Source organism: Actinomyces sp. HMSC075B09 (genome assembly GCF_001812395.1).
Lineage (GTDB): Bacteria > Actinomycetota > Actinomycetes > Actinomycetales > Actinomycetaceae > Gleimia > Gleimia europaea.
This window is the reverse complement of record NZ_KV808743.1, coordinates 147272-199205: the sequence shown is the minus strand read 5'-3', so window position 1 is coordinate 199205 and position 51934 is coordinate 147272. Positions and strand designations below refer to the sequence as shown.

General features: G+C 54.6%; 43 protein-coding genes, 1 other RNA gene and 1 riboswitch. Of the genes, 30 read left to right on the top strand and 14 right to left on the bottom strand.

Annotated features, from left to right (window positions below; genetic code table 11):
- Nucleotides 1-90 precede the first annotated feature (90 nt).
- Entirely contained in the window at nt 91-1029 is a 939-nt protein-coding gene (locus tag HMPREF2854_RS08420) for a serine hydrolase domain-containing protein (RefSeq protein WP_070621229.1), read from the bottom strand.
- A gap of 83 nt (nt 1030-1112) precedes the next feature.
- Nucleotides 1113-1227, top strand: a riboswitch (SAM riboswitch).
- A gap of 14 nt (nt 1228-1241) precedes the next feature.
- Here HMPREF2854_RS08420 and HMPREF2854_RS08415 point away from each other — a divergent pair.
- On the top strand, nt 1242-1712 hold the full coding sequence (locus tag HMPREF2854_RS08415) for a hypothetical protein (protein WP_070621228.1): 471 nt from the start codon (nt 1242-1244) through the stop codon (nt 1710-1712).
- 195 nt (nt 1713-1907) lie between these two features.
- On the opposite strand, the gene HMPREF2854_RS08410 is transcribed toward HMPREF2854_RS08415, so the two are convergent.
- The 3 genes from HMPREF2854_RS08410 to ssrA form a co-directional block, all read right to left on the bottom strand.
- Complete coding sequence (locus HMPREF2854_RS08410; protein WP_070621227.1) at nt 1908-2105, bottom strand: hypothetical protein; 198 nt, start codon at nt 2103-2105, stop codon at nt 1908-1910.
- Between the two features lie 214 nt (nt 2106-2319).
- Nucleotides 2320-2517 (bottom strand): hypothetical protein, encoded by a 198-nt coding sequence (locus HMPREF2854_RS08405; protein ID WP_261666694.1) that lies wholly within the window; start codon nt 2515-2517, stop codon nt 2320-2322.
- Nucleotides 2518-2815: 298 nt separating this feature from the next.
- Nucleotides 2816-3183, bottom strand: a transfer-messenger RNA (tmRNA) gene (ssrA, locus tag HMPREF2854_RS08400).
- 223 nt (nt 3184-3406) lie between these two features.
- Between ssrA and HMPREF2854_RS08395 the strand changes: the two genes are divergently transcribed.
- The 6 genes from HMPREF2854_RS08395 (at nt 3407) to galE (ending at nt 9371) form a co-directional block, all read left to right on the top strand.
- Nucleotides 3407-4468 carry an adenylate/guanylate cyclase domain-containing protein gene (locus tag HMPREF2854_RS08395; protein ID WP_070621225.1) on the top strand — a complete coding sequence of 354 codons (1062 nt, stop codon included), beginning with the start codon at nt 3407-3409 and terminating at the stop codon, nt 4466-4468.
- Nucleotides 4469-4631: 163 nt separating this feature from the next.
- Nucleotides 4632-5312, top strand: coding sequence for a response regulator transcription factor (locus HMPREF2854_RS08390; protein ID WP_034506722.1), 681 nt, complete (start codon nt 4632-4634; stop codon nt 5310-5312).
- Nucleotides 5313-5315: 3 nt separating this feature from the next.
- The gene (locus tag HMPREF2854_RS08385) at nt 5316-6641 is read left to right on the top strand and encodes an ATP-binding protein (protein WP_070621224.1); all 1326 of its coding nucleotides are present in this window, start codon (nt 5316-5318) and stop codon (nt 6639-6641) included.
- Nucleotides 6642-6708: 67 nt separating this feature from the next.
- Complete coding sequence (locus tag HMPREF2854_RS08380) at nt 6709-7830, top strand: 5-(carboxyamino)imidazole ribonucleotide synthase (RefSeq protein ID WP_083309471.1); 1122 nt, start codon at nt 6709-6711, stop codon at nt 7828-7830.
- A 5-nt stretch (nt 7831-7835) separates the two neighbouring features.
- Complete coding sequence (gene purE / locus HMPREF2854_RS08375) at nt 7836-8333, top strand: 5-(carboxyamino)imidazole ribonucleotide mutase (protein WP_070621222.1); 498 nt, start codon at nt 7836-7838, stop codon at nt 8331-8333.
- A 21-nt stretch (nt 8334-8354) separates the two neighbouring features.
- Nucleotides 8355-9371: a UDP-glucose 4-epimerase GalE gene (gene galE, locus HMPREF2854_RS08370; protein ID WP_070621221.1), complete on the top strand. Its 1017-nt coding sequence runs from the start codon at nt 8355-8357 to the stop codon at nt 9369-9371.
- 73 nt (nt 9372-9444) lie between these two features.
- Here galE and HMPREF2854_RS08365 read toward each other — a convergent pair whose 3' ends face one another.
- The 4 genes from HMPREF2854_RS08365 to HMPREF2854_RS08350 all read right to left on the bottom strand — a co-directional run bounded on the left by HMPREF2854_RS08365 (nt 9445) and on the right by HMPREF2854_RS08350 (nt 13328).
- On the bottom strand, nt 9445-10494 hold the full coding sequence (locus tag HMPREF2854_RS08365) for an LCP family protein (protein ID WP_148130937.1): 1050 nt from the start codon (nt 10492-10494) through the stop codon (nt 9445-9447).
- Nucleotides 10495-10934: 440 nt separating this feature from the next.
- Complete coding sequence (locus HMPREF2854_RS08360; protein ID WP_070621219.1) at nt 10935-12254, bottom strand: LCP family protein; 1320 nt, start codon at nt 12252-12254, stop codon at nt 10935-10937.
- Between the two features lies 1 nt (nt 12255).
- Nucleotides 12256-12645 carry a DUF2304 domain-containing protein gene (locus HMPREF2854_RS08355; RefSeq protein ID WP_070621218.1) on the bottom strand — a complete coding sequence of 130 codons (390 nt, stop codon included), beginning with the start codon at nt 12643-12645 and terminating at the stop codon, nt 12256-12258.
- A gap of 8 nt (nt 12646-12653) precedes the next feature.
- The gene (locus HMPREF2854_RS08350) at nt 12654-13328 is read right to left on the bottom strand and encodes a glycosyltransferase family 2 protein (protein WP_070621217.1); all 675 of its coding nucleotides are present in this window, start codon (nt 13326-13328) and stop codon (nt 12654-12656) included.
- Nucleotides 13329-13470: 142 nt separating this feature from the next.
- On the opposite strand from HMPREF2854_RS08350, the gene HMPREF2854_RS08345 reads away from it, so the two are divergent.
- The 4 genes from HMPREF2854_RS08345 to HMPREF2854_RS08330 all read left to right on the top strand — a co-directional run bounded on the left by HMPREF2854_RS08345 (nt 13471) and on the right by HMPREF2854_RS08330 (nt 17546).
- Nucleotides 13471-14073 carry an acyltransferase gene (locus HMPREF2854_RS08345; RefSeq protein WP_070621216.1) on the top strand — a complete coding sequence of 201 codons (603 nt, stop codon included), beginning with the start codon at nt 13471-13473 and terminating at the stop codon, nt 14071-14073.
- Nucleotides 14073-15176 (top strand): DegT/DnrJ/EryC1/StrS family aminotransferase, encoded by a 1104-nt coding sequence (locus HMPREF2854_RS08340; RefSeq protein WP_070621215.1) that lies wholly within the window; start codon nt 14073-14075, stop codon nt 15174-15176. Before HMPREF2854_RS08345 ends, HMPREF2854_RS08340 begins: the two co-directional genes overlap by 1 nt.
- A complete protein-coding gene (locus tag HMPREF2854_RS08335) occupies nt 15176-16162 on the top strand; it encodes a Gfo/Idh/MocA family protein (protein ID WP_034506466.1) in 987 nt (328 codons plus the stop codon). The genes HMPREF2854_RS08340 and HMPREF2854_RS08335 overlap by 1 nt, the downstream gene beginning before the upstream one ends.
- An 88-nt stretch (nt 16163-16250) precedes the next feature.
- Nucleotides 16251-17546, top strand: coding sequence for a lipopolysaccharide biosynthesis protein (locus tag HMPREF2854_RS08330; RefSeq protein WP_070621244.1), 1296 nt, complete (start codon nt 16251-16253; stop codon nt 17544-17546).
- Between the two features lie 32 nt (nt 17547-17578).
- On the opposite strand, the gene HMPREF2854_RS08325 is transcribed toward HMPREF2854_RS08330, so the two are convergent.
- Nucleotides 17579-19171, bottom strand: coding sequence for an asparagine synthetase B family protein (locus HMPREF2854_RS08325; RefSeq protein WP_070621214.1), 1593 nt, complete (start codon nt 19169-19171; stop codon nt 17579-17581).
- Between the two features lie 130 nt (nt 19172-19301).
- Here HMPREF2854_RS08325 and HMPREF2854_RS08320 point away from each other — a divergent pair, with 130 nt between their 5' ends.
- Genes HMPREF2854_RS08320 through HMPREF2854_RS08300 form a run of 5 tightly spaced genes read left to right on the top strand, consistent with a single transcriptional unit; the run spans nt 19302 to nt 25928 of the window.
- Nucleotides 19302-20402 (top strand): glycosyltransferase family 4 protein, encoded by a 1101-nt coding sequence (locus tag HMPREF2854_RS08320; RefSeq protein WP_070621213.1) that lies wholly within the window; start codon nt 19302-19304, stop codon nt 20400-20402.
- 11 nt (nt 20403-20413) lie between these two features.
- Nucleotides 20414-21484, top strand: a complete 1071-nt coding sequence (locus tag HMPREF2854_RS08315; RefSeq protein WP_070621212.1) for a glycosyltransferase — start codon at nt 20414-20416, stop codon at nt 21482-21484.
- Nucleotides 21485-21488: 4 nt separating this feature from the next.
- The gene (locus HMPREF2854_RS08310; protein WP_083309470.1) at nt 21489-22643 is read left to right on the top strand and encodes a glycosyltransferase; all 1155 of its coding nucleotides are present in this window, start codon (nt 21489-21491) and stop codon (nt 22641-22643) included.
- Complete coding sequence (locus HMPREF2854_RS08305) at nt 22640-23836, top strand: glycosyltransferase (RefSeq protein WP_070621210.1); 1197 nt, start codon at nt 22640-22642, stop codon at nt 23834-23836. Before HMPREF2854_RS08310 ends, HMPREF2854_RS08305 begins: the two co-directional genes overlap by 4 nt.
- 55 nt (nt 23837-23891) lie before the next feature.
- A complete protein-coding gene (locus HMPREF2854_RS08300) occupies nt 23892-25928 on the top strand; it encodes a DUF6541 family protein (protein WP_070621209.1) in 2037 nt (678 codons plus the stop codon).
- A gap of 85 nt (nt 25929-26013) precedes the next feature.
- Here the strand turns inward: HMPREF2854_RS08300 and HMPREF2854_RS08295 are convergent, their stop codons facing one another.
- The 3 genes from HMPREF2854_RS08295 to HMPREF2854_RS08285 form a co-directional block, all read right to left on the bottom strand.
- Entirely contained in the window at nt 26014-28572 is a 2559-nt protein-coding gene (locus tag HMPREF2854_RS08295; RefSeq protein ID WP_070621208.1) for a YfhO family protein, read from the bottom strand.
- Entirely contained in the window at nt 28563-29648 is a 1086-nt protein-coding gene (gene wecB / locus HMPREF2854_RS08290) for a non-hydrolyzing UDP-N-acetylglucosamine 2-epimerase (RefSeq protein WP_070621207.1), read from the bottom strand. Before wecB ends, HMPREF2854_RS08295 begins: the two co-directional genes overlap by 10 nt.
- A 111-nt stretch (nt 29649-29759) precedes the next feature.
- Nucleotides 29760-31901: an acyltransferase family protein gene (locus HMPREF2854_RS08285; protein WP_070621206.1), complete on the bottom strand. Its 2142-nt coding sequence runs from the start codon at nt 31899-31901 to the stop codon at nt 29760-29762.
- Between the two features lie 279 nt (nt 31902-32180).
- Between HMPREF2854_RS08285 and HMPREF2854_RS08280 the strand changes: the two genes are divergently transcribed.
- From HMPREF2854_RS08280 to HMPREF2854_RS08245, 8 genes are read left to right on the top strand one after another with little or no spacing between them, the layout of a single operon-like run.
- The gene (locus HMPREF2854_RS08280) at nt 32181-33479 is read left to right on the top strand and encodes a nucleotide sugar dehydrogenase (protein WP_070621243.1); all 1299 of its coding nucleotides are present in this window, start codon (nt 32181-32183) and stop codon (nt 33477-33479) included.
- Between the two features lie 3 nt (nt 33480-33482).
- Entirely contained in the window at nt 33483-35504 is a 2022-nt protein-coding gene (locus HMPREF2854_RS08275; protein ID WP_148130934.1) for a DUF6541 family protein, read from the top strand.
- A 33-nt stretch (nt 35505-35537) separates the two neighbouring features.
- Nucleotides 35538-37334, top strand: a complete 1797-nt coding sequence (locus tag HMPREF2854_RS08270) for a glycosyltransferase (RefSeq protein WP_070621204.1) — start codon at nt 35538-35540, stop codon at nt 37332-37334.
- 40 nt (nt 37335-37374) lie between these two features.
- Nucleotides 37375-38541: a UDP-galactopyranose mutase gene (glf, locus tag HMPREF2854_RS08265; RefSeq protein ID WP_070621203.1), complete on the top strand. Its 1167-nt coding sequence runs from the start codon at nt 37375-37377 to the stop codon at nt 38539-38541.
- An 8-nt stretch (nt 38542-38549) separates the two neighbouring features.
- The gene (locus tag HMPREF2854_RS08260; RefSeq protein ID WP_070621202.1) at nt 38550-39413 is read left to right on the top strand and encodes an ABC transporter permease; all 864 of its coding nucleotides are present in this window, start codon (nt 38550-38552) and stop codon (nt 39411-39413) included.
- Nucleotides 39413-40174 (top strand): ABC transporter ATP-binding protein, encoded by a 762-nt coding sequence (locus HMPREF2854_RS08255; protein WP_070621201.1) that lies wholly within the window; start codon nt 39413-39415, stop codon nt 40172-40174. The genes HMPREF2854_RS08260 and HMPREF2854_RS08255 overlap by 1 nt, the downstream gene beginning before the upstream one ends.
- On the top strand, nt 40161-41816 hold the full coding sequence (locus HMPREF2854_RS08250) for a glycosyltransferase (RefSeq protein WP_070621200.1): 1656 nt from the start codon (nt 40161-40163) through the stop codon (nt 41814-41816). Before HMPREF2854_RS08255 ends, HMPREF2854_RS08250 begins: the two co-directional genes overlap by 14 nt.
- Complete coding sequence (locus HMPREF2854_RS08245) at nt 41813-42706, top strand: glycosyltransferase family 2 protein (protein WP_070621199.1); 894 nt, start codon at nt 41813-41815, stop codon at nt 42704-42706. The genes HMPREF2854_RS08250 and HMPREF2854_RS08245 overlap by 4 nt, the downstream gene beginning before the upstream one ends.
- A 71-nt stretch (nt 42707-42777) precedes the next feature.
- Here the strand turns inward: HMPREF2854_RS08245 and HMPREF2854_RS08240 are convergent, their stop codons facing one another.
- Nucleotides 42778-43422 carry a TIGR03089 family protein gene (locus HMPREF2854_RS08240; RefSeq protein ID WP_070621198.1) on the bottom strand — a complete coding sequence of 215 codons (645 nt, stop codon included), beginning with the start codon at nt 43420-43422 and terminating at the stop codon, nt 42778-42780.
- 242 nt (nt 43423-43664) lie between these two features.
- Here HMPREF2854_RS08240 and HMPREF2854_RS08235 point away from each other — a divergent pair, with 242 nt between their 5' ends.
- From HMPREF2854_RS08235 to HMPREF2854_RS08225, 3 genes are read left to right on the top strand one after another with little or no spacing between them, the layout of a single operon-like run.
- Nucleotides 43665-43946 (top strand): WhiB family transcriptional regulator, encoded by a 282-nt coding sequence (locus HMPREF2854_RS08235; RefSeq protein WP_034506413.1) that lies wholly within the window; start codon nt 43665-43667, stop codon nt 43944-43946.
- Between the two features lie 9 nt (nt 43947-43955).
- Nucleotides 43956-47345 carry a glycosyltransferase gene (locus HMPREF2854_RS08230; RefSeq protein WP_070621197.1) on the top strand — a complete coding sequence of 1130 codons (3390 nt, stop codon included), beginning with the start codon at nt 43956-43958 and terminating at the stop codon, nt 47343-47345.
- Entirely contained in the window at nt 47335-48741 is a 1407-nt protein-coding gene (locus HMPREF2854_RS08225; protein ID WP_070621196.1) for a DUF5719 family protein, read from the top strand. The genes HMPREF2854_RS08230 and HMPREF2854_RS08225 overlap by 11 nt, the downstream gene beginning before the upstream one ends.
- Before the next feature lie 46 nt (nt 48742-48787).
- Here the strand turns inward: HMPREF2854_RS08225 and HMPREF2854_RS08220 are convergent, their stop codons facing one another.
- On the bottom strand, nt 48788-49231 hold the full coding sequence (locus HMPREF2854_RS08220) for a metallopeptidase family protein (RefSeq protein WP_070621242.1): 444 nt from the start codon (nt 49229-49231) through the stop codon (nt 48788-48790).
- A gap of 79 nt (nt 49232-49310) precedes the next feature.
- Here HMPREF2854_RS08220 and HMPREF2854_RS08215 point away from each other — a divergent pair, with 79 nt between their 5' ends.
- The 3 genes from HMPREF2854_RS08215 to mtrB all read left to right on the top strand — a co-directional run.
- Nucleotides 49311-49703 (top strand): DUF3499 domain-containing protein, encoded by a 393-nt coding sequence (locus tag HMPREF2854_RS08215; RefSeq protein ID WP_034506701.1) that lies wholly within the window; start codon nt 49311-49313, stop codon nt 49701-49703.
- 55 nt (nt 49704-49758) lie between these two features.
- Nucleotides 49759-50442 carry an MtrAB system response regulator MtrA gene (mtrA, locus tag HMPREF2854_RS08210; RefSeq protein WP_070621195.1) on the top strand — a complete coding sequence of 228 codons (684 nt, stop codon included), beginning with the start codon at nt 49759-49761 and terminating at the stop codon, nt 50440-50442.
- A gap of 3 nt (nt 50443-50445) precedes the next feature.
- A partial coding sequence (mtrB, locus tag HMPREF2854_RS08205; RefSeq protein ID WP_070621194.1) for an MtrAB system histidine kinase MtrB occupies nt 50446-51934 on the top strand: 1489 nt, incomplete at its 3' end.

Here is a 51934-nt window from a genome sequence, read left to right as displayed (position 1 = left end):
ATTTAACTAGTCCAACATTCAGGGGACAGTTCATCTAGTGTAAGAGCAACACCCCACCACTTGATTATCCGTGACGAGGATTAGCGGCCGCTAGTAGAGCAGCTCCACGGCCTTGTCCACGAGTTCCTCTAGCCGCTTCACGTCCTTTTGAGTTGCGGTAGTGATCACCACGGCGCCTCGTTCGGGAATGATTGCGAGGGTTTGCCCGTCGGTTCCGTGGCCGAAGAAAATGTTGCCCCGGTTGGAGAGCCACAGGCTGGAGCCGTAGGCATGACGGCGGAAGTACGGGTTTGTAGGCGTGTCCACGCGGGGGGTAAAAGCGGTGAATTGCTTCATGCGTTCAATCCACTGTGGGCTCACAATGCCCTTGCCGCCTTCAAGTAGTAGCTCGCCTATCTTCAGCATGTCGTGGGGTAGGAGCCATAGTCTGGTGGCCCCGGCCAGGTATTTTCCGTAGCGCTCCCACCTGTAATCGGTTATGCCAAGCGGGTTAAATAGCGCGCGCCTGATGTAGTCCTCTAGGTCCTCACCAAGGAATTCTTGCAGGTAGATAGACATGAGGTAGAAGCCTGCGTTGGAATACAGGTAGTAAGTTCCCGCCTCGTGCACGATTGGTTCGTTGACGATGTAGTTAATGTAATCAGCGGGGTCCATGTCTTGAATGTCGCCGCGCATCATCAAGATGCGGTCAAACCCGATGGTGTGGTTCATCAAGTGTTTGATTTTGATGTGCTGCCACTTTTCAAGGTTTTCTGGGTCTTTGACTTCGCACAGGTTCTTGAGCACCGGCCATACCGGTGTGTCTTCGGTTAGATCGTCGCGCGATTCGATGACGGTGCCTAGAACGAGGGCGAGGACAGTCTTAGAGATCGATCGAATATCTGACGGTCCGGTGTGTCCGCGGAAGGCGTGGAGGTATTCGCTGTTGCCCTGTTTGACGAGCAGATACTCCATTTGAAGCGGGTTCCCAGAGCCATCTTTGGCTTCCTCGAAGAGCTTTACTAGGCCATCAAATTGTTGCTGATCCATTTCGACCTCACTTGTGTAAGAGCTTCGCTCAAGCCTAACAGCTATGCCTTGACAGGTGCTCCGTTTGGGGTATCCTGTCGGTGGATCAAGAAGTCCAACGTTAAGCCCCTCGGCTAGTTGGCTGGCAACCGCGTGTCGCACACGGTGCCCCTGAGGGAAGATCCGCCGCTAAACAGAAGTTTGGCGGACGCGCGATTTTTAAGGAGCTCACTATGAGCAAGGACCCACTTTTCCCTGTTAGCCCCTGCCAGTTGATGATTGCGGGACATAGGCCGCATTGGATCCAGGCAAAGATTTCTACTAGAGGCCCGATCTATCCGGTTGAGATCATCGGCGTCGAGGGTAATTACGTTACTTTCGGGAACGATGAGCAGGTGTGGACATTTTGGAATCATTCTGAAGAAGAACTTCAGAATATGTTGGCCTATGTGAGGAAGCATCCCGACGCCCGGATCGAGTTCCGCGAGAAGGGTACAGCACTTTGCGTTGGCGATAGAAAAAGCGTAAGGCTGTACAGTTTGACGTCCAAGCCTAATGGTCAGTGCTCTACCAATCCCATGCATCCGGACGGGTTCATGATTCCAGGTTCGACAGTTGACGATCCTGCGGTAAAGGAACTGTTCAAGCAGGTGGTGGAGAATGCCCGCAAATCTGCGGTGGAAAGCGAAGCTAGCGGGGAGTGAGGCACCAGTTGCCTAACAATGCCGCCGGGTGCGATACCGTACAAGCGGTCCGTGCCCGGCGTGCGTTCCAGCAATCCCTTGCAGCTATCGTGCTATTCGGCGGCCGAGCTGTCTAGGTTATAACAACACCCCGGCCCGAACGGGCCGGAGTGAAACTGTGAATTTTTGATGAGCTAGAGGAGTCCATCCTTATTTCTACTCGTAGTAGTCGACGTAATCCCAGCTCACTTCACCGCGAAGACGTGGAATTGCATCGCGCCAACGCTCAGGGAATCCCAGGTCGCGTAGCTTGTTCTTCAGGTCTTCGTCTGAATAGAGTTTGTTCTCCTCAGGAGTGAGAACGTATCCGAAAAACTCCTCGGTGGTGCGATCCATTAAATTCTTGTCTGTCATGAGCTCAATCTATCGAGAAAAGTGCTTGAAATGAAGGAATTACTGGAATGGGATGAGCTGTTTAGTCATCGTTGACTCGGAAGATACGGTTCTCATCGTCTTTCAGGGCTGTTCCTTCCTACCCGTTTCGGGCACACCAAAACCCCTAGCCCAAACGGGCCAGGGGTAAAACTATGAAACGCCTATCAAGGCATAGCTTTAGGAGGCATAAATCCTATTCGTAGAACTCGTTGTAGTCCCAGCTGATCTCACCCCGAAGGCGAGGAATGATGTTTCTCCACGCGCGCGGGAAACCAAGATCTGCGAGCTTTTGTTTTAGATCTTGATCTGAGTACTTCTCATTCTCTTCAGATGTTAGGACATATCCGCCGATTTCATCGATAGAAAAATCCATAATATCTCTCTGCCGCATATTGCTATTCTATTCTGTCAATTCTGTGGGTAAAGGGGACGAGCGTTTCTTGCCAGGCGACTAACCGGAAGAATATTTCCGTACTGGCTAATGAATCGTGGGTGGTGTCTTCTAAAAAATATCTACTGCGCGAATCCGCGAAAATGTTGAAGCGAGGCGTAGTTGGTGAACGTACATGTTCATTAGGGATAATGAGTGTTTGTCGTCGTTCTGATAGATGCAAATTTCGCACCAACTCAAGCCTTGCAGGGCGTTTACCGCATAAAATAAGGCCTCCCAGCGGGTGCTAGGAGGCCAGTAGTGGAGATGCCGGGAATTGAACCCGGGTCCAACGATCCACCCCAATTTCTTCTCCGGGCGCAGTTTGCAATAAGTTTCTCAGCCACTAGCAACATGCAAACCTGCAACTAGGTGGCTCAGTTGAGAAAGTGTCGGTCACCGCCTCCCAACACGGCGGCAACCCAGTGGCTCATAAAACGACGCCAGGAACCAAACTCAGAGCATTGCTTGGGCTGACGGACTTGCTCGCTAGATTAGGCAGCGAGGGCAAAGTCGGTGCGGTTCTGTTCAGCACCTATTGTTTTGAATACATGGTTAACGAGGTCAGTAGACATCCTCGGCCCGCTTCACATCGATTGAAGATCGCTGTCGAAACCGATCATCCCCCTATGTAGTTTTCCATCCCTAACCCCGCTCATGGTGGCGGCCTCCAAAATATTTTTAGAAAACCAGCGCAACCAAAATGCGATTGTTAAGGACAAGTAAGTATAAGGCGAAATCCAACAATAAATCAATGGATAGCGCGAAATAAACCGCAAAACGGCCCGTGGCTGCTGCCAGGTTTCTAAACAGTCGCTAACCAGCTCACCAAAAGACTAGAGTTGAGGTGATGCATAACACCCCCGACGCCGGTCAGTCGCCTTCAACTACAGGGTCCTACAGGAAGATCCTGCTGGGCGGCGAACCAACGCTAAGCGCAGCAGATATAGCGGCGCGCACCGAAACCCCAGTAACCCGCGTTAATTCCTATTGGGTTGCCATGGGGTTCGCTCCGGCTGTCGAAGGAGAGGTTGTATTCACCACGCAGGACCTCAAGGCATACCAGCGTTGGTCCGATCTGATCGACTCGGGTCGCATTGACCTGCAGACCGGGCTGTCGCTCGTTCGCGCGCAAGCACACATTACAGACAGGCTCGTGCTGTGGCAGATGGAGGCCCTCGTCGATGACGTGGCGCGCAGATACACATTAGATGACACGTCCGCCAGGCTCGTCACGTTAGACAAGTTCCGCGAATTCCTGCCCTTCCTTGAAGAGGAGCTCATTTACTCTTGGAAACGCCAACTTGAATCAATCATTACGCGCGTCGATCAGGAAGTTTCGCACCGTGGTCGCGAACGGGAAACAAACAGCTTCCCACTTATTCGCACGCTCGGCTTCGTGGACATGGTCTCCTACACGTCTTCGTCCGTTTCACTTCCCGAAGAGGACCTCGTTGACCTGATCGACCAGTTCGAAACCGTGTGCCGCATCGTGATCCCGTCCGCGGGAGGGCGCGTAGTGAAAATGATTGGCGATGCCGTGTTCTACATCGCTGATGATCTGCCAACCGGACTGCGCGTAGTTACCGAACTGATGCAGCGCTTAAACAGTATGCGCAAAATGTTGCCCGTACGCGCATCGATTGTGCAGGGGGCAGTGTTTTCGAGGTCGGGGGACGTCTTTGGGCCGCCCGTGAATCTCGCTTCGCGGCTGGTTGATGTAGCTCCGGTTGGGCAAATCATTACCGACGGAGAAACCGCCGGCAAGATCGCGCGCGGCGAGGCTGGGCCTTGGTATCGCGTGTCGGCAGCCAAGGAAGCTGATCTGCGAGGAGTGGGCCGGGTAGTCCCGTTCCAGGTGAGCGTTGAAGACCGTCCACCTGTTGAACATTTGCCAATTGAATCTCTTTAAACTTTAATCATTCAATTTCGCGAACAATTCGTATAGGAAACGTCTATATGTAGCGAAAAACTGATTACAGGCACGCTCAAATAGTAAAAAGTATCTTGATGTCGCATTACATTTTACTTCCTCAAGGCGTGTGCAATGCCCAAATATGGCCTACTATAAAAGCGTGACTACTGTTCTTTTGGTTGAAGATGATCCTGCTATTGCAGAGCCCCTAGCTCGCGCGCTTGGCCGTGAGGGCTACGAAGTTAGGGCACACGGCACCGGTCGTGGAGCTCTAAACGAGGTTGATAGTGCCGACCTCATCGTTCTTGATCTTGGACTTCCCGATATGGACGGGCTGGATGTAGCTCGCCAGGTGCGCAAACTTGGGCTGTCCACCCCGATTTTGATTTTGACTGCTCGTGCGGACGAGGTCGACATGGTTGTCGGCCTTGACGCTGGCGCGGATGATTACGTGACAAAGCCGTTCCGCCTTGCAGAGCTACTTGCCCGTGTTCGCGCACTGTTGCGTCGCACGGGAACCGAAGAGGCTGATGGCGAACTCACCGTGCAGGACGTTCGCGTCGATGTGGGTGCGCACCGCGCATTCGTGAAAGATCGTGAGTTGCAGCTAACCGCTAAGGAATTCGACCTGCTCCGCGTCCTCGTTCGTGAGGCGGGCAATGTGGTCGAGCGCGACGTGCTGATGCGCGAGGTTTGGGGTTCGGATCCTACCGGTTCCACCAAGACGCTCGACATGCATGTTTCCTGGCTACGTCGCAAGCTGGGCGACGACGCTGCGGATCCGCACTACATCACCACCGTTCGCGGCATGGGATTCAGGTTCGAAAAAGAGCGGGCCTAACACATGCGCGCACGCGTTATTAAAATGATCGCCACGGCTGTGACCGTGGCGGTCTTAATTCTGGGCATTCCCTCGCTTTTCATTGGCGGCGGTCTGGTTTGGCAGTCCGCACAGCATAATCTTCAGTCGCGCACGCAACTACTCGGCAATATGGTTGAGCGCAGAATCCAATCGGGGGATGACCTTACCCAGCGCAACCTTGACAACTGGGTGCTGGGAAACGATCTGCTCAGCGGCGCGTTCGTGCGTGTGAACAATCCGGGTGAAGCCGGCCTTGTTGAAAGAGGAGGACGTGTTGGGGCTCCTCGCATGACCGCCTCAGTTGTCTTGCCGTCGGGTACCACGGTACGTAGCGAGATTTCGGCATGGCCAACAATCCTCTCAATCGCGCGCCTTGTTGCGGTGTTTCTCGCCGGTATTATGGCCTCCCTTGCAGTTGGTTATTGGTTAGCTTTGCGTGGATCACGGCGCATTTCCGCGCCCCTTATTTATCTGGCTGCGCAGGCAGAGCAAATCGGTTCCGGACAGGTTCGGGCTCGCGTGAACCCTTCCGGTATTGAAGAGATTGATCTCGTCCAAGAAGAGCTTGTGCGCACAGGGGAGCGCATGGCTGGCCGGCTTGCTGCGGAACGCCAGTTCGCTGCCAACGCCTCACACCAGTTGCGTACGCCGCTCACCGCTTTATCCATGCGTTTGGAGGAGATCGAGCTCATCACGGACGATCCGGAGATTCAAAGTGAGGTGCGTGTATGCCTTGAACAGGTTGAGCGCCTCACGCAGGTGATTGGCGACCTTCTGACCACAACCAAGAGCGCAGGAGGTAACGCGGAGGCAATCCACGTACTCGAAATTTTTAATCAGCAGCGCGAAGAGTGGGAGGAAACATTCGAGACAGAGGGGCGAGAGCTGATTTTCACAGACGAGGCCGCGCAACCTGTGCTTACATCAGCGTCGGTACTATCGCAGGTCTTGGCAACGCTGATTGAGAACTCGCTTCGTTATGGAGCGGGCACAACCCGAGTGGTGTGCCGCAAGGGAACATCGTCGCGTGGAGTTCTGATTGACGTTTCTGACGAAGGCGAAGGCATAGCCGAAGACATGACGGAGATGATTTTTGAAAAGGGCGTCTCTGCGCATGGATCTACGGGCATTGGCCTTCCGCTGGCACGCGACCTCATTAAAGGAACGGGCGGCCGGCTAGAACTGACGCAGGCAAAACCCGCAGTCTTCACTGTCTCACTACCGGCAATGCCAACCAGCTTGGACCCGGACGTTGTGATGCCAGAGGGAATGCTGGTGTCGGTGGGCAGGCGCAAGCGCAGATTCTAAAGCGAGGGGGGCGGCCTGCAGGTGAGACGGGCCGCCGCTATCGAGCCGTGCGCGATAGGCTGAACGGGTGAGTCGAACAATAGCTGTGGTTGGCGGCGGACAGCTTGCCAGAATGATGGTCCCTCCAGCAACTGAGCTGGCAATTACTTTAAAAACCATGGTCGAAGCCAGTGACGGTTCAGCCGCGCAGGTCACCGTGAATGCGCCCGTGGGTGACCCGAAGATCCTCGATGACATGAAGTCGTTGATCAAGGGCGCCGACGTGCTTACGTTCGAGCATGAGCACATCCCGCCCCAGATCCTTGCCGAGTGCGCCGGTATATCTATCCAGCCGCCGGCAAGCGCCCTTTTGTATGCGCAAAATAAGCTCGCCATGCGCAAGAAACTGCAGGACATTGGGGCGCCAGTGCCCAGGTGGGCGCAGGCTACCAGCCGCGAGGACGTGGCAGAGTTTGGCGATGAGGTCGGCTGGCCCGTTATCGCAAAAACACCGACGGGCGGTTACGACGGCAAGGGTGTTCGAGTGGTTGCGGACGCTCGCGGCGTTGATGATTGGCTGGCTACCGGGCCGGTGTTGCTGGAGGAAAAGGTGCCGTTTACCCGCGAAGTTGCGGTGCTCTTGGCGCGCACGCCCTCCGGTGAGGTGAAGCAGTGGCCGGTCGCGGAATCGATCCAAGAAGACGGCATTTGCTCTGAGGTGATTGCGCCAGCCCCCTCGTTATCTGAAGAGGTCGCGGCGCGAGCGCAAGCTGTCGGTGATCTGATTGCGCGCGAACTTGGAGTGACGGGCGTCCTGGCCGTTGAAATGTTTGTTGTGGATGGTCAGGAGCCAGTTCTGTTGGTCAATGAGCTTGCAATGCGTCCGCACAACACGGGCCACTGGACGATTGACGGTGCGCTGACCAGTCAGTTTGAGCAGCATTTGCGTGCGGTTTTGGATCTTCCCCTTGGTGAAACCACTCCGATTCCGGGGGTTTGGGTGATGAAGAACCTGCTTGGTTCTAAGTACGAGGATGCCTCTCATGCCCTCCCGGACGTGCTGAAGCAGCTGCCCGGAGTCCACGTCCATCTGTACGGAAAGAGCGTGCGCCCCGGGCGTAAGCTCGGTCACGTAACGGTGTGTGCCGCTGATGTGAAGACAGCTCGTGACAAGGCGGGCAAGGCCATCGATATTCTGTTTGGAAAGTGAGCGACATGGTTCAAGTTGGCATCGTAATGGGGTCTGATTCGGACTGGAAGGTCATGGGCCAGGCCGCTGAGGTCATGCGCGAGTTTGACGTTGAGTTCGAGGCACGCGTGGTTTCCGCCCACCGCACGCCGGAGGCGATGTTGCAGTACGGCAAGGAAGCCGCACAGCGTGGACTAAAGGTGATTATTGCCGGTGCTGGGGGAGCCGCACACCTGCCGGGTATGCTCGCTTCGGCAACGCCGTTGCCGGTTGTCGGCGTACCTGTGCCGCTCAAATACCTCGACGGTATGGATTCACTGTTATCGATTGTGCAGATGCCCGCCGGGGTTCCCGTCGCTACCGTTTCGGTTGGCGGGGCGCGTAACGCGGGCCTCCTCGCGGTTCGAATGCTTGCTATGTCAGATCAGACGCTGCAACAAAAGATGGAGCGTTTCCAGCAGGATTTGGCCGAGCAGTCCAGTCAGAAAAACCAGACTTTGCAACGATCTTTAGAAACCGATTAGTGAGAGTTTTAGACTGTAGTTATGAGCATTATGGTGATTGGCGGCGCCGGTTACATCGGCGCCCATGTAGTTAGGCTTTTGCAGGAACGCGGCGATGAGGTTGTGGTTGTTGACGACCTATCGTATGGAACGAAGGATCGCATTGGTTCCGCTAAGCTCGTACAGCTTGACGTTGCAGATACGGCGTCGAGCGAGGCCTTGTTGAACACGATGGTGGACGAGGACGTTACGGCCGTGATTCATTTTGCGGCCCGCAAACAGGTGGGCGAGTCGGTGTCGCGCCCTGCCTGGTACTACCAACAGAATGTGGGCGGCATGGCTAACGTGATGTTGGCTATGGAAAAGGCTGGTGTGAACCAGATGATCTTTTCCTCTTCCGCGGCGGTTTACGGTATGCCACCGGTTGAAGTAGTGAACGAGGACATCGAGAAGCATCCGATTAATCCCTATGGCGAAACGAAGTTCATTGGCGAGTGGATGATGGCTGATTGCGAGCGCGCCTGGGGCTTGCGTTGGATCGGCTTGCGCTACTTTAACGTGGCGGGCTCAGGCTGGGATGATTTGGGAGATCCAGCAACACTAAACTTGATCCCCATGATTTTTGAGCGCTTGGCACGCGGTAAGGCTCCCGCCATTTTCGGCACGGATTATCCTACGGAAGATGGCACATGCATCCGCGATTACATCCACGTGAAGGATTTGGCGCGCGCTCACATTGACGCGCTGGATGCCCTGGCATCCGAGTCGGATCTAAAGCACAACGTTTACAACGTGGGTACGGGCAAGGGCACCTCAGTACGCGAGATTGTCGATGCGTGTCGCGAGGTAAGTGGCATTAACTTTGAGGCTGAGGAGCAGGATCGCCGCGCCGGTGACCCACCCCAGTTGATTGGCAACGCTAGCCGTATCACGGAAGATCTGGGCTGGAACGCTGAGTATGATGTTGCACAGATCGTAGAGTCGGCATGGAGCGCTTGGCAGGCAGGTCCCCGCAAGATTGACGTTGCAGCCACTAACGAGTTGTTTAAGAAGAACTAGATTTTCGTAGTTCAATACAGCGGGGTGAGCGATCTGTATGGATCGCTCACCCCGCAACTGTTTGAAAGCGACGCTAGGGAAGTCCGTTGGCGTTTAGCTCCGCGGAGGTAAGGGAGCCGTTGGCGAGTTTGCGGAAGAACTCATCCGCATCGTCGTCAAGCAACACGGCAGATCCTTGACTGGTTTCGAACGCAATCGTAGCAATCGGGGGAGTACCCGTATTGCCACTCGACGTTGCGGCTCTGAAGTCCAATGCCATTCGCGCAAGTTCAAGACTCGATGTATCCGGGTCGGTGGTCACAGACTGAGCTGCGGCCGAGGATATCTTCATTTGCCGCACAGGGTTCAAGGAATTCGTTGGAAGGGCCGCCGTCTTAACGATTGCTCCGATAACCTGACGTTGTCTTTCCGCGCGTCCAATGTCCCCATTTGGATCGGAGTAGCGCATGCGGGCAAAGGCAAGAGCAGTGCGCCCATCCGCGTTGTGGCAACCGGCCTGCCACACGAGTTCGGAGCGAGGATCATCAACGTCGTAGTCGAGGCAGAGCTCAACTCCGTTCATAGCATCCACGATGTCGACAACGCCCTGCATTCCCACTTCCACGTAGTGGTCAACTGTGATGCCACTGAGTTCTTCAACAGTGTCTACCAGCAGTTCGGGGCCTCCATATGAGAATGAGGCGTTGATTTTGCCTTCCCCGTATTCGGGGATATCAACCCACGTGTCGCGGGGGATCGACACCAGGTAGGCGTTGCCGTTGGGAGCACGGTGAAGCAGCATGATCGTGTCCGACCTGTGTCCCTCGGTTTCGTCGGTGAATTGTGTACCGTCGCGCGAGTCTGACCCGGCAATTAGGTAGGTAGTTCCCGGCGTGTCGCCGGCCCCGCTCAGGGCATCTACGTGTTCGACTTTTCCGCCCGCCCAGCTGAGCAGTAACAAGGGCCATCCAATCAGTATTGCCAGCATTACCAGAACGGTTACGATGGCGCGGCGACGCCTGTTTGGTTTGCGTCGGGCGGCGCCGGCCTGAGGTGCGCTCGGTACAGTGGGCGCGGTTGGACGAGGCTGTGGTTTCCAGGCAGAGGAGGCCGCTACTGCGCGGTTGGTGCGCGCTGGTTCCATTGGTGTTCTCGATGTAGATGAGTGCCGGTTTGGCGCGTACGAGGGAGGAACCTGCTCGCGCGATCGGCTTGATGCCGGTGCATATGAGGGCGGAGTTTGCCGCCTTTCCGGCTGAGATGACGCGCGATCCACGCGGGGCTTGTGCTCGCGGGGCGGGATCGGTTTTTGTGTGGCGGAAGAGTTAGTCGAGCGCTCACGCTGGCTGGGAACGCCGTCACGCGCAACTTGGGAGTTGCGATAGTTACGCTTCGCTGGGAAGGAAGCGGAGCGTCCGTGCGAGTTTGACGCTGAGTTTGGGCCGGCTTTAGGAGCAGTAGCCCCGTTGCTCAAACGTCCATTAGCCTTCTTCTGAACGCGTTTTGCACCTTCCGTGGAGGGGCGGTTACGGCCTTCTCGCGGTGGAATGCTAGGTGGGATGCTCTTGGGAGGCTCGCCGTCGTTCACAGGCCCCCTCCCTCACCATCATTGTCCCTCAGATACTCGTCTTGAGAGCCGTCGGAGCCTTCAAATCCTTCCCCGTTTGGATTGGTTTCGGTAGGTTCTTCGAGGAATACCACGTTGCCTTCAGAGTCAGTGATCCAAATATTGGAAGGCAAGGGCGCATCCTTTTGGATGGATTCCCAAAGCTCGTCTGCTTGCCAGGTAGGAATTACGCGGTTGGGGTCCCAAGGTGCTTCGGTGAGTGGCATGGTTACGAATTGTAAGCCATCACCTGAAAGCCCGGATAGTGAGTACGCGAGACCCATGGACGTGTTTATCCGCGAGAAGTCTGAAGACGTCTTAATGATGTCCAGAGATTCGGACAAGAAGGCATAGAGCTTCGGGAAATCCGTCAGCAAGTTTTGCGATTGGGCGGTGTGGAAGATGCGCCCCATCAGCTCTTGTTGGCGGCCAATGCGCGAAATATCAGATCCGTTTCCAACTTCCTTCCGCGCCCTGGCGTAGGCGAGGGCATCATGTCCGTTGAGTACATGGCATCCGGCGGATATATTGAGTTCCGCAGCTTCGTCATAAAGGTCTTCTTCGAAGCACATTTCTACGCCGCCAAGGGCATTTATGACTCTTTCGAACCCTGCAAAGTCAAACAGTATGAAGCCGTCAATGGGAATGCCGGTTAGCTCTTCTACGGTTCGCCAGGTGCAACCCACGCCGGCATCAAGGTTTTCTTGGTTGTATTCGGAGCCAATGGACATGGCCCAGTTGATTTGCCCGGTTTGCGGGTAAGTTTCGGTTCCATCCTTGAGAACGCACGAGGGGATGTCCACGATAGTGTCGCGTGGAATGGATACGAGCTGTACACGTGAGCGGTCTTCCGAGATATGCGCAATGATTGTCACGTCTGCTCGCATGGAGGCGTCGTCATCGTCTCCGTACCGGGAGTTACCTTCACCGACACGCGAGTCCGTGCCAAGTAGAAGGATATTCACAGGGCGCCCATCAAAGCTGTCCACAGGGGGACGCGCTTCGTTACGGGGAGCAAATTGTTCGACTTGTAGTTCGGACTTTGCAACTCGGTTTGAGAGGTCGTAGTACAAGAGCCCAGCCGAGGTGCCAACAAAAAGTATCACGGCAAACAGGGCTGCACTAATGGTTCGCAAGGTGGGCCGTTTGAATCGGAACACTGCGTGCCGAGGCTTCTGTGCTGAACGCGGGCGGCGCCTGTTCGGTTTGGGCACGCTGTCGAGCATTCGCCTGCCCTGGTCGCGTACCAGGTTGCGGACGTCCTCCTCTTGGAGGTTCTTGGTTTCTTGCTCGTTCACGCTAGTCCTCGGATTCTGTGGACTTATTGGTTGTTTGTTCGCCGTCGCGAACCGTTGCTAGCGCGATGGTGCGCGATAGCTGGGTGAGCTTGCGTTCGACTGCAGCATCACGTCTGTATGCGGTGACGAGGGTGCTAAAGAATGCAAGCGTTAACCCGTAAAGCAACAGGTCAGTGCCACGTCCGATGCCCAGCGATACAGCGATGTAGGAGAGCAGGGAGGGAAATAGTGCGGCCAAGACTGCGAAGGCCACGAAGAACATCATGGAAAGCCGGCGCATTGCGAGGTGCTGTGCAGATTTAACGGGCTTCATGATGAAGTATGTCGCTATCAGCAGGATGGCGACGATCAGGAGTTTAATGAACCATTGTGATCCAAATATTGCTGACATTTCCGCTCCTACTTCATGATTAGTTCGACCAAAATGTTGATCGAGTTCAGTAGTGATTGGCCCTTGGAACGCGAGTAATCCGTGTAGATGATGTGCACGGGCATTTCGCGCCATTTGAGTTTAGTGTCGAAAAGCTGGTACACGATTTCGGATGCGTGAGCCATCCTGTTTTGGGTGATTTCGATTTGCTCGAGGGCATCACGGCGGATTACTCGAAGGCCGTTATGTGCGTCGGTAAGTTGCTCGCCGGTGCGCATGCGAGTGACGAATGCTGCGGTTTTAAGAACGAGTTTCTTGAACGCTCCAGTTTCGGCTTTGCCTTCAAGGAAGCGTGATCCAAATACGAAGCCGAGGTCTTCGCTCTCTGCCGCGTTTAGCATGGCAAGCGCGTCTTCAATGCGGTGCTGCCCGTCGGCGTCGTAGGTCACGACGTATTTTGCGTCGGTGTTTTCGAGTACGTAGCTGAACCCGGTTTGAAGGGCGGCTCCCTGTCCAAGGTTAATGGGGTGGACGGCAACTTTGACGCCGGCTGCGAGGGCCTCTGCGATGGAGTTGTCATTTGAACCGTCATCAACGCAGATGATGTTCGGGAAGGTTTTGCGTACTTCTGTGAGTACTTCACGCACGACTTTGCCCTCGTTGTATAGGGGAACAACGAGCCATGTTTTGTCTGTCAGTTGCATGTGTGCCCTGTGATTCTTCAAATTTACGTCTCTAATCGCTAACCACTTTACAATCTTTAAGTGTAAAAACGCTGATTAGCCGCCGCTATTCACTGTGATTATGAGCGTAGAATGAATCTGACTGTAACTGAACGGAGGACTTATGCCGAGAATAGTCGATAGTGCAGACGTTTCAGCTGAGGCGAAGATTGGTGAGGGAACTTCAATCTGGCACCTCGCACAGGTTCGCGAAAATGCTGAGATCGGAAAGAACTGCATTGTTGGCCGCGGCGCTTATATTGGCGAGGGCGTGAAGATGGGGGATAACTGCAAGGTGCAGAATTATGCCCTGGTTTATGAGCCTGCTGAGCTTGCCGATGGCGTTTTTGTTGGCCCGGCTGCTGTCCTGACTAATGACTTGTTCCCGCGTGCGATTAATGCGGATGGCTCGCTAAAGAGTGCGTCTGATTGGGATCACGTGGGCGTGACGCTAAAGCGTGGAGCTTCTGTTGGTGCCCGCGCGGTGTGTGTGGCTCCTGTGACGGTTGGCGAGTGGGCCACTGTTGCGGCAGGCTCGGTCGTCACGAAGGATGTGCCAGATTTTGCATTGGTTGCCGGGGTTCCAGCCCGCCGGATTGGTTGGGTTGGGCAAAGTGGCGTGAGGCTACAACCGGTTGAAGGTAGTGAAAATCGTTTCAAGTGCCCAAAGACTGGGCAAATTTTTGAACAGATTAGCGATAGTGAGCTAAGAGAGGTTAGCGAGTAATGACCCGAGAGATGATTCCCGCAGCAAAACCATTGATTGGTGAGGAAGAAGTTGCAGCCGTTACTGCAGTTCTCCGCTCTGGCATGGTTGCGCAGGGCCCGCAGGTAGCTGCTTTTGAAGAGGAATTCACGCAGAAGATGACGCCGGGGGCCGAGTCGATTGCCGTGAACTCCGGTACTTCCGCTCTTCACATTGGTTTGTTGGCTTCTGGTATTGGCGCAGGCGATGAGGTCATTGTGCCCTCGTTTACGTTCGCCGCTACCGGCAACTCCGTTGCTATTGCAGGTGCCAAGCCAGTGTTTGCGGACATCGATCTCGAGCATTTCTGCTTGGATCCAAAGTCCGTGGAGGCTTCTATCACGGAGCGTACTAAGGCGATTATGCCCGTCCACCTTTACGGTCACCCAGCTCCCATGAATGATCTGAAGAAGATTGCAGACAAACACGGCCTCATGTTGTTCGAGGATGCTGCGCAGGCTCACGGTGCTTCACTGGATGGTAAGAAGGTCGGAACATTCGGTACGTTCGCGGCATTCTCGTTCTACCCGACTAAGAATATGACTGCCGGTGAAGGCGGCATGATCACCACCACGGATCCCGAGGTGGCACGCAATAGCCGTTTGCTGCGCAACCAGGGTATGGAGAAGCGCTACGCAAATGAGCTGGTTGGTTTGAACAACCGCATGACTGATATTCACGCCGCGATTGGCCGCGAACAGTTGAAGAAGGTTGGCGCGTGGACGCAGAAGCGCCAGGAAAACGCGAAGTTCCTTTCAGAAAACCTTGAGGGCGTTGTTGTCCCAGCTGTTGCCAAGGGCGCTGTGCATGTTTACCACCAGTACACGATTCGCGTGGTTGATACTGACCGCGATCGTTTCATGGAGGCGCTGCGCGACGAGTACCAGGTTGGTTCGGGCGTTTACTACCCGATTCCAAACCACCGCTTGCCCTCCCTTGCTCCCTACGCTCCGAGCCTTGAGCTACCGGTAACCGAAGAGGCCGCGAAGACCGTGGTTTCGCTTCCGGTTCACCCCTCGCTCTCTCAGGCTGACCTGGATCGCATTGTTGAGGCCGTGAATGCTCTTGCTAAGGCGGGTGCTTAATGTCTGATATTCGAGTTGGTGTTCTTGGCATTGGCTCCATGGGCCGCCACCACGTGCGTAATGCACGTGAGACGGAGGGCTTTGAGCTAGTTGCGCTCGCGGACCCAGGCGGTGACCGCTTTGACGTGGCTCGCGGCATGGAGGTTCTGCCGGGCGTTGAGCAGATGCTCGAGGTCGGTATTGATGCAGCTGTTGTGGCTGTACCTACCGCTTACCATTTCGAGGCCGTGATGAAGCTGGCTGAGGCCGGTGTACACACGCTGGTTGAAAAGCCGCTGGCCTCCACCCTTGAAGAGGGCGAAGCAATGGTGAAGGCGTTTGACGAAGCTGGCGTGGTTGGCGCGGTTGGCTACGTGGAGCGCTGTAACCCGGCGTTGTTGGAGATGCGACGCTTGGTTTCGGAGGGTTACCTCGGTGAGGTCTACCAGGTTGTGACTCGCCGCCAGTCCCCGTTCCCGGCTCGCATTTCGGATGTGGGCGTGGTGAAGGATCTGGCAACGCATGACGTGGATTTGGCTGCGTGGGTTGCAGGCTCTGAGTACGAGTCGATCTATGCGCAGACTGCTTACCGTTCGGGCCGTGAGTTTGAAGACATGGTCTCGGCTACCGGCCGTTTTAAGAATGGTGTACTGGTTAGCCACTTGGTTAACTGGCTTACTCCGTTCAAGGATCGCATTACGATCGTTACGGGTGAACGTGGCGCTCTTGTGGCTGATACCGCGATGTCTGATTTGACGTTCTACGAGAATGGTCGTTTCCCGGTTGAGTGGGATCAGATCGCGGCATTCCGCGGCGTGTCTGAGGGCGAGGTTACGCGTTTTGCTCTGGTTAAGCGCGAGCCGCTCCGCGTTGAGCATGAGCATTTCCGTGACGCCATCCTAGGCACAGGCACGGAGCACGTGACGATGCGTGAGGGCCTACAGACTATGAAGGTGATTCAGGCGATGCTAGATTCGGCCGCGTCTGGTGAGGCTGTGAAGCTGTAGTTCAGTGCTTTGGTGCAGGGGCGGTTCTGCTTCGATTTGGAGCGGGACTGCCCCTGTCCTTATCTTTGAGTGTGGTTAGGGGGAGTTGTTGTTCGACAGGATTAGTTCTTATGTGAAGAGTGTCGCGGCTTCTTCTCCGTTTCTTCGTCACGTCTTGACACTTGTGACGGGTACGGCACTTGCACAGATGGTTGTCTTCTTCATGATGATGATCATTACCCGGCTTTATGGGCGTGAAGCGTTAGGAGAGTTGGGTACTTTCAACTCGATAGTTGCTATTGCAGTTGCGATTGCTGCTGGGCGCTACGATATGGCGTTGATGCTTGAGAAGGATGATCGTGACGCAAAGGTAGTTGCCATGCTGGCGCTACGCCTGATCGCGATCAACTCGTTAGTAATAACTGTTTTGGCGTTCCCTCTACGTGATGTTGTAGCCAATCTTTATTCTGAAACGGTTGCAAGCTGGATGCCTCTAGCCGGCCTGACCACATTTTTTATGGCAGGCGCAACTTTGTTCCAGTATTGGTATAACCGGAAAACTGATTACAAGACCATCGCTAAAAACCGCGTGGTGCAACAGGTTGGAACCAGTAGCGGTCAGGTGGTATTCGGATGGGCAGGTATCCATACTCTTCCCGGCCTGGTGGGTGGCCAGATTGTTGGGCAGGCTTATGCCTTCTTTAATCTTGGGATCCGGGCTAAGGATTTGCGCACGCTAGATGTATCCGGGGCTCGCCCAATGCGCAAACTTGCCCGCAAGCATTGGAAGATGCCTGCATTGAATGGCCCGAATGTGCTGATTGATGCGGTAAGAATCAACGGCATTAATCTGCTTATTGGACGAGTCTCCATTGGCGATTTTGGCGAGTACAACATCGCGAACCAGGTAGTAAATGTCCCCGTGATGTTGATCAATTCAGCTGTTTCACAGGTATTTTTCCAAAAGCTCTCTACGATCGAGCCGGGCCAAATGTTGCCGGAAGTTAAGAACGTAATCAAACGCGCAATTCTGATCGGAGTGGCCCCGTTTGCCCTTCTATGGCTGGTTGCGCCGTGGCTGCTACCGATTTTGTTTGGAGCAGATTTTAGCCAGTCGGGTTATTTTGCACGTGCTCTTATCCCATGGATGGCGATGCTACTCATCACCTCACCAATTTCGACGATGTTTGTTGTTACTGGTACGCAACACTGGTTGTTGATCTACTCGATCCTTTACACGATCGGTCCATTGACCTGGTTGCTTCTGTCTCCACTGGATCTGCTTGGAACCGTCTACGTTATGGGAGCAATTATGGCTGCATTCTTGGTTGCAATGACCGTAATGTCTGTTTTCGCAGCCCGCCGATTTGATCGACGCGAACTCGCCACCGAGGATTCCGTCTAGCACTTTGCCCTAGGCCTGGCCGAAGGCATGGATCATTTGCTTGGAGGTAGCACAGCGCCTTCTGGCGTCCACGTCCCTTCCAAGAAAAGCTTGCTGTATATTCCCAGGATCGTCCTGCCCTTTAGTAACTTCCAATCCAGTTGTCTGGGCGTTAAGTTTCCGGTGAGTGCTTCAAATGCCATCGGATGGTGGCGGGTCACATGTGCCGCGTAGGCTTTTTCAATAACGTCTGACAGTCCAATAAGATCGAGGGCTTTCTTGAGTGTCTTCTTGAACGTGGGATCCAACTGTGCAGCGGGGCCGCCGAAGTTGGGCAGGGAAGTTCCGGAGACATGTTCGTAACGTTCGTTGGTGAAGCGGATGTACGGTTCACGGTCGTCTCCCCAGGCCTTTGGCGTGCCGGTGAACCAACTGTCCCATGCCTTGGCTTCAAGCATGGGCATTGCCCACTGGAAGCCAAAATGCTCGTATGCCCGAACGGAATTGTTGATGTATTTTGCCTGACGCTCTAGCAGGTTGAACTGAATGAATACCAGTATCTTGTCCAGTTGATCTGCATCTGGCCAGTACTGTTGCAAGAATGCGGAAAGTTTATCGCGCGAGTAGCTGTGCGTTGCCGCGAACCCCGGGTCCCCTTGCAAGGTGAAGTGATGCTCGGCAAGTACGCGCGCCATGTCTGCGTACCCAAGCGTTAGATTCGGATCGTAAGCCCACACGTCGTGTTCGTTTCCCACCACCGTGTGTCCAGGGCTAACGACGCCGAGCGGATCTACATCCGGATCGTTCTTAAGTTCGCCCAATGCATACCAATCTTGGATGTGAGGAAGGGCGTTCCCGCTCCAGGTATCCTTCAAAAACGCGGTGGTATCGCGGCTGTACCAGCGTTGTCGTACCTTGGCAGGATCTAGTTCCACGAATTTCCACTCGTATCCCAGGCCGGTTGCGACCATGCGTGAGATTTCTGCTTCAGATGAGTCTTTTACGCCGTAGGTAAACGCGAGTACATTGTCGGCGCCAACTTCTCTTAGCGCAGTCATGAAAAGGCGTGAGTCTGCTCCGCCCGAGAGTGGAATTAAAACTTGGTGGCCGCGCGCATCATCTACAAAATTGGAAGTGAGTTCAAGAATGGTCTGGTAGAACTCTTCCATGAGTGCATCAGGATCATTTTGTGTCTGTTCATGGTTGAACGCGCTAGCGTGAGCAGTGAGACGAACATCTTTAGTCGAGCTGAACTCGGCGATTGTTCCGGCTGGTACCGTCTGCACATCCTCGATGAGCGTATCGGTTCCAAGCACGAATGCGGTGTGAAGAAACTCTAGTGCTGCCTCTTCATTGCGCACAGGGTTCTTCATCATCTGGGTTAGCTCATCGGGGGACGAAGACAAGACCAGCTCATTGCCGATGTAGGTGTAAAGAATCGGGAACGAACGCAAACCATCCGTGATTGCCCAAACGTGATCGTCGCGTTGAATGATCGCCGCCCAGTTTCCACGTTGAGCTGCGACGAAATCAGTGATTGAACTACCAGTTAAAGCTTCGGGGGACACATTTAGGGCTGAACGCCACCATAGGTGCCCGTTTGGCATATCAAACTGTTCCCACTTTGGTGCATCCGCAATCTTCACTGAGCATCCCTTTCTTGACTGGCCTTTCTAAGCTTACAGGCTAGGTGTATGGATACTGAATACTCGTCTTGACTCTCGGGGTGGGTTAGGATGAATAAATAATCTTAGATATCTATTGGGGGAGAGCGGAATGCGCGTTGGCATTGTTACGCCGTGGTTTCCTACGCAGGTGAACCCGAGTTCAGGCGCGTTTGTTCTGAAAGATAGTCAGGCGTTGCGTGAAGCGGGCGTGGACTTAAGCGTTGTGCATTTGGTACCTCCCCATGAAGATGACGGAAGCCGCAAGACAGTTGTTTCGGGCATTAGAACTATTCGGGTGCCGATGAGCACCTCCAATCCGTTAGACATAGTGCGTGCACGTCTTGAAATAGCGCCATTGATTAAAGATTTTGATGTGGTACATACCCAGGCAATTTCTGCTATCGAGCCATTTGTGTTCGGTCGCCCCAAACAGTTTTGGGTGCACACCGAGCACTGGTCTGGGATAACCAACCCGCAAACTCTGCCCGCGTCATGGCAAAAACTTCGCCCTGCCCTCTTGAAGATGGAGTTACTTCCAGATGTTGCTGTTGCCGTCTGCGACTATCTAGCACAGCCGCTACGGCGCATCCGCGGTTCGAAACCGGTTGAGGTTATTCCGTGTCAGGTTCCATCGCCCGCAAAGGTGGTAGCGCGGCGTGAGCGTGACGGAGTTATCCGCTTGGTCTCTACTGGAGCGCTAGTTGAACGCAAGGATCCTCTGCTCGCTGTTCGCGTGCTGGATGAGCTCAGAAAACGTGGTTTTGAGGCCACACTAACTTGGCTAGGGGATGGGCCGTTGCGTGGCGAGGCCATCTCGCTTGCTACTGAACTAGGCGTTGACGCGAAATTCCCTGGGACAGTAGACAAAGCGGGCGTGCAAAAGGCGCTTACGGAAGCCGATGTTTTCATTGGCCCAACTCAAGGTGAGAACTTCTTCGTAGCTGCTGCCGAGGCGATTGTTAATGGTCGTCCGCTAGTTGTAGGAGCTAATGGCGGTCACGGGGAGTACATTGATCCGGCGATTGGCAGGCTCATGAGCGTGCAGGATGCGGGCGGATATGCCGACGCGGTTGTCGACCTGTTCGAGAATACCGCTGATTGGGATGCGCAGCGTATTGCTGCAACGGTTGGCGATAGTTTTGAGCCGCATACGATTGCTACCTCGTATATTGATCTGTACAAGCGTGGTATTGAGAAGCGAGGCTTCTGACATTGGTAAGGATGATTTATCATGCGGCCTACAAGCTTAACTACGAGTCTGTTTCCGCTTCTGCGATCCGGCCGCGAAGGATGCTTCAAGCATTCAAAGATGCGGGCTTTGAAGTTTTCGACTTGACGGGACAGAGTTCGGTTCGAAAAGCGAAGTTCCGTAAGTTGAAGGCGAAGCTAGCCGGTGGGGAACAGTTCGCGTTCATGTATTCAGAATCTGCGACAATTCCCGCCATGATTGGCGATACCAACCACTTTCCGCATTTGCTACTTGATGCACAAATTTTTCGCACGCTGAAAAAGTATGGTGTGCCTACGTCGGTTTTTTACCGAGACTTGTACTGGGCGTATGACGAATACGAGGAGCGAGTCGGCAAACCACTTGCAACGGCAATGCGCGCGTTATACAGGTATGAGTTAGCGCTATATAAGCGTTACGCCGATACTATTTTCGTTCCGTCAGTTGAAATGGCTAATGAGTTGCCTCAACTTAGTGCTTCGAAGATCGTTGCATTACCTTCTGGTGGAGAGATCGTTGACCTAGGTGCGCCTGCGGAACCTGTAAACATGTTCTACGTAGGAAATGTTTCTAGCCATTATCGCTTGCATGAGATTGTTAAGGCTGTACGGGAGCTTCCTGACGTCACATTCACTATATGTACGGGCCGAGATAACTGGGAACAAGTCAAGGATGAATACCAAGCAGACGCTCCCAACATTCACATAGTTCACGCACGCGGTGACGAATTAAATCGTTACTATCAGAGTTCAAACATAGCAGTATTGACTATGGAACCTAGTCACTATCGTTCGTTTGCTATGCCGTTCAAGTTGTTTGAATACGTTGGGCGGGGAAAACCTATATTAGCCACCAATGGCACCCTGGCAGCGCGAGTTATTCACGAAAATGGTTGGGGCTGGACCGCAGACAACAGCAAAGAGGAACTTGTCAAAGTCTTAAGAGAATTATCTACCAACCCACGTGAGATCGTGTCTCGTACAGAAAAGGTATGTATGGATCGAGCGAATAACACATGGCTAGCACGTGCCCAGACAGTCAGCGAAACCTTGGTAGAGGGATGAGGAGATGCACGTTTTATGGACGCCGTCATGGTACCCGAGCTCGGAGTTTCGGCTTAACGGGCACTTTTTTGAAGAGGCCATAGATATTCTGCGGAATTATGGGCATGAGGTAGGAGTATATTGTCTAGATCCCAAGAGCTTTTGGCAACACGGTAACCATCAGCTTCAGATAGATCGCGACAAGCGTGTAATACGCCAGACGGTGAGGACAGTACCGCGCGGAATTCTGCCTGGAGACTACACTCTTATTAAACTCCATGCGATTGAGGCTGCCCGAGCCTATGCGAAGCATTGGGGCAAACCAGACATTATTCACGCGCAATCCGTTTTCCCGGGTATCCTCACAGCAAAGGTCATGGCTGCATATTGGGATATTCCGTTTGGTATTACGGAGCATAGAGAATCCACACTCTACGCTAACGAGAGCACTCCCCGCTTCCGAGCAATTAAACAGGCGGTTAAAGATGCAGATTTCAGGCTAGGGGTTTCTCCTAACTTTGCGAAGGAACTCGGGGAGAAGTACGGAACGGAATTCGGCGTTGGAACGCTACCTGTTCCGCAGACATTTTATAATTATCCGTTACATGCTCCGAAGCCTGGAAAGATGCAGTTCGTTCATATTTCTAGTCTGGAACGTAGGAAACGTGTTGAAGAGACGATAATCGCGCTCAAAGTGCTTGTTGATGAAGGATTCGACGTATGCCTTGATGTTATTGGCGGACCTGAGAATCGCTGGACTGAGGTACGCGCTTTTGCTGAGGAATTAGGGGTTGCTGGTGTAGTCAATGTGCTTGGCCAAGTCAGTCGCGATGAACTACCGAGCGTGCTTTCCACTAAGGACGTACTGGTTTTGGTATCTTCAATCGAAACAGCTGGCATGGTTTTTGCCGAAGCGCAAGCATTGGGCATTCCCGTAATTGCATCAGCAAGTTTAGGCGGCGCGCACATGGTCCAAGAGGAAACGGGAATTCTGGTGCCAATCGACGATCACGATGCGCTGGTAGATGCGATGCGTGATTTTGCCTCGGGCAGTGTTATTAAAGAACCAGAAGAAGTAAGGCGGGTAGCCTACGAGAGATTCTCAGGAGACGCATACGCAAAACTCCACACAAACGTTTATCAACAAGCGCTTTGTGAGCGTGAGGAAACGGAATCATGATTCTTACGGGGCTCATTGTTAGCCGGATTTTCGCACCAGAACCGTCCGCAGCATCACTACGCCTTAAAGCAGTAAAACGCGGGTTGGAAGAAGCAGGATCGAAAATTCGTGTATTTACCACTGAACCACCCGCGAGTGTTGAGGCTGAACCAGATAGCACCATCTGTCGGGTCCCTGTCTTGCGTGACAAAGAGGGCTACGTTAAAGGCTACCTGTCATATGCCTCGTTTGATATCCAAGCTTTTTTGAAGCTACTCATAATGCCAAAAGTCGACTTCATCCTGGTTGAGCCGCCTCCAACTACTGGAACGATTGCGCGCGTGGCATGCACGATTCGCCGTATCCCATACTTTTGGTATGCGGCGGATGTGTGGTCTGATGCCACAGACAGCATGGATGTTCCCGGCTTCGTGAAGAAGACGGTACGGGCAATCGAGACGTTTGTCATCAGGGGAGCACGCGGTTGTATCGCCGTATCCGACGGCGTAGCGCAAAGAGTGCAGGAGATGGGCGCTAAGTCGGTGGCAGTTGTGCCAAATGGTGCAGACACCGAGCTTTTCAATCCGGAGGTCCCTAGGCTTGCTCTGGAAGAAAAGAGCCGGATGCACATCTCGCATCCATACTTCATCTATGCGGGTACAGCGTCAGGGTGGCAGGGAGCTGAATTGTTCGCGAACGCATTTGAGAAGTTCTGGAATCCAGGCCGTGACATTCAGTTCCTTTACTTGACAAGGGGGGACAGCGTCTCCGAGCTTGAGAAAATTGCGGATAGGCTTGCAAAGAAGGCGCAAGCGGCGGGTGCGGACTATGAGCCCCTAGTGGTCCAGAAGACCGTACCGCCCCAGGAAGCAGCTAGTTGGCAGAGCGAGGCTATCGCGAGTTGTGTCTCTATTCAGCCGGGAATCGGTTATGACCTCGCATACCCAACTAAAGCACTAACCGCTCTATCGTGCGGAACTCCTGTTCTCTATGCTGGTGTTGGGCCGGCAATAGGCGATATTGAAGATAATGATCTCGGCATTTGTGTTCCCTATAGCGAGAAATCGGTGCTTGAGGCTATGGGAACTCTGCTTAACGAAACGCGTGAGACGCGAGATCCACAGCGCCTGCACAAATGGGTAGAAGAGAACCGATCTATGAAGGCAGTGGGGAACGCCGTGGCTACTTACATTGCCGATAGAACTGCGACATGACTTACGATAAAGGACTCTTTTGGAAACTTTAAGTCAGTGGGTTCCGGTTCTGCCAATGCTCCTTTCAGTCTTGGCGATAATAGCGGTACCGGGAGCCGTAATATCAACAGTTTTATTTCCAAAAGCCTCACCAACATTGCGGTTAGCCGCTGCGCCGGCCTGGAGTGTTGGCCTCATATTTTTATGGTCGCTTTTCAATAACCTGTTTCCATTTAGATGGGGCCTGATACCGTTCATTGGCTTCAGCGTGCTCGCTGTTGTGGGCGCCTGGATTCTGGCGCGGACCAGCCTGGGTAAAAATGTTGCCGCCATGATTCCTCAAAACACCCTGTCGGGTAGGCACGTAGCAACTCGCCTGGTCATGACGGTAATTGTTTGGATTGCAGTAATTCTTCCAATCATCTTGACGGTCAGCCCCGTTGACATCGTGCAAGGTGGCGATTCGAGCTACCACTATAACCAGTTGTGGCTCATGGAGAGAACGGGTAATGCTTTCCCCCTAGACTCCAATGCAACCATGGCAGGCTTGAGCGACGCTGGGTGGTACTACCCAAATACTTGGCATGCGATGCTTAGCCTCGTGACTAACGGGCCGAGCCAGGCCATTATTGCGGCTAATTCGTTGCTGGTGATAACGCCTCTATTATGGCTGGTTGGGGTTGGCGCTTGGTCGGTTGCTATCGGCGGTAAACAGAGCTTGTATGAATGGAGCTTACTTGGCTCTGCTCTGGCGCCAATAGCAATGATTAGATTGCAACTGGAGACTACGCTGTGGCCATTCGTTCTGGGAATGGTCATGATGCCCGGAATGATGGCGCTTTGGTATTACGCAACAAAGACCATCAGAAGACTGACTTCGATTCGGAACATTGCGGGGTCAATTTTTGCGGTGCTGTTTGTAACCTCGGTTCCCATTCTGGGCTTAATCGGGATTCACCCGTCTACTATGCTTCCACCGTCTTTTGCTTTCTTTGTGTACCTGCTGTTTGAGCTTATTCGGGTCGGAGTCATCTTCTATAAGCGCGGTAACAAACAGAGGGCAGCGCGAAATATTGCTGGCGCCCTGTTCCTCTTCTATCTGATGGTGTTCGTTGTTGATGGGCCAACTCCTGCTCGAAATATCCTGTTTCACAGATTCCCTAAAGTAGGGTGGGATTCTGCTCCAGAAAAACTATTTGCCAGTGCCACGCTCTACATGCCCTACGGGGGAATAAGGGCACTTTCTTTCTACGGTATTGTGCTTCTGCTGCTTCTAGCGGCTCTGTTTATTGCGTATAGGCGGCGCCGTTGGATTATGCTTGCAGGTTGGCTATCGCAGTGGCTTCTCGTGATTGGCACATTCTTCCCAATCTCAGGGTTGAGCCGTATTACCAGCCTTTACTACAACTATCCGGACAGGCCCAAGGCGGCGCTTGCTATTTTCGTAGTTCCGCTATTCGCTATTCTGGCAGACACTGTCTGGAACAAGTTAGTAGCCGCTAGGGGTGCAAGGGTAGACCGTTACAAGTGGGGAGCAGTGATGCTCTCTACTCTCCTAATGTATGCGTGGATAGCTCCGGCAATCGCGCAAAGCGTTCATCAGGCGTTCTATCCTGATCGCGATAACGTCCGATTCTTGGCCGACAAAGACGAAATTGAGATGATTCAACGAGCAAAGGAAACTCTTCCGCCGGATACAATGGTGATGGGTGACCCAGCGGCTGGAGCCGCGTTACTACAACCTTTGTCTAACGTGAAAACGGTTTGGCCATACCCTAACAATCCGGGTAATCGAGACGACGTTATTTTATTACAAAATTTCAAAGATATTGCGACAAATGCGCGCATTTGCGAGATCCTTGAAGCTCACGGGATTGAATACTTCTACGCGGATAGGCCTTCTTACTATAACGGGCGGGATACAGACATGATGCGCCCTGGGCTCTACGGTGTTCCCTTAAACAACGGATTCGAAAAGATAGATTCTGGCGGTAGCGCAGCCATTTACAAGATTAATTTCTGTTCTTCGCCTGGACGCCCCGACTATTACCCATTTGAACGCACCGCTACTACTTGCATTTTGGAAGGTGGGCAAGAGGCCTGTATTGAGTAAGCGTCTATTCTCGATTGGTAATGAAAATGCGGTTGCACAAGTCAGAATGACTGTGCAGCCGCATTTTGTTATCGAAATATGGACCTTACGCGGTGGGCTGGTCTTCCTCTGTCAGACGCGCTTTTTGCTTACGCAGTCCAACTATTAGACCTGGCGTGCACAGTAGTAGGAGAGCTAAGGTGGCTATTCCGATTCCGGCCTTGAAGAGCGGGGGAGTGAAACCGCATTGAACGGTCGTAGCATCTGAAACGGTTGCAGATAGTAAACCAGCTCGACTAGACACGGGTAGCGGCTTCTTATTATCGGAGCAAGACCATCCATCAACCGCAGGAGTTGCTATGACGAATTCTCCAGAAACTGGCTGGGCAAAAGTGGCTGTGACTTTTCCGGGACGAATTGTAAGGTCAGATGGGCTCACGATTTTCTCTGTGCCGCGCAGGTACTCATTAATACCAGCGCAACCAACAAACAGGTTTTCATTTAGTGTACGGTCGGCTGCCATCTGTAGCGTGAAACTTTGGGCAGGTTCGGTAGCTCGACCGATCTCGCCTAGCAGGCCGTTGGAAGAAGGATCAATACCGTTCGCTTCTCCGATGTGGTATCCCGTGGGGGCATCGGAAATCCTCTCATAGCGACGCACTCCGACAAATACTGTTGTTCCTGGCTTGCATGATGTGGAAAACAGGTAGGTTTCGCCCTTACGTAGCTCTGTTTCCTCTGCAAGAGTTGCGGCGTTTTTAACGCTAACAGGCTCAAAATGGTACAGATTAGGTGCGTTGCTAAGGGATGAACGGCTTTCATATTCCTTGGGCATTGAGCTATTAATCGAGGTGAACCGCTCAGGGTATATCCGGGCCATCGGAAGTGTCGGAATGCCTCCTATGGATGCAACCGAAAGAACACCCTTCAGGATGGAGTCTTCGGGCAACCATGAGTAACGGGCCCCTCTGCTCGTCACCATTCCCAATGTGCTAAGAGTATCGGCGTATTGGGATGTGACAGCTGTGGAATAGTAATCGGTTCCAGGATAAACGTAACGAGCAGAAAGGTTCTCAGAGGCCTCAGGATCCAAGAAATCATCATGTATCCAACCTAGCCGGTGCGTGGGCCACTCGTTTGTAGTAAGGCGCTCGCTTAATTCGAGACGTTCAGCCTCAAGGCCAGTGTTAACGTTTTGTAATAGTGGAAGTCTATTCCTATCTACAAGCGCACCAGTTCCAATGTATTCAAAACATACTGCTATTAGGAGTAGAGCTGTAGTTGCGCGTCCAATCACTAGTGCCGTCTTGCGCATTGGAAACCACCTGGTAACCATAATTACGGCGAGAAAGACACAGAGGAAAAGCGTATAGGCGATGATAATCGCACGACCGGCAGTGGTGAAGCTAACCAGGTTCCAGTGCTTCAGCAAGAATAAAGCTACGGATGAACCGAACAGCACAACGGTGACAATTTGGAACCAGTTCGGAGCATCCAGTTTCCTGCCGTTACTGAACCGGTTGTTAATGGATTTTGATTCCCATGCCAAGGTGGCCGTCACTACCATCCATGCGGTGATAACGAAAACCCAACGATACGATGATCCGTGCGGGGTTTGGAAGAGATTCCAAACCATTTGTGTCTTCAATTTAGTGACTGAGATCAAGAGGGCTGTGCTTGTAACCAACCAGACTAATTTGAATCGCCAAGTCAAATCCCGCGTAAAGAAAAAGGCCGCAAAAAGCGCTAACGCGACTAAACCTGTGTAGAGCGGTGGCTCGTAAGCAATCGTGGCTGTGAATGGTAGCGTGCGGATCCCTGCAATTGACTTGCCAAAAACGATGAGTTTATCTACGCCCTCGTACCCAACGCCTTGGAACAGGGCGGTCATAGTTGGTAAGAGGATAGGAGCAGTAGTAGCTACACCCAGGACGCCGGCTGCACCGAAGCGGACTACATTTTTTATCCCTTGTTTAAAACCATCTAGCCCTAGTGCCAAAGTTATGGAGAATAGGCCCGCCACGACACTGGCCATGAAAGCTACGTAATAGTTTGCCCACCACACTAGAGCTACGGCACCGCCGGCCAAAATCCACCGGGGTTTTGGTTTACGCATTTCTAACGCGGCAAAAAAGAGTAGCGGGATCCCATATAAGACGTCGAGCCACTGCGGAATGAACTGTCCGAGTTCAAACACCCAGCTAGAGCACGCGTATCCAACAGAGATTATAAGCGGAATGATGCCGGTGAAATCTGGCCTCAAATAATGCATCAAAAGTCGCATAAACCCAGCGGCTAAAGCAACTTTTAACAGAATACTGATGAGCAGGGCGGCAATGATCTGATGGCGCGGAACCAGCAGAAGAACAAGAGGCGTTATAGGACCACCAAGGTAAGTGGCATAATCCGGAATCGAAGAAACGCCTAATCCCAGATTCCATGCGAATGTGAGCCCCGAAAGTCCGCTACCTTGGAGCATCTGATCTCTAAACCGAGAATAGAACGGCAGGTATTGGTACACAAAATCGTGGATCCCGCCGCTGTAAATACCAAAAGGGTAGATCCCAACCAGCAGTCGCACAGCCAGGTGTACTAATACCGCAAAAATAGCACTTGCAAGAAATATGGAAACTTTATGATTTATTGGGTGTGCTCTCACCCGCATTGTTCCACCTTAGATGAGAATTCTTGCAGTACTTGAACCACGCGCTCAGCTGCGTGGCCATCACCGTACGGGGCGATGTCCGTATCGGCCGGACGTGGACGGGACGCGGCTTCAACTAGCTTCGCGCCGGCATCTACGAGCACATTCCAGCCAGCTTCAACAGTTTCTACCCACTCCGTTTGTGGGCGAACCGTGGTGCACGGCGTGCGTAGCAGGAACGCTTCTTTCTGCAGGCCGCCCGAATCGGTAATCACGCCGCGAGCGTGCATGGTGGAAGCAACCAGATCAGGGTAGGCGAGCGGAGCGTGAACCTTTAAATTCCCCCGCTCAATAGTCAATCCGTGCTCCTTAGCTTTAGCTACCAGGCGAGGATGCGCCAAAATTACCACCGGGTGGTCCACCTTGCCCAGTGAATCAAGCACCGCGTCCAACTGTGCTTTAGTGTCGGTGTTAGCGGGGCGGTGGATCGTAGCCAACGAATACTCGCCCTCAGAAAAACCAAACTCTTGCATAATCGGGCTCGGCTTGTCCGCAACCTTAGCGCGGGTTTCCATCAGAACGTCCGTCATCACGTCGCCCACAACCACAGTGCGGTCAGCTAGCCCCTCATCGGCAAGGTGCTTCGCCCCGACCTCGGTGGGGGCAAGAAGCAAATCAGCAGCATGGTCAGTGAGCACGCGGTTGATTTCTTCTGGCATCTCCCGATTAAAAGAGCGCAAACCAGCCTCAAGATGGGCAATAGGGAAGTGAAGCTTAACCGCAGATAGTGCAGCCGCAAGAGTGGAGTTGGTATCGCCATAGACCAGCACCCAATCCGGCTCATGCTTCAAAATCACTTCATCCATTGCGGCGAGCATCGCGCCAGTCTGAACGCCGTGCGAGCCAGAGCCAACCCCAAGGTGCTCATCGGGGGTCGGAATGTTCAACTCCTCGAAGAACACATCCGAGAGCATTGGATCGTAGTGCTGACCGGTGTGAACAATGACGTGCTCTACACCAGCACGCTCACAGGCATGCGCAATCGGAGCAAGTTTTACAAACTGAGGGCGCGCGCCCACCACAGACATGATTTTCATGCCTCTATCTTATACAAGGCGTTTGCCCGTACAGACTTAGTGGGCGTGCATCACACAAGTTGTACCAAAAGTCTTCGCCTGCCACGAAAGGTCCGGCACAGTTAGTGGACGCTATTTAAATAGGTCCGGCACAAAATCTTGTAGGGCTTGTTCGAAGAACGGACGAGTGGTAAATGCGTATGCCTCTGTTACATGGTGGGTATCACGCCAGACTATTACGTTTCCAATGATCGGCAGAAACTCGCCATCAACTTCTAAGATTTCATTAATGTCCACATAGTAACTGTTAGCTGCCAAGCTAGCCGGATGTTTATGATCAAATTCGGAAGAGTAAGAGTACTCGTCCTTGCGCGGCGCGCATTGACTGTAGGTTTGTGGATTTTCTAAATCTGCCTTTTGCTGTAGGCACTCTGATGGGTTAAAGGTAAAAATCGGATTGTCTCGCAGAAGAAGTAGAGGAGTTTCTCCGAGTTCTTGCCATGCAACCGCCTGACTTTCACGTGTTTGTTCTGGCGTACCAGACTGCAAGGAAGTACCGAGGGTAACAATCAGATCCGGCTTGATTTCCTCACGAAGCATGGCGACGGCCTGCTTGTTCCACTCCATGCAGAGCGGACTAACTTCCAGTTCGGGTTCGTAGACATCTTGATCCAGGCCGAGTTGACACCCGCTACGCTCCAATAGAATCAGCTTCCAATTGTATTGTGCTGCCATTTCTGCAAACGCAGGCCACCATTGTCCAACGTGGGAACCGCCTGTCAACACAACCGTTCTCTGTGCATTTTCGGTGCCAGACTCGCAAGTGGTTGGAAAAGCACGGTTGGGAACACGCCCAGAAACACAACTCTCGTCAGTGTCCGAGTTACCTGGATCAAAAGAGTAAACTTCGGGTGTTTTCACCAAAGCGATGTCTAGGTCTGGAATGGCTTTCGCTGGCGCTGTTTCAAGGCTGAATGTAAGAGCTTGCGCTCCCGGATGTTTCGCGTCGATAAGGTCCTGATAGGTCGATAACCGTTGCTCTAGCCTCGATTGACTCACCTGCGTGGCCCAATGGAATATCCCCGCACCTGTGATCATTACGGTGATGGCAAGAAGAACGGCGACGTTGTTGTTCTTCAATAAGGATAAAGATGCAACTCGGTCTTCAAAGAGTTTCTTGCCCATTGTTCCGAGAGCCAGGCTCACAGTGAATACGATCAGCGCATCGAAAACGCCCAACTTAGGTTTGGCAAAATAGTTCAAGTAGAAGATGATTACCGGCCAGTGCCATAGGTAGAGCGAGTATGAGATGTCTGCCAGGAACTTGATGGGCCGGATCTGAACGAGGCGGTCACCGCCCCAACTCGTGTAGCTCTTTCCACCCGTGAGGAAGAGGAGCAGGCCGCCTACAGGAAGGAGTGCTTGCGGGCCGGGGAACACCGAAGCACCGTCAAACAAAAACCCAGTGGAGAGCAACATGATTAGACCGACCCATGTCAGGCAGGCCCTCGTCACGCTATTAAGCCGGAACTTCGAAATGGTCAGTCCAAGGATGCCAGGCAGCGTTAGTTCCCACAGCCTAGAGATAGAAGAAAAATAGTTCGCCTGTTGAAACACACCTTGATGCCACCATGCATAAAGGAACGATCCAACTGTGACGATCCCGAGGAAGATCATCAAAGCTTTTTTGGGATCCCGTCCAGCCTTGACCAATGGAACAGTTGAGAGCATGAATACGAACGGCATCAGGATGTGGAACTGAACTTGGATCGAAGTCGACCACAAGTGTTGCAAAGCGGAAGTGCCGGGGCCGGCTGCATCATAGGCAAGTTGAGATCTGACCAGCTCAATATTCTCAGCGAATAGCACGGATGCCCGCAGCTCGGTAAACAATTGTGGATGGAAAGCTGCTCCCAATACCAATGGGCCAACGATCCCAATGAACAGCAACACTGGTATTAGCGGAACAAGCAGACGCCTCGCTAATCCGCCGAAACGCGACATCAGCGGAATGAACCCGCCTCCGGCCACAGCGCGCCGATACAGTGAGGGGACGGCAAGGAAGCCGGTTATAGCAAGGAAAATGTCGATACCGCCCGAAACCCGGCCATTGCCAAAAATGTGGAAACTTACCACCAGTAGGATTGCGATACCACGAATTCCGTGGAGTTCATCCCTCCACTTTCGACCATCTGAAAAAGGTATCGAACGGTCAATCTCGCTCTCGGATACTGACTTCAGAAAAGCCGCGCTCACAACAAACCCAATCAACATTAGACAACGTTCTAAGCGAGTATATGGGGGAATCTGCGCCGCACGAAAAACCTGTGCGTGTCTTCCTAAGTGGGTTCGATCTTGTGTATTAGAGGATGCACATTGGGAAAGTGCGAATTTGCGAAGCCAATCAGGTCGCCGAAATATGGGCAGTGAGAGTGTTCTTGAATCATATGCAACACGTTCCGCGGCCTTTTAGGAGGGTCCTAAATGACGACTGGCCCGGTGTTAAACTTGGCAGTGACTTGATTCTTGAAAATCTTTGAAATGGAGAAGCGCATGCGTATCGCCGTAGTCGCCATGGGAAAGATCGGTTTGCCCCTGGCCGTACAGTTCGCAGATTCTGGCCATGAGGTAATCGGCGTTGACGTGAACGAAAAAACTGTTCAGATGATCAACGATGCGAAAGAGCCTTTCCCGGGTGAAGCACACTTACAGGAAAAGCTTTCGCAGCTCGTTCCCGCAGGAAAGCTACGCGCCACCACCGACTACTCCGATGCGATCCCTGGCGCGGATGCGGTTGTGCTCGTAGTGCCTCTCTTCGTCAATGATGAAACTTGGGAGCCGGACTTCGGCTGGATGGACGCAGCCACCAAGTCTTTGGCAGAAAACCTCACGCCCGGTACGCTCATCTCCTACGAGACCACGCTACCGGTGGGCACTACGCGTGGTCGCTGGAAGCCAATGATTGAAGAAATCTCCGGCCTTAAAGAGGGCAAAGACTTCCACCTGGTATTCTCCCCAGAGCGAGTTCTTACCGGCCGCGTATTCGCTGACCTTCGCCGCTACCCCAAGCTCGTTGGTGGCCTAAGCGCAGAAGGTGCTAAGAAAGCCATTGAGTTCTACGAATCAGTTCTTCAATTCGATGAGCGCCCTGACCTGGATCGCCCCAATGGAGTGTGGGACCTCGGTTCCGCTGAAGCTGCCGAAATGGCGAAGCTCGCTGAAACCACGTACAGGGACGTTAACATCGGCCTTGCAAACCAGTTCGCAGTATTTGCCGACCAGCAGGGCATCGACGTGCAGGCAGTCATCGACGCCTCTAATTCCCAGCCCTACTCGCACATTCACCGGCCCGGTATTGCCGTTGGTGGACACTGTATTCCGGTTTACCCGCGCCTCTACCTATCCACCGACCCGCACGCCTCGATCGTCCGTACGGCCCGCATGTTCAACGCGTCCATGCCGGAATACTCCGTTAAGCGCCTCGAGAGCGTTCTCGGTGGCCTCGAAAATATGACCGTTGTTGTGCTTGGTGCCTCCTACCGCGGCAAGGTGAAAGAAACCGCGTTCTCAGGCGTTTTTGCAACTGTTGATGAACTTCGCAAGCGCGGCGCTAAAGTGCTTGTGCATGACCCGATGTTCACCGACGAGGAACTCGCCGGCTTTGGCTGGGACGCTTACAAGATGGGTGAGCCTGTTGATGCCGCCATCGTGCAGGCGGATCACCCCGAATACAAGACCGTCACCCCGGCTGATTTGCCCGGCATTAAGGTGCTGTTTGACGGCCGTCGCGTAACTGACCCGCAGTTATGGAAGGGCACGCCGCGCCTCGTAATCGGTGACGCTCAAGGCTAAACCTTGATCAGCGCCTGGATTCCAGCTCTAATCCCGGCCCTACTCACAGTCGCGGCACTGTGGGGGCCGGGATTAGTGGTAACTTCAGCCCTGCGTCCAGACAAGTGGCGCGCCCTTACATTCGCGCCCCTAGCTTCTGCGGGTGTCATCGGGATAGCCGCTATATCTGGTCCATTCATCGGCGTGCGCTGGGGATGGCCCCTCTATCTAGGGGCAACAGCGATCATTGCTGCCCTCGCATATCTAATCGGATACTTAACCCGACAGCGCACCGGTTCGCGTTCGCCGCAGTCACCACAAACTACGCGCAAGATCCCCGCCAACCCTGCAATCTGGCCAGCCATCGCGGGCATGTCCATCTCGCTTCCCTTCACCGTGGGCGCCTTCATCAGTGGTATTGGCCGGCCCGAATACCCCACCCAAACCTGGGACGGCATGTTCCACCTGTCAGCAATCCGCTGGATCCTCCAAACGGGCAACGGCTCGGCCCTCAACCTCTCAGCCGTTGCCACCTCGCTCGACCAGGGGCACGCCAACAGTGGCGGCTTTTATCCAGCAGGATTTCACGATCTCGTTGCACTCACCATGGTGGGGGACACCAATATCATCGTCGCCACCAACGCAGTAGTCATCGTTATCTCATGCATCCTCTGGCCACTCGCGGTCGCCCAGCTCAGCTCCATCTTCCTTCCCAAAGCCCCTGCGCTACCTATCTTTACCGCTCTGCTCGCTGCCACCTTCTCATCGTTTCCGGAACGTCCCGCATCTTACGGGGTACTCTGGCCAACCGTCTATGCCTACGCACTTATTCCCATCATCGTCATAGCGCTCGCAGACTGGTTTGCACGTACCAACCAAAAGCCGATGGCGCTACGCACCTCCTTTATCGGTCTTCTCGGTGCTATCGGAATCGCGATCATTCACCCAACCGGAATCTTCGTATCACTTCTCGCCATCATCACGCTCTCGATAGACCTTTTGATCCGCTTGATTGCTCGCACGTTAAAACTCAGTAGGGGACAGTTAGCTACATTCATCACGGGTGTGGTTGGGCTTGCCGGCGTCCTATACCTCGCGATGAGCCATCCCGCGTGGCAAACCGTGACCAACTGGGCGCGCGAACCTATTGGAAGTTTCAAACGCGAATCATTTGGCGTCATCTTCGAATCACAACTCTCTTGGATGGGGTACGGCGACGCATACATAGATTGGGCTCTCGGTATCCTCACTATCATTGGCGGTATCGTTGCACTTACCATGCCCCACATGCGGTGGCTGGCATTTACCTACGGGATAGGCAGCTATCTGTTCGTTGCGTCCGCAGTGGTCAACATTCCCGGCTACGCACTCGTGGGCCCCTGGTACTCCGACCCTGTTCGCCTCGGCGCCATCGTCCCGCTGTTCGGCGCCCCGATCGCTGGCATTGGCACCTGGTTTATCTTCAACACCATTGTGAACATGGTCGGTCAGATCGGACAAAAAGTACCGGCGCGTATAGGGCTTGTAGTCGTCATGGTCGCGGGCCTAATCGTAGGCACGAACAACTTGGGATACTACTCTGGATCCTCCCAACTGCACCTGAACTACGAGTTCAAAAACGAATCTGACCTCAACCCTCTGGCGAATCCTGAAGAACTCCGCTTCATCCAAACACTGCCGAAATATGTTCGCGAAGGGGAAGTGATTGTTGGTGATCCGCGCACGGGCCTTCCACTCGTATACGCACTCACTGGCCGCGACGTCCTCTACCGACATATCGAAGGCCAATGGAGCAACGATGCTCTTTCAATCGGTCTGCACTTCGAACTATCTGCCCAAGCCGATCCGGAAATTTGTGCTCTGCTGAAACGCAACCACATCCGCTACTTCTACACCGACAACATCATCTACTGGCCAGAAAACCCAGTTGGCACAAAATATGCCGGTCTGCAAGTTGCCCACGAGCATGCCGATGCGTTCAAACTTGTTGCTGAAGGTGGGGGAGCCGCACTATACGAAATCACTACGTGCGATAATGCCCAGTAGGATTAATCAGATTTGGGTCAGCAAAGGAGAAAGGTGAAAACCACTAAACCCCGCGTTGTAGCGGTAGTAGTGGCGTGGAATCGCCAGGATCTAATGGTCCAAACTCTAGATGGACTTGCCTCTCAAACTCGGGCTCCCGAGGTCGTTGTGGTTATCGACAATGCTTCTACAGACAACTCGCGCGCCATCGCTCAAGATCACCAGGTAGTGGATGAAGTTCTCACTATGCCTGAGAATCTTGGAGGTGCCGGAGGTTTTGCTGCCGGCATTGCCAGAGCCGTTAACCATTGGAACGCGGACCTCGTGTGGATTATGGACGACGATACGGTCCCCACCCAGACAGCCCTCGCCGGGCTCCTAGAAGCGCGCCGGAGGTACCCGGGCCAGCCGGCCCTACTCGCGTCCAAAGCGATCTGGACAGACGGGCGGGAACACCCGATGAACCGTCCGCGACCGCGCCCCCTGCTCGATCCGAAACTTGCTCGTCGAGCCGAAGAAATCGGCACTGTGCCTATCCGCACGGCCTCCTTCGTTTCAATTATGATTGACCGGCGAGCCATCGACGAAGACGGTCTACCGAAAGCTGACTACTTCCTCTGGAATGACGACTTCGAGTACACCGCACGGCTGCTCCGTCACCGCGTTGGGCTGTACGTGCCCGATTCCGTGGTGGTGCACAAGACTAAGAAATTTGGAGACTCATCGGCCGATCCTGGTCCACGCTTTGTAAACGAGGTGCGTAACAAACTGTGGATGTACACGCGCTCGAATGCGCTCAACCCGGTTGAGAAGGCTCTATATGGCGGCAAATCTGTGCTGCGTTGGGGATTGACCGTAAATAACTCGGCCGATCCGAAAGCTCTACTTGGCTTTGCTAGAGAAGGCATAAAGCAGGGAAGGAAGCCGCCGCGCACCACCGCCGAGGTCCTCGCTCACACGCCAGTAACGAACGACGTTCAGGCACTCGAAGCTGCCGCGCCCCAAATTCTTGCAGGCGAGTACGAACCTTTCACTGTCCTCACATCCGTTTATGCGGGCGATGATCCGCAGCAATTTGAGCGTGCACTTGTGTCAATTACTCGTGAACAGAACCTGAAACCCGACCAGGTAGTGCTCGTACAAGATGGGCCCGTACCAGGTGAGTTACAAGAAACTATCGATAGGTCCAGCGACATCGCCGGCCAGCACATTGACGTCGTGCGGTTGGCCGAAAACCAAGGGCTCGCTCGAGCCCTCGAAGCTGGACTGAAGGTCGCTAAACACGAAATCATTGCGCGCGCAGACGCTGATGACGTGTCACTGCCGCAGCGTTTTGCCAAGCAACTTCCGCTCATGCGTGGGCGCGACCTTATTGGATCCGCCATCGCCGAATTTGAGCATGACGAAACCCAATGGGGCATGATTCGTGTCCTTCCCGCCCAGCATCAAGACATCGCCAAAACAGCAAGATTTCGCGATCCGTTTAACCACCCAACCGTGGTTATGCGCAAAAGCGCGCTAGAGCGCGCCGGTGGTTATCAGCACCTGGACCGAATGGAAGACTACTGGCTGTTTGCCCGCATGATTGCATCCGGAGCTCGAACCGCCAACATAGAAGAACCCCTTGTCGCATACCGCGTAGGGGCCGGCGCATACGCACGCAGGGGAGGGCGCGACCTGTTCGACTCCGAACTCGAACTACAACGCAACCTCCTGCGCATAGGTTTCGTCACTCCGACGCAATACGTGCGCAACGTGGTGATTCGCGCTGGCTATCGACTCATTCCTACTGTCGTAAGAAAATCCTTGTACCAGGGGGTTGGAACCCTCTCATGGTTCCGACGCGGTTAAACTAGAGGAGCGTACTTACGCCAAGAAATAGGAGCTTGCCTTGAAATATGACGTTGTAGTTGTGGGATCGGGCCTTTTTGGCCTAACAATTGCGCGGCAATGCGCAGAAGAGCGCGGCCTCAAAGTTGCGCTTTTGGAGCGTCGTAGCCACATCGGCGGAAACGCCTATTCCGAGGCTGATCCTGAAACGGGTATTGAAGTCCACAAGTATGGCGCGCACCTATTCCACACGTCTAACGAACGCGTGTGGGAGTACGTCAACCGCTTCACCTCATTCACAAACTACGTTCACCACGTGAAAACCACGGTCGGCGGCGAGGTGTACTCAATGCCTGTAAACCTGGGCACTATTAACCAGTTCTTCCGCGCTGCATACACACCCGATGAAGCGCGTGCACTGGTTAAAGAGCAGTCCGCTGAAGTTGCTGACTCTGACGTTAAAGATTTTGAATCCAAGGGTATTTCCCTGGTGGGGCGCCCCTTGTTTGAGGCATTTTTCAAGGGGTACACAGCCAAGCAGTGGCAGACCGATCCGAAGAAGCTACCGGCCTCCATCGTTTCGCGCCTGCCCGTGCGCTACACGTACAACGACAAGTACTTCTCCGACACCTATGAAGGCCTGCCCACGGATGGGTACGCCGCTTGGCTGGAACGAATGGCAGACGATGACCTGATCGATGTCTTCCTTGATACCGATTTCTTTGACAACTCCCACGAGCTGTCTAAAGACAAGGTGGTTGGCAAGGTTCCCGTAGTGTACACGGGCCCGCTAGACCGCTACTTCGACTATTGCGAAGGCGACCTCACCTGGCGCACGCTCGACTTCGAAATCGAAGTTGTGAACACTGGCGACTTCCAAGGAACCTCCGTCATGAACTACGGAGACGAGGACGTTCCCTACACTCGCATTCACGAGTTTCGCCACTTCCATCCCGAGCGAGAAAAACAATATCCGGCTGACAAGACCGTTATCGCGCGCGAATACTCGCGTTTTGCAAGCCGAGACGAAGAACCTTACTACCCGGTCAATACAGACGAGGACCGCGAGCGTCTGGCCCGTTACCGCGAGCTAATGGATGGCGAAGATAAGGTGTTCTTCGGGGGCCGTCTGGGAACCTACAAGTACTTGGACATGCACATGGCCATTGCCTCTGCACTATCGATGTGGGACAACCAGCTTGCTCCACTGCTTGACGGTGAGAACTAGGAGCCGGTTTGACCACATCCACTGACGAGTTCGTAAGGCCTGGACGGTCACGAGGACTACTGGAAGTATTCGATAAGCGGTTCCTCGCTTCTCTTCTTGTGCACAAGGAGCTGCGGGTACGCTACCGCGGTTCCGTTCTGGGCATGCTGTGGAGCTACGCGAAACCAGCAGTCCAGTTCCTCGTGTTCTACCTGGCTATCGGCAAGTTCATGGGCATGGATCGCGCCATTGAAAACTACGTGATCTACATGTTTGCTGGCGTTGTTGCGATGAACTACTTTGCTGAGATATTCAACAACGACACTCGTTCGGTAGTTTGGAACACTCCACTAGTTAAGAAAATCTACTTGCCGCGCGAACTTTTCCCGGTAGCATCCACGTGGGTAGCGTTTGTGCACTTTGTGCCGCAGCTGGTGATCCTTGCCAGCGGCGCCCTCATTTTTGGGTGGAGGCCCGGCCTCATGGAATTGGGGCTTTTTATCTACGTGTTCTTAGTTCTAACTATCTTCGGCCTTGGCGTTGGGCTTCTGATGGGCGCTCTCAACGTGTTCTATCGAGATGCTGAAAACTTCGTTGAACTCATCCTCATGGTCACCACATGGGCGTCGCCAGTGCTGTACAAGTGGGAGATGGTTTACAACTTCCTTGGTGATGGTTGGTTGTGGAAGCTGTATCAACTGAACCCTCTGACCCCAATCGTGGAAATGTTCCACATTGTTTTTTGGGAGCCAACGATGATGCAAGAGGCAGCTACGCGACCTCCCGACATGTTCATGTGGGGCATCATTGCGGGCGTGTCTGCAGTTGTGACGCTACTGGTTGGCGAGATTGTGTTTAGAAAACTTGACCCCCGTTTTGCGCAGGAGCTCTGATGGCTACGGAGAATAACAGTCACAAGCCGCGCCCTGTGGTGAAGGTCGAGAACGTTCGCAAAGAGTTCATTATCCGACGCACCCACACGCTGAAAGAAACCCTCGTCTGGTCCATGACTGGGCGACGCTCTGAGATTTCAGAACGGTTCCGCGCACTCGACGACGTGTCTTTTACCGTGAACGAGGGGGACACGGTTGCGCTACTGGGCTATAACGGTTCGGGTAAATCCACCTGTTTGAAGTTGATCTCTGGCGTGCTACGCGAGGACTCCGGCTACGTTGGCGTGCGCGGTAAGGTGGCGGGCCTGATCGAGGTGGGTGCAGGTTTCCACCCCGACCTCACGGGCCGCGAGAACGTGTACTTGAACGGCGCTATCCTCGGCATGTCCAAGAAGGAAGTTGAGGAAGCGTTCGACGAGATTGTGGCATTCTCGGAAATCGAGAAGTTCATTGACACCGAGGTTAAGTTCTATTCCTCCGGCATGTTCCTGCGCCTCGCATTCTCCGTTGCTGTGCATACCGACCCGGACATTTTCCTCGTTGATGAGATCCTCGCAGTTGGTGACGAACCGTTCCAACGTAAGTGCCTCGCCCGCGTGCAAGAAATGAAAGCCGCTGGCACCACGCTTGTGATTGTTAGCCACGACCTCGACATGATCGCAGATATTTGCGACCGCGGTATCTTGCTTGAAAAAGGCAAGATTGTTGTTGATGGCACTGTGGACGAAGCGATTGAAAGGATGCGTAGTGAGCAAAAATAGCGAGGAGCTAGCAGCGCGGCTAGCCGACGTTTTCCCCGCATATAAGTTCACCGTCATGCTCAGCGAAGAGGGTGAGAACATCCTCGGCCGGCTCGATGATGCATGGATTGAGAGTGCGCTTCGCCCCTTGCTTTTACTTCACGAACGGATTGAGGTTGTCCTCAGTTGTCGAGATGTGGAGCCCATGTCCAACCCGGCTGAGCTTCAAAAACCCTTCGAACATGTTTACGAGGATGGCGCTGAGGTGGGCGTCATCACCGCACAAAGCAGAACCGACGTTCCGCTTGAACGCATCATGATGGCAGTGCCTACCGCGGAGCTAGTAGGCAAGCCAGCTAACTTCAAGATGGAGCTCAACACTTCCAAGCTGGCCGCACTCGTTGCGAAGACCTACACGAAGGTCTACCACGCGGCGCCCCTCACGCTCGATGTGTATCGCCAGTATCGCAACACGCACGGGCGCGGACGCAAGCCGCAGGTTTTGCCAGCTATGACGCGTGCGGGCGAGGCCGGAGGAGACCTCAACTCGAAAACCATGTGGATCGCCATGCACTGGGCGGAGTCCGGGGGAGCAGAAGCGTGGGCGTGGGAGCAGGCCCGCATCGCCAAAGCCGCCGGATTCAACCTGATCTTCACTTTTGACCGGTGTGCGCCCCAGCGGCAACTCAATCTCGCCTCGTCAATGTCGCGGTTTGTCTACCTGATTGACCAGGCTGTGCCGCGGCGCAACTGGCCGGCCCTCGTCACTGAAATCATGGCTACGCACAGGCCCGGCCGCATCCACATTCACCACTCGATTTTTGCCTACAGTATGATCCCGCTGGTGAAGTCCCTTTACCCGGGCGTGCGCATTGAAGACAGCACGCATATTTCTGAGCACCGCGGTGGCGGCTTCGTGTCAGCCTCGATCGGTGCGCGAGCATACGTGGCTCTGCATCACGTGATCTCCCCGCAGTTGCAACGCCTATACCGTGAGGGCGGTGTCGACTCGGCGAATGTCGTATACCGTCCGCTCACGACATTCACCTCTGATCAGGCTCAGCCGCGGTCAGTTGAGTTGCCAACAAACCGTCCGCTTCGCCTCGGATTCTTGGGCCGCCTATCTCCGCAAAAGAGGCCTGTTCTGTTCGTTGCGCTCGCCGCATACCTGAACAAACGCTATCCCGGGCAGTTCGAGTTTGTTATGCAGGGCGATGGCGAACTCGAAGAGATCGTATCGAAACAAATCCGCCGTATGCGCCTCGATGCCGCCATTGAGCGTCGCCCTTGGGGGCCGGTTGCAGACTTTTTTGACGATATCGATGTCCTCGTAATCACGTCTGAAAATGAGGGCCTAACTCTAACTACAATCGAGGCAGACGCGGCCGGCGTTCTGGTGGTATCTACCGATGTTGGATCACAGCAGACCGTCATCGCTCGGGGCGCGCTACTTCCACGCGAGCCTATCGCATTCTTCAAAGCGGCCAGGCACCTGTTCCCGCGCCTGGTATCCGACGCCGAGTTCGTGCGTAGACTGGCTACAGAGCAGCGTAGCCGACTCGACAGTCTTCGTAGCCTAGAGTCAGCAACAACATTCTTTGAAAACCACTACGCGCAAATCATGAGGGAACTCGACGCGCAAGAAAGCAGGGAAGCGAAGTGAAAGTCGCAGCTGTAGTTGTTACATTCAATCGCCGTGAGCTGTTAGAGAAGACAATCGCGGGACTGGAGGCCCAAACCCGGCCTGTTGACAAAATCCTTGTTATTAACAACGCCTCTACTGACGACACGCGCGAGTATCTGCTAGGTCGCGAGTGGAAGCGTCCTCACGCTGTCATTACCTCCGTTAACAATACGGGAGGTGCGGGTGGTTTCACGCTTGGCATCGAAGAAGCATACAAGCGCGGCTTTGACGGGTTCTGGTTGATGGATGACGACACGGTTCCGCAGCCTGAAGCCTTAGAAGAACTGCTCGCAGGTCTTGACGCTGCCACAAAGCGCCGTGGAGCGATGCCATCGTTTGCCTGCTCTAGCGTGCTTTGGACGGACGGCAGCATGTGTGAGATGAACTCGCCTGAAACCGTGTGGGACTGGGTGCGCCCCCTCATTGATGGGGAGAACCACGTGGATGTGAAGTCGTGTTCTTTCGTATCCTGCCTCGTGACGCGTGAGGGTGTGGAGGAAGTTGGCCTGCCTTACCGCGAGTACTTCATCTGGTACGACGACTCCGAGTACACCACGCGTCTGTCTAAGTTCCGTCCTGGCATTTACGTGCCCAGCTCGAAGGTTGATCACCTGTTGGCAGAGAACTTGGGCGTGAACTACGGGCAGGTCAACGAATCGAACATTTGGAAGTTCGAATACGGTGTGCGCAACCAAGTGTCGGCCGCATGGTCGCTACGAAACCCTGCCATGGTCGCCCAGATTGGGGAGAGCATGCTGAAACAAATGCGAGGCCGCCAGATTCCGCTGCCGCTCAAGCTTCGCCTCGTGAAGGCCGGCCTGAAAGGACTGGTGTTCCATCCGCGTAAGCGGACCGTAGCTGACATTTAGCTAGGTCATATGCGAAGCCGTAGCCAGTTCCAACTGAGGTAGCAGTAGCGCGGCGCGTAGGCGCAGGAAAGCTAGACGAGGTTTTCCTGCGCCATTATTGCGTCGGTGTCCAAGCCGGGTTGGATCCAGATTGCTGGTCGTTGCAGGCGCCATGCTTCCCAGATGGAGCCGATGTAAGGCTCGCCGCACACCACTACAGGCTGGTTACCGGCCTCGAGGGAGGGGCTAGGCTCGCCCTGGGGTAGCCGTGCGGGAACGGCTCCAGCGAAAGCAAGGCCGTCGGGCTGGCTACCCACCTCTGCGATCGCGTCGGATACACCATCTGGCAGATCACCGCTCCATTCCAGGGCCATCATGCCCAAGTCCTGCAGTAATACGATGAGGCCTGGATCGTCGGCGGCGGCTGCGCGGGCCTCGTCCTCGTTGCTGGTTACGAAAATGTCGAAACTAGAAAGGTCAGACTCGGCAGTGATGGATACGTCCCCTCCCGCAAGTCCTGCTCCCGTGACCCAGACCAGGGTTCGCCAAGAGGCGGGAAGCGCTAGGGCCACGCCGGGTTGTTCTCCGCCGAGCACCTCGTCAACGTAGTTCGCAGTTTTTGCAAGCCAACGTGCCATGACGGGGCCGGTAAATTCAAGGCGTCCAGATTGTGAGTACCAAGTAAGTACGGCCGAGGGCGTGGATTCCATCCAGGTCAAAACGTTAGGGTCAAGCATGATCCTAGATTCTCACAGGCATAGCTGGAAGTCATACGCTGGGGAAGTCGAGCATAGGAGGGGCGCAGACCTCATCTGCGCAAAAACGCGAATTTTGACGCCGGTGTGGGCAATACCAAACGAAAATGAGCGCTCAGGCGAGTGGAAAAGTTCTCAAAGACTTTCCATACACCATACGGTTTGACTATTGTATATAACACGCGTGTAATTCATTAAGACGATATCTAAGTGAGGGGAAGACCGTGTGGAATATTCTCGGTGAAGGACCGCTTTCATTTGATGAAAGCGCGTACCTTGATGACGGTCCTCTCGCTTGGCAAGAGCAGGCTCTTTGCGCGCAGACGGATCCCGAAGCTTTCTTCCCGGAAAAGGGCGGCTCTACTAGGGAGGCCAAAGCGGTGTGCGCTTCTTGTGAAGTGCGCGCTCAGTGCCTTGAATATGCCCTGCAAAATGATGAGCGCTTTGGAATTTGGGGTGGAATGTCGGAGCGCGAACGCCGCCGGCTTAAGCGCCGCGCAGTATAAGGCTTCTAAGTGGCTGACCAAAGCGTTGCAGCACTAATTGTTTCCCCCGCGAATTCGCCGTTCTTGCGGCGCACTCTTGACGCGGTTTTGGGGCAGTCCCATCTGCCTGAGCGCATTGTGCTGGTGCGCGTTGGTAAAGAATCATTCCCCGCGGTTGACGGTGTTGAGGTAATCGACGCGCCGGGCGCGAATAACTTTGGTGATGCGATTCGCGAGGCGGTATCGGCGGATCCTTCAATAGTGCAGGCCCAGTGGCTTTGGACTTTGCATGACGATAGCGCGCCTTTTGAGGATGCTCTTGCGAATCTTATTGCCGAGGGCGCTCGCGGCCTAACCGTAGGCATTGTTGGGCCAAAACAGGTGGCCTGGTCTGACTCGGATCGCCTGCTTGAGGTGGGGGTGCGGGCGTCTCGTTCGGGCCGCCGCCTCGATTATTTGATGCCGGGCGAGATTGACCAGGGCCAGCATGATTCAGATTCGGATGTGCTTGCGGTTGGCACGGCTGGCATGCTGATTCGAGCAGCGGTGTGGGAACTGACCGGCGGGCCAGATCCTGTGCTAGGGCCGTTTGGCGACGGCCTTGAACTGTGTAGGCGCACCCGCCAACTCGGATACCGTACGGTGGTTGCTCCTGGGGCAAAGATCGCGCACGCGCGTGGCAGTTACCGGGATGTCCGTGAGGGTGAGGAAGCGGACGTTAACCGTTCGTTCGGCTTGCGGCGCGGCGCGCAACTGTACAACGCGATGGTTGCGAATCCACCTATCCTGTTCGTCCTAATGCTTGTTTCGCTCCCATTTTGGACGCTTCTGCGCGCACTTATGCGTCTGTTTACCAAACAACCTGACCTGGCCTGGCTTGAACTGGTTGGCTTTGCGCGGGCGTTTAGCAGGATTCCTCAGGCGATCTCAGCGCGTCTGCGCTTGGCCCGCACTCGTAAGGTTCCTGCGAAAGCTCTCGCGAGTCTCGAGGAATCAAACCTGACCATCACAAAGGCCAAGCGCACGCTGGCTAAACGAGAGCGCGAACCTAAGCCCGTTGAAGTCCTTGAACCGGTAGCAGCTAAGTTACTTCGCGAACATAAGATTGCATCAAACGTCGCCGCTGGGGTCGGAGCGTTGCTATTACTTGTGGCAATTTTCTTTACTAGTAGCGGGCTCACGAACGGTATAACGGGTGGAGCTTGGGCAAATCTGCCGACCTCCTTTACAAAACTGTGGCACGAGGCGTGGGCCGGCTGGGTTGTTGGTGGCGCGGGAGCTGTGGGACCTGGCGATCCGCTACTCATGGTCTGGGCGCTTCTATCTGCCCCATTTGCTCTAATCGGTATCGGCCCCAAAAACGTGCTGGTGGGCTTTTGGCTACTAGCTCCGCTGGCGGCTTGGCTCGCTATGTTCTGGGCTACGAGCACGCTCACACACCGGCCGATTTGGCGGTTTGCGTTCGCAACCATCTGGATTTCGCTTCCCACTTTCTTGCTGTCCTGGTCTGATGGGCGTATGGCAGCAGTGATGGTGCACGTGGCTGTTCCGCTGGTACTCCTGGGGTGGATGAGGATGCTGAGCCTGGGCGCCACTTTGCGGATCCGCGGCGCGCAAGACGGTGAACTAGAGGTGCAAGATCGTGCTTTGGCTACCAGTTACGCCGCGCTCGCGTCAGCTGCTCTCGTGGTGGTGGTTGCCGCCGCACCATGGGCAGGTTTGGCGCTCGTACTGTTTACGATCGTGCAGTTGCTCGTGCGGCCTCGCAAATGGAAACTGACGCTACTCGCAGCTATGCCACCCCTGGCGATCATGCTACCCACGTGGATCGCGGCCGTTCAGATCGGAGGAACAAGAGCGCTCCGATTCCTGCTTGCCGATTCGGGTCGTCCACTCGCTTTTGATGCCCCACCAACTTGGCTGAGTGTGCTCGGCCTGCCGGAAAACCTGGTGTTGGATCCGCGTAGCGTGGGCGTTTGGCTGGCTCTGGCTCCCGGCGTTCTGTGCGTCCTGGGTGCGATGCTTGCTCTTGTGAACTTTTCCCGCACTTGGTTGCGCACCCGCTTCTTCTTCCTGACAGGTACAATCGCTTTCATCATCGCGATTGTGGCAGCCCGCACGGTCATCGCCTATGACGGGACTCTGGTTGCTGCTTGGCCAGGACCGGCTCTGTCCATTGCGGGCATATGCATGATTGCTGCGTGGTCGGGCCTGCTGAGTCCTCTGGTTCTGCAAGAGCGCCTCTATTCGTACCGTTCGCGTCGGCGCCTTGACGTAGCCGCAAAGCGTCGCTTGAAAGCCAAGGAGCGTTCGCAGCAGAACGCACCCAAGAAAGACGTCTTAGACGAGACTGATGCTCAGGTTGCCCAGGCTGATGTCGAGCAATCTGAGGTGGACGCAGCGCAATCCGTGGACGAAATCAAACCGGACGAGTCCGAAACCGAACATCTTGAGGTACAAGATGCGACGCCCGTACCTGTTCTCAAGTCGCGTGTAAGCGCCCTTGAACGGGTTGTTTGGCCGCTTGCAGCAGCGGGCCTGGTTTTGACAGTAGTGGTTGCGCTAACCCCGGTTGCGGTATGGGCTGCAGGAATAACGGTTGATGGAGCGCGTCCGCGCGCTATCACAGCTGCGCCAGAGTATGAGACGCCTGCCGCCGCGCAGTACGCTCAGGATTACCCGCGCCACGCTCGCTTCCTCGTGATGCATGTAAATGACGAGGGAGTGCAGGCACAACTCCGCCGTGGTGACGGCGTTGAACTGGGGGACTCATCGCCGCGGTTCCGCCTCGAAGACGCGATCAACATGCAGTATCTCCCGCAAGGTGAGGTAGCCCAGGCGCTGGCAAATCCCGATGAAGCGGATGCTGACTTCTCCCGCGCGGTAGCCGAAGTCCTGAACAATGCTGAGCCAACGGGCCTGCTTGGCTTCGCAGTGGATCAGATCGCATTGTCAGGGGAGGGAACCTCTTACACGGCGGCTCAGACGGCTCTCGATTCGAATGAGTACCTAGAGCGAGCGGGTGAATCTGAAGCTGGACTTCTGTGGCGAATGCGCCCCTCGGGTCTAGAGCCGGCTCGCATGTATATTGACGATTCAGGAAAAGTCACGCCCGTCCCTTCCGGTCTAGTTGGTGCGTCCGTAGATCTTTCAAAGTACAAATATGGCCCGGGAGCTACGCTGGTGCTGTCAGAACGTGCCGATGCTAACTGGCGAGCCACGGTTGGTGCCCAGTTGCTGGACGTCGCAGACCACGGTTGGCAGCAGGCATTCAAACTGGACGGAGCGAACGGCGTGGTCAAAGTTGCGTACCATGCTGAATGGATGCCTATCTGGTGGGTCCTTAGCGCTCTTTCGGTTGTGAGCCTGCTGATTGCGGGTGCGCCGATCCGTAGAAGGAGGCGCCAAAATGAAGCGTAAATGGTCAGCGCGCTCAGCCGCCCGGGCCGGTGGCGCCGCACTTACCGGCGGGCTTGCCGTGGTTGCGCTCGGCTTGGTGGCAACTGCGCAGTCCAGCATCGATTTTGGCGAGGACGTTGGCCGCCAAATTTCTGAGGTCGTGACCTTACCCGACCAGACCTATGAACTCGCATGCGCAGCGGGTATCGAAACTGAGTTCGGCGACAAGACCCCCACTAAGGTGTTCGTTGCCGATATTTCAGGCGTTGAACTGACTCGAGCCGTAGACCTCGTAACGGGCAAGGAGATCGCGGGCGCAAAAGGTGAAGGCGGCATCGAATTTGAATCGAAAAATCCGATCGGCCTATCTGTGCATTCCACGGTAGAAAGCAAAGCGCCTTCGGCTATTTTGGGCCAAATTAATACCGAGGATGTGCGCGGCCTAGTGTTCGATCAGTGCCAGACGGCTCGTAATGATTCCTGGTTTAACGTGGGTGCAACCACGGTTGGTGAAGCCGCATTGCTCACGGTCATGAACCCGTCTAAGCAGGCCTCCGAAGTTACGTTGCGCGGGTGGTCGAGCATTGGTCCGGTTGAGGGTGAACCCACATTCACCGTGCGGGCAGGCTCAATTGAGACGGTGAACCTGGCAGCCTTCTTCCCCGACGAGGAACGCCTGGGCGTACAGGTGCAGGCGTCCGGCCCGGGCGTGGCCGCAACGATCCGCACTATCAGCACCGCGGGCCTCACCCCTCGCGGCCTCGACCACGTCTCCGGATCGGGGGTTGCAACCAAAACTGCTCTCATATCCGGAGTTGTGAAGGGGCTGGAGGAGCCGAAGCTTCGCCTCCAAAACGTGGGAGAAGAGGAAGCACAGGTTACTCTCAGCGTGCTCTCGCAGAAGGGTAGGGCACCGCTTCCCGGTGGCAATGACGTGGTGATTGACCCCGGCGCGGTGTTCCAGCTAAATCTCGATGGTATCGAGGATGAATACGCTAGCGTGCTCGTCGAGTCAAATGAGCCCGTGCTGGCTTCCGCATCGGGCTACATGACCGGTAAGAAGGATCAGGACGGCAAGGCGCTAGCTGATCGCGTCGTGTGGATGCCCGCAGATGCGGCAACGACCTACCACGAGCCTCTTCCCGCGGCGTCCGGGGTTTCTTACACTCTCTTCCTGTCCAATTCCAGTGATGAGGACGTCGCGGTGCGTGTGAACGGCAAGGAAATCAGCCTTGCAGCCGGGCATGTGATCAGCCAGGCCGTATCTGGATCGGATCTAAAGATTGATGCTGATGCCCCCATCCACGCGTCGGTCAATGCGCTTTCCGAGGTTACCTCAGGTAATCTGATTTCTGCTATTGCGCTGCAAGATTCCACTTCAGGAACGCCTACGTTCCGCTTCATTGCCCCGCGTTAAACGGCCAATCGGTTCAGTTAGCAACCGCGTCGGATACCGGTTGGCGCTAGATGTCCTCAATGGGGCCGCCGTGGATTTCCTCCATGGAAAGGCCGCTGAGTGCGGATAGATTTTCTACCAGCAGTCCTCTCACGAGGGCATGCAAGGGGGATCCCATTTGGCGAACGGATACGCGCCCTGCTCGAGCCTGAATGGGGAGCCGGTAGAGCACGAGACGGGGTGCAAGACGCGCGAGCCGGTTTTCGGGGAATGTGCGGCACAAGACCACGGAGTGGTGCTCCCAAGAGGCCGGGTTTGAGGTTGGAACTTCATCGATGCCAATTTCGATGCGTGCAAGTTCGGGGTGGCGCGCAGTGATTTCACCTACTTGTAGCGCCACGATTTGGTCAAAAGATTCGCGCCAGTTAGCCCGTGCGGGAATGCCGGGAACAAAAAGGGGGCCGCGGCTTCCTCGTCCATGCCGATCACGGCGTCTTCTAGTTTGGCGCATGGGGCTTACTTTACCCACCTGCCGCGTGGACAGGTAGTACAAGTGCTGTAGTTCTCCTATTCTTGGAGGTGTGAATGCGATGCGTGCGTGTAGTAAGACCACTTGTAACGAGCCTGCGGTGGCTACTTTGACTTATGACTATTCCGAGGCCACCGCGGTTTTGGGGCCGCTTTCTCCTTCGCGAGAGCCCGGAACCATGGAGCTTTGTGAAATGCACGCTAACAATTTCACGGCCCCGCGCGGCTGGCAGGTGATTCGCCTGGCTACGAATTTTGAGCCCGCACCGCCTTCACCGGACGATCTGATGGCGCTGGCAGATCTTGTGCGCAAGGTGGGGAATCGCCCCGCACCCCGTAAGAACCCTGCGCCGCAGCCTCCCTCTGTTAAGCCGGAGTCTATGCGTGTTAAGAATCGGCGCGCGAACTTTCGGGTGGTTGATGGCGGAGTAGAAGATGGAGACTCATCACACTAACGCGCCAGCGCTTCTAATGCGTGAAAAATTCGAGGCGTCGTGACAATATCGTTATATGAGTGCGAACGTGTTAGTCGTGGACGACGATGTTGCCTTGGCAGAGATGATTGGCCTCGTACTTTCTTCCGAGGGGTACGAGACCGCTTTTTGTCATGATGGCCAGACAGCTGTTGAGGTTTTCCACCAGGTCAATCCGGATTTGATCTTGTTGGATGTGATGTTACCAGGCAAGAACGGCATCCAGATTTGTAAGGAGATCCGAGCTGAGTCGGACGTGCCTATCGTGATGCTGACCGCGCGTTCGGATACGACTGACGTGGTTGTTGGCCTAGAGGCAGGTGCGGATGATTACGTGCCTAAGCCGTTCAAGCCAAAGGAGCTCGTGGCGCGGGTGAAGGCGCGTTTGCGAGGCCGTGATGAGCACGTCGATGAGGTATTGAAGGTCGGTGATCTGGAGGTCGACGTTCCGGGCCACGAGGTGACGCGTGGCGGCGCCCCCATTGCTCTGACTCCGCTTGAGTTTGATTTGCTTGTGGCATTGGCGAAGGCGCCGTGGAAGGTGTTTTCTCGCGAGGAGCTACTAGAGGACGTGTGGGGTTACCGGCATGCTGCGGATACCCGCCTAGTTAATGTGCACGTGCAGCGTTTGCGCGCGAAGATAGAACGCGATCCGGAGCATCCGGAGCTCATCGTGACCGTTCGGGGCGTGGGCTACCGTGCGGGTGGAACACCGGCGTAGTTGATGGCGGCGAGCGACTCCAAGTTGGTGCGGGTGTTCCAAGATGCCCGTCCTATTCTGTTTATTCGCAAGTCCTTGTCGCTAAAGGTTGCGGTTGGCATGACATTGCTCATGTTGACCCTATTGTCGCTACTGTTTGTGGCGGTGACGTTTCAGGTGCGCACGGAGGTTTTCGAGCAGCGGCGTGAGCAGGTTCTTGATGATGCCACGGTTCGTTTAGCACAGGCGCAGTCCACGTTTGACCAGTCCACTGCTACCACTCCGGATCAGGTTCAAGATCTGGCGCACAAGTTGATTTCCTCGCTGCGATCCTCGGCCACGGGTGCGGGTGCAGTTGGCACGATGCTACTGCGGGCACCCAGCGCTTCGGCAACGTTTGCGATTAATGACCTCATCGATAGCAGTGTGATTGATGCGCTTACGCCACAAATGCGCAAGATGACGTCCGATGGAGGTGGTCCGTACTACCAGTCGATCGAGATTGATAACGGTATTGGCAAGCCAAGCCCGGGCATCATTGTGGGCGATATCGTGACGCTACCGCTCGCAGGTGAGTATGAGCTGTACACCGTTTATTCGCTCAGTGACGATCAAGCAACTATCTCGATGCTCATGCGCACATTGGTAATAGGGTCGGTGCCCGTGATTTTACTGTTTAGTGCGGGCCTCATTTACATGATTTATCGTCTGCTTAGGCCGGTTCGTAGAACCGCGGAGGCGGCCGCGCAGCTGGCTGATGGTGATTTGAGTGTGCGTGTGAGTGCTGATGGCGTGGATGAGATGTCGCAGCTCGGGCGCGCGTTTAACGACATGGCGTCCTCATTGGCTGACAAGATTGCGGAGTATGATGAGCTGTCGAAGCTGGAGCAGCGTTTTGTGTCGGATGTTTCGCATGAGCTGCGTACCCCTTTGACTACCATTCGTATGGCAGAAGAGATGCTATACGACAGCCGTGAAGAGTTTGACCCGATCTCAGCTAGATCGGCGGAGCTACTTCACCAGCAGGTGGATCGTTTCGAAAAAATGCTGGCGGACCTGCTAGAGATTTCGCGTTACGATTCAAAGTCTGCATCGCTGGAACTTGATGACGTGAATTTCACGGAGCTGGCGCAAAAAGTTGTGGATGCGAATCGCGCGCTTGCGGACAAACTTGGGGTGCAGGTAGAGGTCATTTCTGGCGAGGGTAGGAATGTGGCCGAGGCGGATAGCCGCCGCATGGAGCGGGTGTTGCGTAATTTCTTGGTGAATGCGATTGAGCACGCTGAAGGTGGCCCGGTGCAGGTTGAGGTTGGATCGGATCCTGACGCTACTTCGGTGCGGGTGCGTGATTTCGGTGTTGGTTTGGACGAGGAGACGCGCACGCACGTGTTTGAACGCTTTTACCGTGCGGATCCGGCACGCACGCGAACAACCGGCGGTACGGGATTGGGGTTGTCTATTGCCCGTGAGGACGTAGCTTTGCACGGCGGCAAGATAGAGGTGTATGGAGAGC

Bases quoted from the DNA above. Each gene is read 5' to 3' on its own strand.
- HMPREF2854_RS08225 (WP_070621196.1), top strand. From the start codon at position 47,335: ATGAAGCGTAAATGGTCAGCGCGCTCAGCCGCCCGGGCCGGTGGCGCC.
- mtrA (WP_070621195.1), top strand. From the start codon at position 49,759: ATGAGTGCGAACGTGTTAGTCGTGGACGACGATGTTGCCTTGGCAGAG.
- HMPREF2854_RS08335 (WP_034506466.1), top strand. From the start codon at position 15,176: ATGTCTGATATTCGAGTTGGTGTTCTTGGCATTGGCTCCATGGGCCGC.
- purE (WP_070621222.1), top strand. From the start codon at position 7,836: ATGGTTCAAGTTGGCATCGTAATGGGGTCTGATTCGGACTGGAAGGTC.
- HMPREF2854_RS08420 (WP_070621229.1), bottom strand. From the start codon at position 1,029: ATGGATCAGCAACAATTTGATGGCCTAGTAAAGCTCTTCGAGGAAGCC.
- HMPREF2854_RS08350 (WP_070621217.1), bottom strand. From the start codon at position 13,328: ATGCAACTGACAGACAAAACATGGCTCGTTGTTCCCCTATACAACGAG.
- HMPREF2854_RS08385 (WP_070621224.1), top strand. From the start codon at position 5,316: ATGCGCGCACGCGTTATTAAAATGATCGCCACGGCTGTGACCGTGGCG.
- galE (WP_070621221.1), top strand. From the start codon at position 8,355: ATGAGCATTATGGTGATTGGCGGCGCCGGTTACATCGGCGCCCATGTA.
- HMPREF2854_RS08300 (WP_070621209.1), top strand. From the start codon at position 23,892: ATGCTCCTTTCAGTCTTGGCGATAATAGCGGTACCGGGAGCCGTAATA.
- HMPREF2854_RS08365 (WP_148130937.1), bottom strand. From the start codon at position 10,494: ATGGAACCAGCGCGCACCAACCGCGCAGTAGCGGCCTCCTCTGCCTGG.
- HMPREF2854_RS08240 (WP_070621198.1), bottom strand. From the start codon at position 43,422: ATGCTTGACCCTAACGTTTTGACCTGGATGGAATCCACGCCCTCGGCC.
- HMPREF2854_RS08315 (WP_070621212.1), top strand. From the start codon at position 20,414: ATGATTTATCATGCGGCCTACAAGCTTAACTACGAGTCTGTTTCCGCT.
- HMPREF2854_RS08395 (WP_070621225.1), top strand. From the start codon at position 3,407: ATGCATAACACCCCCGACGCCGGTCAGTCGCCTTCAACTACAGGGTCC.
- HMPREF2854_RS08310 (WP_083309470.1), top strand. From the start codon at position 21,489: ATGCACGTTTTATGGACGCCGTCATGGTACCCGAGCTCGGAGTTTCGG.
- HMPREF2854_RS08305 (WP_070621210.1), top strand. From the start codon at position 22,640: ATGATTCTTACGGGGCTCATTGTTAGCCGGATTTTCGCACCAGAACCG.
- wecB (WP_070621207.1), bottom strand. From the start codon at position 29,648: ATGAAAATCATGTCTGTGGTGGGCGCGCGCCCTCAGTTTGTAAAACTT.
- HMPREF2854_RS08320 (WP_070621213.1), top strand. From the start codon at position 19,302: ATGCGCGTTGGCATTGTTACGCCGTGGTTTCCTACGCAGGTGAACCCG.
- HMPREF2854_RS08355 (WP_070621218.1), bottom strand. From the start codon at position 12,645: ATGTCAGCAATATTTGGATCACAATGGTTCATTAAACTCCTGATCGTC.
- HMPREF2854_RS08255 (WP_070621201.1), top strand. From the start codon at position 39,413: ATGGCTACGGAGAATAACAGTCACAAGCCGCGCCCTGTGGTGAAGGTC.
- HMPREF2854_RS08295 (WP_070621208.1), bottom strand. From the start codon at position 28,572: ATGCGGGTGAGAGCACACCCAATAAATCATAAAGTTTCCATATTTCTT.
- HMPREF2854_RS08415 (WP_070621228.1), top strand. From the start codon at position 1,242: ATGAGCAAGGACCCACTTTTCCCTGTTAGCCCCTGCCAGTTGATGATT.
- HMPREF2854_RS08405 (WP_261666694.1), bottom strand. From the start codon at position 2,517: ATGCGGCAGAGAGATATTATGGATTTTTCTATCGATGAAATCGGCGGA.
- HMPREF2854_RS08345 (WP_070621216.1), top strand. From the start codon at position 13,471: ATGCCGAGAATAGTCGATAGTGCAGACGTTTCAGCTGAGGCGAAGATT.
- HMPREF2854_RS08280 (WP_070621243.1), top strand. From the start codon at position 32,181: ATGCGTATCGCCGTAGTCGCCATGGGAAAGATCGGTTTGCCCCTGGCC.
- HMPREF2854_RS08220 (WP_070621242.1), bottom strand. From the start codon at position 49,231: ATGCGCCAAACTAGAAGACGCCGTGATCGGCATGGACGAGGAAGCCGC.
- HMPREF2854_RS08410 (WP_070621227.1), bottom strand. From the start codon at position 2,105: ATGACAGACAAGAATTTAATGGATCGCACCACCGAGGAGTTTTTCGGA.
- HMPREF2854_RS08285 (WP_070621206.1), bottom strand. From the start codon at position 31,901: ATGTTGATTGGGTTTGTTGTGAGCGCGGCTTTTCTGAAGTCAGTATCC.
- HMPREF2854_RS08215 (WP_034506701.1), top strand. From the start codon at position 49,311: ATGCGTGCGTGTAGTAAGACCACTTGTAACGAGCCTGCGGTGGCTACT.
- HMPREF2854_RS08340 (WP_070621215.1), top strand. From the start codon at position 14,073: ATGACCCGAGAGATGATTCCCGCAGCAAAACCATTGATTGGTGAGGAA.